This is a genomic window from Pseudomonas sp. PS01298, from assembly GCF_029959745.1.
Classification (GTDB): domain Bacteria; phylum Pseudomonadota; class Gammaproteobacteria; order Pseudomonadales; family Pseudomonadaceae; genus Aquipseudomonas; species Aquipseudomonas aylmerensis.
This window is the reverse complement of the sequence record NZ_JASCPP010000056.1, coordinates 1-40,933: the sequence shown is the minus strand read 5'-3', so window position 1 is coordinate 40,933 and position 40,933 is coordinate 1. Positions and strand designations below refer to the sequence as shown.

Below are 40,933 nucleotides of genomic sequence, written 5' to 3'. Positions count from 1 at the left end.
GCGTTGGGCTGCGAAGCAGCCCCTATTGCAAGCGACCGGGTTCAACCTGGCGCACCGAGGTGCCGGGTCTTGTGGCCGCTTCGCAGCCCAACGCGGGGCAAGCCCGCTCACCACAAAGAGCCCACTTGCCACAAAGAGGCTGCTCATCACAAAAAGCCCATTTGCCACAACAAGCCCACTTGCCATAACAAGTCCGCCAGCCAAAGGAAGTCCGCTCGCCATCAGGGATAGATAAACCGGTTGACCACCCCCTCCAGCATCTCCTGCCGGCCGCTCACCGCCTGCGGGTTCAGCTCGTGCTCAAAGGCATGCTCGGCCAGTGACGCCAGGCTGAACTCGCCCGCCAGTACGGCTTTGCCCAGCGGCTGCTGCCAACCGGCATAGCGCTGGTCCTTGAACTGCTGCAGGCGGTCGTTCTGCACCATCGCCGCTGCACGCTCCAGTGCCAGGGCGAGCACATCCATCGCCGCGACGTGGCCGTGGAACAGGTCGATGTCGTCCAGGCTCTGCCGGCGCACCTTGGAGTCGAAGTTGTAGCCGCCATTCTTGAAGCCCCCGGCCTTGAGGATTTCATAAGTGGCGAGTGTCATCTCCTCGACGCTGTTGGGGAACTGGTCGGTGTCCCAGCCGTTCTGCGGATCGCCGCGATTGGCGTCGATGCTGCCGAAGATGCCCAGCGACACTGCGGTGGCAATCTCATGATGAAAGCTGTGCCCGGCCAGGGTCGCGTGGTTGGCCTCGATGTTGACCTTGATCTCGTGTTCCAGGCCGTATTCATGCAGGAAGCCGAACACCGTGGCGCTGTCGTAATCGTACTGGTGCTTGGTCGGCTCCTGAGGCTTGGGCTCGATCAGCAGGTCGCCCTTGAAGCCGATCTTGTGCTTGTGCTCCACCACCATGCGCATAAAGCGCCCGAGTTGCTCGCGCTCGCGTTTGAGGTCGGTGTTGAGCAGGGTTTCATAGCCCTCGCGGCCACCCCACAGCACATAGTTGGACCCCTTCAGCCGCAGCGTGGCGTTCATCGCACTGAACACCTGCGCGGCGGCGTAGGCAAACACTTGCGGGTCGGGGTTGCTGGCGGCGCCGGCGGCAAACCGTGGGTTGCTGAAGCAGTTGGCGGTGCCCCACAGCAGGCGGATGCCAGTCTCTTCCTGATGGCGCTCGAGCTGATCGACCATCTGCGCGAAGTGGTTGCGGTACTCCTTCAGCGAGCTGCCTTCCGGCGCCACGTCGGTGTCGTGAAAGCTGTAGTAGTCGATGCCCAGCTTGGAGAAAAACTCGAACGCCGCCTGCGCCTTGCCGATGGCCAGTTCCATTGGGTCTGCGCTGCGCTGCCACGGGCGCTTGAAGGTGCCCACGCCAAACATGTCGGCCCCCGGCCACACGAAGGTGTGCCAATAGCAGGCTGCCATACGCAGGTGCTCGCGCATGGGTTTGCCGAGGATCAGCTTGTTGGCGTCGTAATGGCGAAAGGCGAGGGGAGCATCGCTGTCGGGGCCTTCGAAGCGAACCTTCTCGACACCGGGGAAGTACGTCATGGCGTTTTCCTTATTGTTCTTGGCGGTGTCTGGATACTAGCAACGGCACCTGGCCTGCCGATTATGAAAATCATCAAGGTGTGGTGCGATTTTGAGTGGCGGGGGCTAGTCTGTAGCGACTGGCCTTCGGACAAAAACAATGAAAACCCTACCGCCCGTGCACCGCATTGCCTTGCTGTTCAACGGCAGCAAGATCTACGACCGGGGCATCATCACCGGCATCGGCAATTACTTGAGCAGCACCCGCGCGTCCTGGGATCTGTTCCTTGAAGAAGACTTCCTGTGCCGCCTCAAGGGCATCGAGCGCTGGCAGGGGGACGGCATCATCGCTGACTTCGACGACCCGTTGATTGGCGAAGCACTGGCCAATATCAAGCTGCCGGTGGTGGCGGTGGGCGGCTCCTACCAGGATGCGCGTGCTTATCCCACCGGCATTCCTTACGTGGCCACTGACAACCATGCGCTGATGAAACTGGCCTACGAACACCTGATCGAGGCCGGCCTGACCCGGTTTGCCTGTTTCAGCCTGCCCGAGGCACAGGCCAATCGCTGGGCGCAGGAGCGCGAGAAAGCCTTTCGCTTGCTGCTGCAGCGGGACGGCTTGCACGTCGAGGTCTATCGCGGTTTGGGAACCAGCGCGCCGCTGTGGGACAGCGCAGTGGAGCAGCAGATCGCCTGGCTGCAGAGCCTGCCCAAGCCGATCGGCATCATCGCCGTCACCGACGCGCGCGCGCGGCAATTGCTGCAAGCCTGTTTGACTGCCGGCATCGCGGTGCCGGAGGAAGTGGCGTTGATCGGCATCGACAACGACCCGCTGACCCGCACCCTCACGCGGGTGCCGCTCAGCTCAGTGATCCAGGGCACCGAAACCATGGGGCGCACGGCGGCGGCATTGCTGCACCAGATGCTGCACGGCAAGCCCTGCACCGGTACGCAGATCCTGGTGCCACCGGAGGCGATCAATGTGCAGGCCTCCAGCTTGCACCAGCCGTTGGGGAATCCGTATGTGATGCAGGCCCTGCTGTTTATCCGCCAGTACGCGTGCCAGGGCATCAAGACCGCGCAGGTGGCGGCTTATGTGGGAGTGTCGCGCTCGTCACTGGAGTCGCACTTTCGCAAGGAACGCGGCTGCAGCGTGCATGACGAGATCCTGCGCTTCAAACTCGCCGCCGCCGCCAAGGGCCTGGAAAACCAGGCACTGGCGATTGCCGATATTGCCCAGCAGTGCGGCTTCAAGTCCGCGCAGTACCTGCATACGGTGTTTCGGCGCGAGTTTGGCTGCACGCCGCGCGAGTACCAGCAGGGCACGTCCTAGGTCATTGTGGCAGCGGGCTCGCCCGCGATAGCGGTGTGTCAGCTTGTTGATCCTGCTTGGAACTACCGCTATCGCAGGCAAACCAGCGCCTGCATTTTTTGACTGTTGAGACGCTTAGAACACGGCCTTGACCTGCAAGCCCAACACCAACGCGTTGTCGATGTCCGAGCCGGAAAACGCCCCCGGTTCGATGATGTATTGCACATCCGGGCGCAGGTTCAGCCAAGGCGTAGCCTGGTAGCCGTAGCTGAGTTCGATCAGCTGTTCGGCATTGTCCAGGTTGGGGTAGCTGTTGCCTGCGTTGAACGCCGCCAGCTCCTGCACGTCACGGCTGCGCGGGTTCGGCACGGCACGGCCATAACCCAGGGCGAGGGTATCGCGCGGGCGCCCTTCGAACGGTTTGTACAGCACCACGCCCGCGCCATACCACTTGCTGAACGGCGAGGCCGCTTCGCTGGCGGCGGAGTATTGGCCGAAGGCGTGCAGCACACGGCCGGCGGAGCTGCTGGAGGCCCACACGGCCTGGTCGATCAACAGGTAGTGACCGCCACGCCCGCTGACGTCTTTGTCGCTGCCGATGCGTTTTACATCCGAGCTGTCGTAGTAATAGCCCAGCTTGTATTCACCCGGCAGCGTGCCGGCGTGCTTGTACACCAACTCGATCGGCACCACGGTGCCGGTGGTGTGCTTGGGGCCCAGGTGCCAGGCGCGGCTGGAGTTGCCGTTGCTGTCCGGATCCACGTTGAAAGCGGCCACGCGCAGTTGCCAGGACGGCGAGAAGTCATACTTCACCCGTGCGCCCAGGCGCGCATTCGGGTAGTTGGTCCAGCCGCTACCGCCGGACATGTTCAGCGGGTGCCCGCAGAAACCGGCGTTCATGAAGTTGCACAGAATGCCGCTGTCCAGGCCGCCAAGATCATTGCCCATGGCCATGTAGCCGAGCTTGAGATTCAGCGCCGGAGTGAACAGCGTGCGCTCGTAGCTCAGCTCGGTGAGACGGGTGTAGAGGCCGCCGTAGTTTTCCTGGATCGGCAGGCGGTTGCCCACCAGGTCCTCGGAGGCGCTGTTGCCGCGCCGGTCATTGATGGTCAGCTGGATGCGGTCGCCATTGTTGAAACCGTACAGCTTGCCCAGGTCGAACTGCACGCCGAGCTTGAGGTTCTGCGAATAACGCGCCGAACGGTGCTGCCCGCCGTGGGCGTTATAGGCGGTTTCGCCGCTGTAGTCGCCGGTAAAACGGATGCCTTGCTCGTCCAGCTCGCGGCGTAGGCCGCCCCAGTCGCCGGTCAGGGTGGTGTCGTCGGCTTGGGAGGGCAGGGCGGCACTGAAGGCCAGGCCCAGCAACAGGCGCCCAAGCAGGCGGTCGGGAAAAAAGTGCGACGGGGGGGTCATGCGCGGTCTTCCAAAAGCCGAACGCGCGGTGCGGGGGGCACCGCGCGAACACAGGGGTTATGGCAGGGCGTAGGCGATCACGTAGTCGCCACGGTCGGTGGACTGGCGTGCGCCGCCGGCGGTGATGACGATGTACTGCTTGCCGGTTTTTGGCGACACGTAGGTCATCGGGCCACCCTGGCTGCCGACGGGCAGGCGGGCTTTCCAGATTTCATCACCGTTGTTGCTGTTGAACGCGCGCAGGTAGAAGTCCTGGGTGCCGGCAATGAAGATCAGGCCGCCCTGGGTCGACAGGGTGCCGCCGAGGGTCGGCAGGCCGATCTTGATCGGCAGGTGCATGCGGATGCCCAGCAGTCCGGTGTCTTCAACGGTGCCCACCGGCACCTGCCACGCGACCTTCTGAGTCTTCATGTCGATGGCGGTGAGGGTGCCGAACGGCGGCGCCTGGCACGGAATGCCGGCCACCGACAGGAAGCGGTTTTTGTTCACCGCATATGGCGTGCCCTTGAGCGGTACTGCGCCCATGCCGGTGTTCAACGCTTCGCCACCGGACGAGGCTTGCGCCTTGTTCTGCGACGGCACCATCTGGATCCACAGGCCCAGGCGCATGTCGTTGACGAAGATAAAACCGTGCACCGGGTCGGTGGAGATGCTGCCCCAGTTCATGCCACCCAGGGAGCCTGGGAAACTCAGCGACTTGTCGGTGCCTGGCGCGGTGTACAGGCCTTCATAGCGCATGCCCTTGAAGTCGATGCGGCACAGCAGCTGGTCGTACGGGGTGGCGCCCCACATGTCCGACTCGGTCAGGGTCTGCGCGCCGATCTGCGGCATGCCCACGGATTTCGGCTGGGTCGGCGAGTAGGGTTCGTTAGGGATGTTGGCGGCCTTGACCGGAACTTCCTTGACCTCGGTCAGCGGCTTGCCGGTGGCGCGGTCGAGCACATAGATCTGCCCGGCCTTGGTGCCGATCACCACCGCTGGAACTGCCTTGTCGCTGCCCGGTGGGGTGAAGTCGATCAGGCTCGGTTGCATCGGCAGGTCGAAGTCCCACAGGTCATTGTGGACCGTCTGGTACACCCACTTTTCAGCACCGGTGGAGGCATCCAGTGCCAGCACCGAGGCGCCGTACTTGTGGTTCAGTTGAGTACGTTCGACGCCGTAGATGTCGGTGGACGAGCTGCCCATCGGCAGGAAGACCGTGTTCATCAGCGGGTCATAAGACATCGGCGCCCAGCTGTTCGGGGTGCTGCGCACATAGGTGCTGCCGTCAGCCGGTGCTTGCTTGTCTTGCGGGTTGCCCGGGTCGAAGGCCCAGCGCATTTGGCCGCTGATCACGTCGAAGCCACGGATCACGCCGCCAGGCATGTCGGTCTGCACGTTGTCGGCGACGCGGCCGCCGACCACCACGGTGGTGCCGGCAATCAACGGCGCGGACGACAGTTGGTAGTAGCTGTCCGGTACATCGCCGAGGCCGGCCTTGAGGTCCACCTGGCCATGGGTGCCGAAGTCTTCGCAGAATTTGCCGGTGTCGGCATCCACGGCGATCAGGCGCGCATCAATGGTGTTGGTCAGCAAGCGGCGCTGGCACTGCGCACCGGCAGGCACGCTGGCGGCAATGATTGGCGAGCTGTTGGGCTGGGTCGGCTGGGCGATCGGCGCGGTGGCGTCGAAGTAGGCCATGCCCCGGCAACGCTGCCAGACCGCCGATTTGGCGTTGACCTCGTTCTTCCACAGCTCTTTGCCGGTATCGGCGTCGAGGGCGATCAGGTTGTTGTGCGGCGTGCAGATAAACACCTTGTTGCCGATCTGCAAGGGCGTGAGCTGGTCTTCGGCACCGTTGCCGTCGCTGATCGCCACGTCACCGGTGTGGTAGGTCCACGCCACCTTGAGTTTGTCGATATTGTCGCGATTGATCTGGTCCAGCGCGGCGAAGCGGCTGCCACCTTCGGTGTTGCCGTAGTGCGCCCAGTCTTTCTGCGCGTCGGTTGCAGCCACCGGCGTGATGCCCGGGCCAGTACCGTTGGGCGCGACACTCGGATGGGCGACAAACATATTGCCCGCCGCCACCGCCACACCCACCGCCAGCACGGCGGCGACGCCATACGCACCGCGTGCAGGCCGGCCAGCCAGCAGCGGATACACCAGCGCCACCACCAGGCCGATGGCGGCAAACATGAACAGCCGCGAGAACAGCGGCCAGAACACCAGCCCGACATCGGCCACTGCCCAGATCGCCGTCCCCACCAGGAACGCTGCGAACAGCCACGCGCCAGCGGTTTTGCCTCGGGCGATCAGCAGCCCGGAAACCGCCATGGCCACGCCGCCGATCAGGAAGTACCAGGAACCGCCGAGGCTCACCAGTTTGGCGCCGCCAACAGCCAGCGCGAGGCCGAGCAGGGCGATGATGACGCCCAAACCCAGCAGGAGGAATCTAGAGGCGCCATGGGCGCGCGATGCTCGTTTCATATCGACAGGACTCGAAGGTGAGAGGGCAAAGACGCGATTTTAGCAAGATAAGTAACTAGTTAGTACATTGGAGTCCTGCAATAGACTATTACAGGTGCTGCGATGATGGGCTGAGGCTAAATGTCGCGTGGCTGTGATGAGTGTAGGTGATCGGCAGGCGGCAACTGCAGGCACGGGCTTTCTGTGGGAAGGGAGCTTGCTTGCGCTGACTGCGTGGCAGTCCCCGGCTTTTGGGGGCGTTTTGCCCCCCAGCGCAAGCGAGCCTGCCCCCACGGCAAGCCCGCTTGCACGCTTAGCTGCAGATCACTCAACGAAACGCCGGCACCACCTGCTCGATAAACAGCGCCAGGGACTTCTTCTTCTCGGCATGCGGCAGGCTGTTGTCGCACCAGAAGCTGAACTCATCCACGCCCAGTTCCTGGTAGTAGCGGATGCGCGGGATGATTTCTTCGGCGGTGCCGATCATCGCGGTCTTGTGCAGGCTTTCCAGCTCGAACTCGGGGCGCGCGGCGAACTTCTCTTCCGGGCTCGGCGCCAGGAAGCCATTCACCGGTACTTCCTTGTTGCCGAACCAGGCATCGAAGGTGCGATAGAACTTGGAGATCGCCTTGGCCCCGACTTTCCAGCCGTCCGGATCATCGGCGGCATGCACGTGAGTGTGGCGCAGCACCATCAGTTGCGGGCGCGGTACGTCGGGATTGTTGTCGAGGGCGGCCTGGAATTTGTTCTTCAGGTCGAGGACTTCTTCGTCGCCCTTCATCAGCGGCGTGACCATCACGTTGCAGCCGTTGGCCACCGCGAAATTGTGCGAGTCCGGGTCGCGGGCGGCGATCCACATCGGCGGGTTGGGCTGCTGGATCGGCTTGGGCACGCTGGTGGAGGTGGGGAATTTCCAGATCTCGCCGTCGTGGGCGTAGTCACCTTTCCACAAGGCGCGCACCACCGGCACCATCTCGCGCAAGGCCTGGCCGCCGGAAGAGGCGGGCATGCCGCCGGCCATGCGGTCGAATTCGACCTGGTAGGCGCCACGGGCCAGGCCGACTTCCATGCGGCCGTTGCTGATCACGTCGAGCAATGCGCATTCGCCCGCCACCCGCAACGGGTGCCAGAACGGCGCGATGATGGTGCCGGCGCCCAGGTGAATGGTGGTGGTCTTGGCCGCGAGGTAAGCCAACAGCGGCATCGGGCTCGGCGAGATGGTGTATTCCATGGCGTGGTGTTCGCCAATCCATACGGTGCTGAAACCACCGGCCTCGGCCATCAGGGTCAGTTCGGTCAAGTCTTCGAACAACTGACGGTGGCTGACGCTTTCATCCCAACGTTCCATGTGTACGAACAGGGAAAACTTCATGACGCTTACCTCGGATCTATTGTGATCGGCCTGTCGACTGCGGGCCCTTAAGTACTCTCGCCACCTTGAAGCTTGCCAGTGATAACGGCTGTTCGGCGGATTGATTGTTGGTATACCATAATACGGAATATCCGCAAAACTTTTCTCTCCAACGGTTGCACCCTCACCTCACAAGGAAGGCGAGCTCGATGAACATAAAACAAAAATTAATCCTGGCGTTTGCGGTGATCGCCAGCCTACCGGTGATTCTGGTGGCTGTGCTGATCATCCTCAACGTACGCCATGAGGCCCGCGACAGCTTTGTCGACAGCAGTGGCCGCGAGATCCGCCAGGTCGACAACGCGATGCAGCTGTTCTTCGAAGGCATCAGCCAGAACGTCGCCTACCTGGCTGCGCACCCGCAGTTGCGCAGCCTGCAGGGCGATGTGAAACGCTACCTGGCCAGCGACGCCGCGCACATTGCTCCCGGCGAGCGCGACCAGCAGTTGTTCGCGTTGTTCGAGGGCCTGGCCAAGAGTCATTCGGCCTACACCTACCTGTCGCTCGGTACCGAGGATGGTGGATATGTGTTTTGGCCCGGCGACCCCAACCTTGCCAACTACGACCCGCGCACGCGGCCCTGGTACAAGACCGCCATGGCGCAACCGGGCAAGACCCTGCGCACCGAAGCCTATTACTGGGCAGCCGACGACGTGGTGCTGGTGAGCACCGTGCAAAGCTTCAACGACCGCCAGGGCAAGGCGAGCGGGGTGGTCAACATCGACGTGTCGCTCAAGCAACTGACCGACCTGGTCAAGCAGATCAAGCTGGGCGAAAGCGGCTACCTGATGCTGATGGAAGCCAACAACACGGTGCTGGTAGACCCGAATGACCCGTCCCACAACTTCAAGAAACTCGGCGAGTTGGGTGACGGCTACCGGCAGTTGAGCGAAGCCGGCCAAGGCCTGGTGCAGGTGGAACTGGCGGGCGAGCGCTACATGGCGCTGGTGTGGCCGTCGAAGGCATTGGGTTGGCGCTTTGTCGGGCTGGTGCGCGAAAGCGAAGTGATGGCCGGCGCGGCACGCCTGACCTGGTTGATCGCGGCTATCGCATTGGTGTGTGGCCTGTTGTTTGCTGGGGCGGGCGCCTGGTTTGCCGGGCTGATCGTCAAGCCGATCCGTGGCGTGGCCAGCGGTTTGGAAGGCATTGCGCAGGGCGAGGGTGACCTGACGGCGCGCCTGGCGGTCAATGGCCGCGACGAGACGGCGCAGCTCGCCGGCTGGTTCAATCAGTTCCTGGAAGCCATCCGCACCCTGATCCAGCGCATCGGCCAGGCCGCCGCGCAAATCCACAGCAGCTCCGGCAGTGCCACCGAAGTCTCGATAGAGATGGCCGACGTCGCCTCACGCCAGCGCGAAGCGGTGGACATGGTCTCCACGGCGTTTCATGAAATGGTCGCCACCTCCAATGAAGTCGCGCGCTCCTGCAGCCAGGCTGCCGATTCTGCCGACAATGGCCAGCGCCAGGCCCACACCGGGCAACAGCAGATCGACGCGGCGGTGAGCAGTGTCGGGCGCTTGAGCGAAGAGATCGGCCACTCCGCCCAGGCCATGGAGCAGTTGGAAAAAGACAGCAATGACATCCAGTCGATCCTCGGCACCATCCGTTCCATCGCCGAGCAGACCAACCTGCTGGCGTTGAACGCCGCCATCGAAGCCGCCCGGGCCGGCGAGCAGGGGCGTGGGTTTGCGGTGGTGGCGGATGAGGTGCGCGCCCTGGCCAAACGCACGGCAGACTCCACTGGCGAAATCGACGGACTGCTTGGCAATCTGGCGCGGCGCACCCATCAGATGGGCAAGCAGATGCATGCCAGCCTTGAGGTGTCCCAGGAAACCGTGGTGTCGATCAACGATGCGCGCGCCAGCTTTGGCTTGATTCGTGAGTCGGTGGACGTCATCCGCGACATGAACACGCAAATCGCTACCGCCGCCGAAGAACAGCACCAGGTGGCCGAAGACATCAACCGGCATATCAGCCAGATTCACGCGGATGCACAGTTGGTGGCGAGCCTGGCCGACTCCACACGTGGCGATGCGCAGCAATTGACCGCGTTGTCGCAGACCTTGAACCAGTTGGTCAGCCGCTTCCGTACCTGACCGCCGCTATCGCAGGCAAGCCAGCGCCCACCGTTGAAATGCATTCAGCTGTGGGCGCTGGCTTGGCTGCGATGCAGGCACTGTGGTGTATCGGAATTAATCAGGCAACCAGGGGCAGGGCGCCCATCTTGCCGTGGCAATACACCAGTGGCCCGGCGTTCTGCTGGGGCACGATCAGGTTTTTCACCGAGCCGACCATGATTGCATGGTCGCCACCTTCATACTCGCGCCACAACTCGCACTCGATCACCGCCGTGGCGTTCGCCAGGATCGGGTTGCCCAGTTCGCTGAGCGTCCATTCGATGCCCTGTGCCTTGTCCTTGCCTTTGCGCGCAAAGGCATAGGCTTCGGTTTGTTGCCCACCGGACAGGACGTGGATCGCAAAGCGCTTGTTCTTGATCAGCACCGGGTACGAGTCGGAGCTGTAGTTGGGGCAGAACAGCACCAGCGCGGGGTCCATCGACAACGAACTGAAGGCACTGGCGGTCAGCCCGACGATTTGCCCGTCGTCATCGAGCGTGGTGATCACGGTGACCCCGGACGGAAACGAACCCATCACTTGTTTGTAGATAGCGGCATCGATCATGGGACGGTCCTCTGGCGGTAAAGCGGTTTTTTATGAGTTTGTAGGTCTGATGGTATACCGTAATACAATCGATGCAACTGCTTTTTCAGGCAGCCGATAAACGTCAACCTTTGGTCTTATAACCAATAAATACGGGGTTAAAGGCGCGAAAACGCCGAGGGCCATGTGGCACACTTGCGGATCAGATGCGCGCGGAGACTACGGATCAGTCTTGTGAAAATATTGGAATACCATAATATGGTGTTCATCTGAGGGGCCGCCACGATGCGCCCCCGGTATGGCGTCAAACAACTATAAGATCAGACAAACGCGAGTCCATTTCCATGCCCCAGATGTCCCGGCAAGATCCCCTGATCGAGAATCACACGGTCGATTACGTTCCTCTCGCAGAGCGCCATGGAAAGGCCCGCGACCTGTTCACCCTATGGTTCAGCACCAACATTGCGCCGCTGCCCATCGTCACCGGTGCCATGGTGGCCCAGGTGTTCCACCTCAACCTGGTGTGGGGGCTGTTGGCGATTGCCCTCGGGCATCTGCTCGGCGGTATCGTGATTGCCCTCGCGTCGGCCCAGGGCCCGCGCATGGGCATCCCGCAGATGGTGCAGAGCCGGGGCCAGTTCGGCCGTTACGGCGCACTGCTGATCGTGTTCTTCGCGGCGCTGATCTACATCGGCTTTTTCATTTCCAACATCGTGCTGGCCGGCAAATCCATCGTCGGCATCGTGCCCGCGGTGCCGGTGCCGGCGAGCATTCTGATCGGCGCGCTCAGCGCTACCGCCATCGGCGTGATCGGCTACCGCTTCATCCACAGCCTCAACCGCATCGGCACTTGGGTGATGGGCAGCGCGCTGCTCGCCGGTTTCATCTACATCTTCGCCCATGACCTGCCAGCGGACTTCCTCACCCGTGGCGGTTTCAACGCCGCCGGCTGGCTGGCCACGGTGTCGCTGGGAGTGATCTGGCAGATCAGCTTTTCGCCCTACACCAGTGACTATTCGCGCTACCTGCCGGCGGATATCGGCATCACCCGGCCGTTTATCGCGACCTATCTGGGCGCCACCCTCGGCACCATCCTGTCGTTCGCATTTGGTTTGGTCGCGGCACTGGCCACGCCCGAAGGCACCGAAGCGATGGTCGCGGTCAAGCAAGCCACTGGCTGGCTCGGACCGATCCTGATGGTGCTGTTCCTGCTCAACATCATCAGCCACAACGCCCTGAATCTGTACGGCGCGGTGCTGTCGATCATCACCTCGATCCAGACCTTCGCCAGCCATTGGACCCCGAGCATCAAGGTGCGCGTGGTGCTGTCCGGCGTGGTCCTGGCCGGTTGCTGCCTCGTGGCGCTGGGCGCATCGGCGGACTTCATCTCGCAGTTTATCGGGCTGATCCTGGCGCTGTTGCTGGTGCTGGTGCCGTGGGCGTCGATCAACCTGATCGACTTCTATGTGATCAAGCGCGGGGTGTACGACATTGCCTCGATCTTCCGCGCGGACGGCGGGGTCTACGGGCGCTTCAACCTGCATGCGATCGTGGCCTATTTCATCGGCATCATTGTCCAGCTGCCGTTTGCCAATACATCGCTGTACGTGGGGCCGTGGGCCAATCTGGTGGACGGCGCGGACCTGTCGTGGCTGGTGGGGTTGGTGGTGACGTGCCCGCTGTATTACTGCCTGGCGACACGTCAACATACCCAGAAGGCCAGGGCGGCGCGGTTGGGCTACACCGACTGACCTTTGCTCACACCACAGCCTCGAGAATGTGGCAGCGGGCTTGCTCGCGAATGCGGTGTCTCAGCCCAATAGGTACTGACTGACACACCGCTCCCACAGGTTGGACCGAGATCGACTTCAAGCCAGCTTCATGCGCTGAGCAGAGTGGCCCCGCCAAACTCGCCCAATGCATCCAGCAATGCACCGACGAAGTATTCCTTCGACGCGCGATCCCAGAGGATATGCAGCGCCGGTGCCTCCACACTCCCGGTGTGGATCACAAGCGCATTCACCCGCGCCACTGACGTCTGCGCCACCGCTCCCGGCTGGAAGGCCGGGAAACCGAGATCGACCCCGCAGAGCTTGGCCATCACGTGGGCAATCACCGTGCCGCTGAGCAACACACAGGCGTGGCTGTCCTGGCGCGGCAGCAGGTAGTTGGCGCGGTGGTCCAGCTCCCAGCGGGCCTCTTCATCGGCGATGCGCTGGCCCTGATCCTGTGGGCTACCCAACAACAGGTATTCGGTCTGCGACAGGCGCGCCACCCAGCTGCCGTCCGCTTGCGGGGTGGCCTGGTTGGGGGCGGCGGGCAGGGTGAAACCGCGTGCGCTGAGGTACTCGGCGCTTTGCGCGCCGCGAAAGCCGACCCGGGGCAGATCGGTCTGGTCAACCAGGTGGCAGGGCGGCGTGAAGAGTTCGTGGGCTTTCAGACTGGTCATGGCTTAACCCTCCTGGCGTTGGTTGGTGGGGTCGAAAAACGGCAGTGGCACCACCTCGGCCTGGACGACGATGCCGCCTTCGACGCGGATCGGGATGCGCTGCCCCGGTGTGCTCTGTTCGATCCCGGCGTAGGCCAGGCCGATGATGCGGCCCAGCGTTGCAGAGTATTCGCACGAGGTGACGTTACCGCTGATGTCCGGGCCGTCGAGCACCAGGTGGCCTTCCAGCGGTTGCACGCTGCCCTTGGGCAAGGTGAAACCCACCAGTTTGCGTTTCAGCTGCTGGGCTTCGAGGATGTCCACCGAACGGCGGCCGACGAAAAACGGCTTGTTGCGGCTTACCGCCCAGCCCATGTCGATTTCTGCCGGGTGGGTCATGCCGTCGGTGTCCTGGCTGATGATCACGTGGCCTTTTTCCAGGCGCAGCAGGCGTTGGGTTTCGACACCGAACGGGCGAATATCGAACGCCTTGCCGGCCTCCATCAATGCATCCCAGAGCGCCAGGCCGTGGCGTGCAGGCACGTGGATTTCATAACCCAGCTCGCCGACAAACCCGACCCGCAGCAACCGCGCCTTGATCCCGGCCACCGTGCCTTGGCGCACGCCGAGGTAGGGGAAGGCCTCGGCACCGAGGTCGAGGTCAGTGCAGACTTGTTCCAGCACCTTGCGCGAATCCGGCCCGGCCACGTTCACCGCACAGATGGCGGCAGTGACGTTGGCCACGTCGACGTCGAGGCGCCATTGCGCGTTCCACTTGAGCATCTGCTGGTAGATGCGGTCGACGCCGCTGGTGGTGGCGGTGACGTAGAAGTGCTGGTCGGCCAGTCGCGCGCACACGCCGTCGTCGATGACTACCCCGTGTTCATTGGTCATCAGCGCATACCGCGAACGGCCCACCGGTTGCTTGAGGAACGCGAAGGTGTACAGGCGGTTGAGCAGTTCAGCGGCATCCGGGCCGCGCACGTCCAGGCCGCCGAGGGTCGACACATCGATCAGCCCGACGTGGTTACGCACGTGCAGGGCCTCGGCCTGCATGCAGGCGTCGCGGTCCTGGGCGCGGCCGTAGTAGGCCGGGCGTTGCCAGATACCGGCGGGCATCATCTTCGCCCCGGCCTGCACATGCCGCGCGTGCATCGGTGTCTGCCGGTAAGGGTCGAAGGCGCGCCCGGCGACATGCGCGAGTTTCTCCGCGACGAAAGGGGGCCGTGCGGTGGTCACCCCGGTCTCGCTGATATTGCGCTGGGTCGCCCAGGCCACCAGGCGCGCGGTCGGCAGCGCCGAATGCCGCCCTTGGGACGGGCCCATGCCGACCGTGGAATAGCGCTTCACCAGTTGCACATCGCGGTAGCCGATACGCGTGGCGTTGACGATGTCCGCCACTTGCAGGTCTTCGTCGAAGTCGACGAAATCCTTGCCCTTGGGATGCGGGAAGATCGGCCAGCCGAAGTTGACCTGGGCTTCGCTGTGCAGCGGCAGCGGCGCAATCGTGGTGCCCAGGCCCAGCGCGACAGCGATGTCGGCCGCCGCGTTGGCGGCGTCGGCCAGCACATTCTCGAGCTGATGCCGACCGTGCACCGAGCCCGCCAGCTTGAGGTTGCGGGGCAGGCCGCTGAGGCTGAATTCGGCTCGCTGGTCGTCATAGGCCAGCTTGCCGCCGGCCTGGCACAGCAGTTGATACACCGGCATGTAGCCGGCCGACATGCACAGCAAATCGCAGTCGAACACTTGCCCGCTGGCGCTGACCTGGCCCTGGCCGGTGATCTGGCGCACGTCGACGCCTTTCACGTGTCGCAGGCCTTTCTCATGCAGGGCCTCGAACACGGTGCTGTTGTTCAGCAAAGGGATCTTGCGCTGGGCCAGGGCGCCGGACAGGGCTTTGTCGGCCGGGGCGTGGCGCAGGTCGATCACGGCGGCGACTTCCACGCCCTGGTCATGCAGGTCGAGGGCGGCGAGGTAGCCGTCGTCGTTGCCAGTCAGTACCACCGCGCGCTTGCCCGGCTTGACCGCGTAGAGTTTCATCAGGCGTTGCGCGGCGCTGGTCAGCATCACGCCCGGCAGGTCGTTGTTGCGGAAAATCACCGGCTGGTCGAAGGCGCCGCTGCACACCAGGCACTGCTGCGCGCGCACCTTGTACATGCGCTTGCCCTGGATCACCGGCAGGTAGTTGTCGGTAAACCAGGCATTGCACGTGGCCTCGGTGAGCACCTGGATATTCGCGTGCTGCTGCACCGCGCTCACCAGTTCGCGGCGCAGGCTGTCGGCGCGGGTACCGGCGATATCGAAGCGTGCATAGGTCAGTGACCCGCCGAGGATCGGCTGCTGCTCGATCAGCAGCACCTTGGCCCCGGCGTTCGCGGCCGTCAGCGCCGCCTGTAGGCCGGCGGGGCCGGCGCCGATGACGGCCAGGTCGGTAAACAGATAGGCCTTGTCGTAGTACTCGGGCTGGAACGTCAGGTCGAGTACACCCAGGCCGGCCTTTTTGCGAATGATCGGCTCCCAGACTTTCCACATGCCCTTGGGCTTGTAGAACGAGCGGTAGTAGAACCCCACCGGCATGAACTTGGAGAACTTGCCGAGGTAGGCGTCCTTGTCGTTGTCCAGCGAGCCGTTGACGTTCTGCGCGCTCACCGCCAAGCCGGCAGACAACGCGTGAGCATCGGCCAGCACGTTGGGCTCGCGGGGCAGTTGCACCAGGCTGTTGGCATCCTGGCCCGCCATGGTCAGCGGGCCGCGCGGGCGGTGGTATTTGAACGAACGCGAGAGCAGGAAGCGCCCGTTGGCGAGCAGGGCGCTGGCGATGCTGTCGCCCTGCAAGCCTTGGTACGCCTGGCCATCGAAACTGAAATCAAGGGCTTGATCACGCTGGATCAGCAAGCCCATGGGGGCGGGAAGGCGGTTCATCCGGCGATCTCCTTGGCGGCGGCAAAATCGACGCGGGTGGTGAACAGTTCCTTGGGGTCGAAGGTGCGCAGGACCTCATCGGTGACCGTGTGGCGCTCGGCGAGGAACCAGTAGCTGGACGGCGTGTGCATCCACCATTCGCGCACCACGCCGGCGAGGTTGTCGGTGTTGAACACGTAGTCGGCCCATTCGGCATCGCTGCAATGGACGGGGTCGGGCATCGGCTTGAACTCGCCGCCGTAGGTGAACTCGCTGATATTGCGCGGCCCGTTGAGCGGGCACGTCATGATTTTCATAGTCCGCTCTCCATCAGTGACTGGCCGCCGTAGCGCCCATCTCGTTGACTTGCTGGAAGGTCGAGAAACGTTCGAGGCCGAACGGCTTGATCAGCGCCGGCACCTGGCCGCCGCTGGCGACCAGCTCGGCCATGGTCTTGCCGCAGATGGGCGTGGCCTTGAAACCCCAGGTGCCCCAGCCGGCGTCGAGGTAGTAGTTCTTCACCGGTGACAGGCCCATGATCGGGCTGTAGTCCGGGGTCATGTCGGTGATCCCGGCCCACTGGCGCATCAGTTTGGCGTTGGCCAGGAACGGGAACATTTCGATCGCGTGGGCCAGCAGGCTTTCCTTGAGGTCCAGGGTCGAGCGCGTGTTGAACAGCGGATAAGGATCGGAGCCGCCGCCGAACACCACTTCACCGCGGCTGGTCTGCTGCACATAGCAGTGCAGCGCGGAGGAACTCACCAACGGGTCGAGGAATGGCTTGAACGGTTGGGTGACCATGGCTTGCAGCGGGAAGGTCTGGATCGGCGAGCGGATGCCGGCCTTGGCCATCAGCAACGAGCTGTGCCCGGCAATCGCCTGTACCACGCAGCCGCACTGGATGGTGCCGCGATTGGTCTTCACGGCGGTAATCGTGCCGTGGTCGATGACCAGGTCCTGTACCTCGGTGAGTTGATGAATTTCCACTCCGCGCTTGGCCGCCTGCTTGGCGTAGCCCCAGGCCACGGCATCGTGGCGCGCGGTGGCGCCGTCGATATGCCAGAGCCCGGCGATCACCGGCAAGTGCCCGGGGTCGAGGTTGAGGCTGGGCACCAGTTCGCGGATCTGCTGGCGGTCGATCATCTCGGTGCGCCCGCCGAAGTGCTTGTTGACCTCGGCACGCTGGCGGAACGAACGCACGGTGGCATCGGTATGCGCCAGGGTCAGTTGGCCGCGTTCGGAGTACATGATGTTGAAGTCGAATTCGTTGGACAACGACTGGAACATCTTCACCGACTCGGCGTAGAAGCGCACACCCTCGCTGGTCAGGTAGTTGGAGCGGATCACCGCGGTATTGCGCGCGGTATTGCCGCCGCCCAGGTAGGCCTTTTCCAGCACCGCGATGTTGCTGATGCCGTGGTACTTGGCCAGGTAGTAGGCGGTCGCCAGGCCATGGCCGCCGGCGCCGATGATCACCACGTCATAGCTGGCCTTGAGTTCCTTGGGCGGGGGCAGATCCACCTCCACCGGGTACTCCGAACTCAGTCCGTACTTCAATAGATTGAATGGCATACGGCCTCCGATTGGCTGCGTAGGGCGTGGTGTTGCGCGAAGGCGGCGGCCACGGTGTTTTTCATCAGGAAGGCAATGGTCATCGGGCCGACACCGCCGGGTACCGGGGTGATGGCGGCGACATGGGGCAGGGCGCCGTCGAAGTCGACATCGCCCACCAGGCGGCTGCGGCCCGCGTCGTCGATACGGTTGATACCGACGTCGATCACCACCGCGCCGGGCTTCAGCCAGCTGGCGTCGATCAAGCGTGCGCGGCCCACGGCGGCGATCACGATATCCGCCTGCCGGCACAGCGCCTGGGCGTTGTGGCTGCGCGAATGCAGCACGGTCACCGAGCAGTCCGCCTTGAGCAGCAGCGCGGCCATGGGCTTGCCGACGATGTTCGAACGGCCGATCACCACCGCATGTTTGCCGCGCAGGTCGCCGCAGGTTTGTTCCAGCAAATACAGGCAGCCGCTCGGCGTGCACGGCGTGAGCACCGCGCGGCCCTGGCTGAGGCCGCCGACGTTCTGGCTGTGAAAACCGTCGACGTCCTTGTCCGGCGCGATGGCCTCCAGGGCGCGCAGCTCGTCCATCTGCGCCGGCAACGGCAATTGCAGGAGGATGCCGTGGATGGCCGGGTCGGCGTTCAATTGGCCGATCAGGATCAACAGTTGTTCGGTGCTGGTGTCGCCGGGCAGGCGGTGCTCCACGGAGCGGATGCCTACCTCTTCGGCGCGCAGGATCTTGTTGCGCACATACACCTGGCTGGCGGCGTCGTTGCCGACCAGGATCACCGCCAGGGCTGGCAGGATGTCTTGCTCATGCAGGCGTGCGACGTCCTCGCGGACCTGCAGCAGCACCTGCGCGGCGGCGGCTTTGCCATCGATCAGTTTGTACGCGTTCACCGGAACACCACCGTTCTGTCCTGGTTGAGAAACACCCGGTGCTCAAGGTGGTACTTGACCGCCTTGGACAGGGCCACGGTCTCGGTGTCGCGACCGATGGCGACCAGGTCGTCGGGCTTGTACACGTGGTCCACGCGTTGCACTTCCTGCTCGATGATCGGGCCCTCATCCAGGTCGCTGGTGACGTAGTGCGCGGTCGCACCGATCAGCTTCACACCTCGTTGGTAGGCCTGGTGATAGGGCTTGGCGCCTTTGAAACCGGGCAGGAACGAGTGGTGAATATTGATCGCGCGCCCCGACAGTTGCCGGCACAGGTCGTCGGAGAGGATCTGCATGTAGCGCGCCAACACCACCAGTTCGGTGCGGGTGTCGTCGACCACCTTCATCAGCTCGGCTTCCTGCGCGGCCTTGTTGTCCTTCGACACGGGCAGGTAGATAAAGCGAATGCCCTCGCGTTCGGCCATCGGCCGCAGGTCGAGGTGGTTGGAGACGATGGCGGTGATGCTCATGTCCATCTCGCCCTTGTGGTAGCGGTAGAGCAGGTCGGTGAGGCAGTGGTCGAACTTGCTCACCATCAGCATCACGCGCATCGGCTCGCGGGTGTCGTACAACTCCCACTGCATGTCGAAGGCCTGGGCGACATCGGCGAAGCCTGCGCGAATCTGTTCGAGATCACCGGCGTGGCCGTCGTTGAAGCGAAACACGGCGCGCATGAAGAAGCGGCCGCTGAAGTCATCATCGAACTGCGCCATCTCCCCGATGTAGCACGCGTTGTCCGCCAGGTAAGTGGTGACGGCAGCGACAATGCCGGACACCGCGGGACAAGTGACCTTGATGATGAAATGGTTTTTTTCGTGTTGCATGACACGTCCTCGGGATGATGGCGGCAGCTCATCGCATAGCGAAAAAATGTCTGAGGACAGCGGGCTCGTTCCGTGAGCGCATTTTCTTGTGAGGAATAAAATATTCCTGAAGTGGCTTTATAGGGGAATGGGGGCGGGCCGTCTAGGGGTTTTGGGAAAGTTTTTTAACTGATAGGAATTTTTACGACGCGTTCCTACGCTGGAATGCGATCAAATGTAGGCGCTGGCTTGCCTGCGAAGGCATCCACCCACTGCCACTGGCAGACCGAGTTGCCTGCATCGCAGGCAAGCCAGCCTCCATAGAAAACAACCTCGGTGCCTGCGTTATTCCTTGTCGTTGCCGTAGTTCATGATCGACAACAACCGGATCGGCACCTGCACCAACTGCTCCGGCCCGTGCGGAATCTCCCCTTCGAAGGTCAGGCTGTCACCCGCTTCCATCCGGTACAGCTGGTTCCCGTGCCGGTAAATCAGCTCACCTTCGAGCAAGTGCAAAAACTCCGTTCCCGGATGGGCAAAGGTCGGGAACTCTTCACTGGCGTCATCCATGCTGACCATGTACGCCTCGAAGCTCTTCTTCGGCCCGCGCGTATGGTTGAGCAGGTGATAGGTATGCCCCTTCTCGGTCCCTCGGCGCACCACTTCCATGCCCTGGTCGGCCTTGACCAGCAAAGCGCTGCCATCCTGCTGGTCGTATTCGCTGAACAACTTCGACAGCGGCAGCCCGAGCACATCACACAGGCGGCTCAGGGTGTCGAGGCTGGTGGAGACCTGGGCGTTTTCGATCTTGCTCAACATGCCCTGGCTTATATCGGCGATTTTCGCCACGTCGGACAGCTTCAGGTCCTGGGCCTGGCGCTGGCGTTTGATCTGCAGCCCCAGGTATTGCTCGAGCTTGAGGCGCGGGGCGGTTTCGGTGGACATGATCATCGGCTCCTGCACGGTTTCCGTTCAGTAATATTATTTTCGCACTGGGAAAGTGCAAGATCTGGCTCTTCAAGGCCATCCCGCTGTGCGTATTCCTGCGGGGAAAACAATTTTCCCATATATACAGCACAAAAGCGCTTTCACCGGCAGTTCAATCCGCCGCTCGCGAATCTGGCAAGGGTATTGCATTCCTGTAAGGAAACTAACTTTCTTTTTAGGAATAAAAAGACAGCCTAGGCCCACCCACACGGTTTTGCCTTTCGCGAGGAGTGACACGCAATGTTGCCAGCAGAAACCCAGCGCATCATCGACAAGCACGGGATCAAGTACGTGCTTGCGCAGTTTGTGGATATACACGGTGCGGCCAAGACCAAGTCGGTGCCGATTTGCGGGCTCAAGACCGTGGCCGAAGAGGGTGCGGGCTTTGCCGGGTTTGCCATCAGCGGCATGGGTATGGAGCCCCACGGTCCGGACTTCATGGCGCGCGGTGACCTGTCCACGCTGACGCCGGTGCCATGGCAACCGGGTTATGGGCGCGTGGTGTGCGTCGGGCATGTCGATGGCAAGCCCCATCCCTACGACAGCCGCTACGTGCTGCAGCAGCAGGTGCAGCGCCTGCAGGACAAGGGCTGGACCCTCAACACCGGCCTGGAACCCGAATTCAACCTGATGCGCCGCGACGAGCAGGGCAAGCTGCAACTGGTCGACCCCAGCGATAACCTCGACAAACCCTGCTACGACTACAAGGGCCTGTCGCGTTCGCGCGAGTTCCTCGAGCGCCTGACCGAAGCCTTGCAGGCGGTGGATTTCGAGGTCTATCAAATCGACCACGAAGACGCCAACGGCCAGTTCGAGATCAACTACACCTACAGCGACGCGCTGACCTCGGCCGACCGCTTTACCTTCTTTCGCATGGCCGCCGGCGAGATCGCCAATGACCTGGGCATGATCTGCTCCTTCATGCCCAAGCCCGACCCGAAACGCGCTGGCAACGGCATGCACTTTCACCTGTCGATCAGCAGCGCCGAGAACAAAAACCTGTTCCATGACGCCAGCGATCCGAGCGGCATGGGCCTGTCGAAACTGGCCTATCACTTCGCTGCCGGTTTGCTCGCCCATGGCCCGGCGTTGTGTGCGTTCGCCGCACCTACGGTCAACTCCTACAAGCGCCTGGTCGTGGGCAACTCGTTGTCCGGCGCCACCTGGGCCCCGGCCTTTATCGCCTTTGGCGCCAACAACCGTTCGGCGATGGTGCGCGTGCCGTATGGCCGCCTGGAATTTCGCCTGCCGGATGCCGGCTGCAACCCGTACCTGGTCAGCGCCGCGATCATCGCGGCAGGCCTGGATGGCATCGACCGCCAGTTGGAAATCGACCACGTCTGCAACGAGAACCTCTACAGCCTGAGCCTGGAGCAGATCGCCGAACGCGGCATCAAGACCCTGCCGCAATCCCTCAAGGAAGCCTGCGACGCGCTGGAAGCCGACCCGCTGTTTGCCGAGGTGCTCGGCCCGCAGATCGTGGGCGAGTTCATCAAGCTCAAGCGCATGGAGTGGGTGGAGTACAGCCGCCATGTGAGCGACTGGGAAGTCGCGCGCTACACCGAATTTTTCTGAGGCAAGGGGCGGCAGCTGTGAGTTGCAAGCTGCAAGTCAAGGCGGTGGTAGGGGCCGCTCCAAGTCATCTGTCTACCCGGCTTGCTTGCAGCTTGAATGCGGCTTGCCACACCGAACAAAGTGAGGACTGCTCTTATGTGTGGAATCGTAGGTCTGTACCTGAAAAATCCCCGACTGGAACCCCAGCTCGGCAAGCTGTTTGAACCGATGCTGCAGGCCATGACCGACCGCGGTCCGGACAGCGCGGGCTTCGCCATCTACGGCGATGAGGTCGCCGACGGCTGGGTCAAGTTGACCTTGCAGGCGACCACTGAAGCCTTCGACTGGAAGGCCCTGATGGGCGAACTCGAAGGGCGCCTGGGCTGCTCGCTGGATTGGTTCCAGAACGCCAGCGCGGCGGTATTGAAAATCCACGCCGACGAGGCGCCGGTGCGCCTGGCGCTGGCCGAACTGGCGCCGAGCGTGCGCATCATGAGCGCCGGGCAAAGCATCGAGATCCTCAAGGGCATGGGCTTGCCCGAGGAGATTTCCCAGCGCTTCGGCCTGGCGGGCATGCAAGGCAGCCACATCATCGGGCACACACGCATGGCCACCGAAAGCGCGGTGACCATGGAAGGCAGCCACCCGTTTTCCACCGGCGCCGACCTGTGCCTGGTGCACAACGGTTCGCTGTCGAACCACTTCCGCCTGCGCCAGGAACTCAAGCGCGAAGGCATTCATTTCGAGACCGACAACGACACCGAAGTTGCCGCCGGCTACCTGACCTGGCGCCTGCAACAGGGCGATTCGCTCAAAGAGGCGCTGGACCATTCCCTGCAGGACCTCGACGGCTTCTTCACCTTTGCCATCGGCACGCGCAACGGTTTTGCGGTGATCCGCGATCCGATCGCGTGCAAGCCGGCGATCCTCGCCGAGACCGACGACTACGTGGCCATGGCCTCCGAATACCAGGCGCTGTCGAGCCTGCCGGGCATCGAGAACGCGCGGATCTGGGAGCCGGCACCGGCCACTTTGTACATCTGGGAACGCCAGTCAGCTTAAGGAGCGCACACATGAAAACCATCGATCTTTCCACCGCCACTGTGCGTGACCTCAACCAGGCGCTGCACGCGCAAGTGCTCGACCACGAATGGCGCGTGACCCATTCCAACGGCAAGCACAACCTGGCCGTGGGCGTGAACCAGCCGGTGTCCATCGATATCGAGGGCCACGCCGGCTACTACTGCGCGGGCATGAACCAACAGGCCTCGATCACCGTGCATGGCAATGTCGGCGTGGGCTGTGCCGAGAACATGATGTCGGGTTCGGTGCGCGTCAAAGGCAGCGCGTCCCAGGCGGCCGGCGCCACGGCCCATGGCGGCCTGCTGGTGATTGAAGGCGATGCCGGCGCGCGTTGCGGGATCTCCATGAAGGGCATCGACATTGTCGTCGGCGGCAGCATCGGCCATATGAGCTGCTTCATGGGCCAGGCCGGGCGCCTGGTGGTGTGCGGCGATGCCGGCGATGCGCTGGGCGACTCGTTGTACGAGACCCACATCTACGTGAAAGGCACGGTGGAGTCCCTGGGCTCGGATTGCGTCGAAAAAGAGATGCGCAGCGAGCACCTGCAAGAGCTGCAGGAACTGCTCGACCGTGCCGGCTTCGCCCACCAGGCGGCGGATTTCAAGCGCTACGGCTCGGCCCGCCAGCTGTACAACTTCAAAGTCGATAACGCCTCCGCGTACTGATCAGGAGCTACAACCATGAGTGAACAAACCCCTCCGGTACTGCGCGAGTCGGCCACCTTCGACCGCCTGACCATCCAGGAAATCCAGCGTGCGGCCGAAACCGGTATCTACGATATTCGCGGCGGCGGCACCAAGCGCAAGTTGCCGCACTTCGACGACTTGCTGCTGCTCGGCGCCAGCGTGTCGCGTTACCCGCTCGAAGGCTATCGCGAGAAGTGCGGCACCGACGTGATCCTCGGTAACCGCTTCGCCAAGAAGCCGATCCACTTGAAGATCCCGGTGACCATCGCCGGCATGAGCTTCGGGGCGTTGTCGGCGAATGCCAAGGAAGCCCTGGGCCGTGGCGCGACCATCGCCGGCACCAGCACCACCACCGGTGACGGCGGCATGACCCCGGAAGAGCGCGGCCAGTCCCAGCACCTGGTGTACCAGTACCTGCCGTCGCGCTACGGCATGAACCCCGACGATTTGCGCAAGGCCGACGCCATCGAGATCGTCCTCGGCCAGGGCGCCAAGCCCGGCGGTGGCGGGATGCTGCTCGGCATGAAGGTCACCGAGCGCGTGGCCGGCATGCGCACCTTGCCGATCGGTGTGGACCAGCGCAGTGCCTGCCGTCACCCGGACTGGACCGGCCCGGACGACCTGGCGATCAAGATTGCCGAGCTGCGCGAAATCACCGACTGGGAGAAACCAATCTACGTGAAGATCGGCGCGAGCCGGCCTTATTACGACGTGAAGCTGGCCGTCAAGGCTGGCGCGGATGTGATCGTGCTCGACGGCATGCAAGGCGGCACGGCGGCGACCCAGGAAGTGTTTATCGAGCACGTCGGCATTCCAATTCTGTCGGCGATCCCGCAAGCGGTACAGGCTTTGCAAGAGATGGGCATGCACCGTAAGGTCCAGTTGATCGTATCGGGCGGGATCCGCAACGGGGCCGACGTGGCCAAGGCCATGGCGATGGGCGCGGATGCCGTCGCCATCGGTACGGCGGCGCTGATTGCCCTGGGTGATAACCACCCACGGCTGGACGCGGAACTGAAAAAGATCGGCTCGGCCGCCGGCTACTACGACGACTGGCAGAACGGCCGCGACCCGGCCGGCATTACCACCCAGGACCCGGAACTGTCCAAGCGCCTCGACCCGGTGGAAGGCGGGCGGCGGTTGGCCAACTACCTGCGGGTGATGGTGCTGGAAGCGCAGACCATGGCGCGGGCGTGCGGCAAGTCGCACCTGCACAACCTCGACCCCGAGGACCTGGTGGCGCTGACAGTGGAATCGGCGGCGATGGCCCGGGTGCCGTTGGCAGGGACCAGCTGGGTGCCCGGTTCCGGCTACTGAGCCTGGCGTCATACCTGTGGCGAGGGCGCTTGCTGCCGTTCAGCGCAGCTGCAGCCGGCGTTTTAGGGCTGCGTAAGCGCACTTGCCACGACAGATAGGCAAATCAAGGAGCCCGCCAAGAGGCTCTCCTAACAACAACTGCTCGCTGCCAGGCATATCCCATTTCTTTCGCAGGAGCTTTGAATATGGTCAATCGTCTTCTCGGCAAGTCCCTCTTCGGGTTATTGGCCGCCAGTGCCTTCGCACCTTTGGCACAGGCCGCCGATGCACCCACCTTGAACACCGGCAGCACCGCCTGGATGGTCACCGCCGCCGTGCTGGTGCTGTTCATGTGCCTGCCGGGGCTCGCGTTGTTCTATGGCGGCCTGGTCCGTGCGAAAAACATGCTTTCGCTGTTCACCCAGTGTTTCGGCATCGCCGGCCTGGTGGGCGTGCTGTGGGTGATCTACGGCTACAGCATGGTGGTCGACACCACGGGCATGGTCGAAGGGCAGGTGACGTTCAACAGTTTTGTCGGCGGTTTGAGCCGTGCGTTCCTGGCCGGCATGACCCCCGAAAGCCTGGTGGGGGATATCCCGGAAGGGGTGTTCGTGACCTTCCAGATGACCTTCGCCATCATCACCCCCGCGCTGATCGCCGGGGCGTTTGCCGAACGCATGAAGTTCTCGGCGGCGCTGTGGTTCATGGCCATCTGGTTCACCCTGGTGTATGCCCCGGTGGCGCATATGGTCTGGGGCGGTTCGGGGGCCTTGATGCATAACTGGGGCGTGCTCGATTTTGCCGGCGGCACCGCCGTGCACATCAACGCCGGTGTGGCTGCGCTCGCCGCGTGCCTGATCCTCGGCAAGCGCAAGGGCTACCAGAACACGCCGATGCCTGCGCACAACCTGAGCCTGACCATGGTTGGCGCGGCGATGCTCTGGGTCGGCTGGTTCGGCTTCAACATCGGCTCCGGCGGCGGGCTCAACGGCCTTTCCGGGATTGTCATGCTCAATACCCAACTGGGCGCGTGTGCCGGGATCCTCGGCTGGATGTTCACCGAGTGGTTCAAGGTCGGCAAACCGAGTGCCCTCGGCCTGGCCAGCGGCGCGTTGGCCGGATTGGTCGGGATCACCCCGGCGTGCGCCTATGTGGGCGTCGGCGGCGCGTTGGCCATCGGCTTGCTGTGCGGGGTGTTCTGCTACCTCAGCGTGACCGTGTTGAAACGCCGCTTCGGCTACGACGACAGTCTCGACGTGTTCGGCCTGCACGGCATCGGCGGCATGATCGGCGCGGTGTTGACCGGCGTGTTCTGCGTACCGTCCATGGGCGGACTGGTCGAAGGCGTGACCATGGGCGGCCAGGTCGTGGCGCAGATCAAAGGGGTCGTGCTGACCACCGTGTACTGCTTCGCGATCAGCTGGATCATCCTCAAAGTCATCAACGCCCTGATCGGCCTGCGTGCCCATGAATCGGTGGAAGACATGGGGTTGGACCTGGCCGAGCATAACGAGCGGGCGTACAACCACTGATCACAACCCGAACCTGTAAGAGCTGGCTTGCTGGCGATAGCGGTGGATCAGTCAAAGCATAAGGTGACTGACATACCGCCATCGCAGGCAAGCCAGCTCCCACAGGGGTTTTGTGTTGTGGTTCAGATCACTGCCAGCCTGGCCGGCCTAACAAGCGGGCGCCCTCCACAATCGACCGGACACCTCGAACAAATGTGGGAGCTGGTTTGCCTGCGAAAGCGCTGGATCAGTCAAAGCAGAAGGTGACTGACACACCGCCATCGCAGGCAAGCCAGCTCCCACAGGGGTTTTGTGTTGTGGTTCAGATCACTGCCAGCCTGGCCTGCCTAACAAGCGGGCGCCTTTCACAATCGACCGGACACCTCGAACAAATGTGGGAGCTGGCTTGCCTGCGAAAGCGGTGTGCCAGGCGCAGAAAATGCCAGCAATGCCGCCGCCTTCGCAGCCTCGCCGGGACTCGACAACTCCCACACTTGGGCTGCGTCGCGCCGGATATTGCGATCACCCTGGGGATTGAAATAAGGGCGACTCCGCCAGCTCCCACAGGGGTTTTGTGTTGTGATTCAGATCACTGCCAGCCTGGCCTGCCTAACAAGCGGGCGCCTTCCACAATCGACCGGACACCTCGAAAAAATGTGGGAGCTGGCTTGCCTGCGAAAGCGCTGGATCAGCCAAAGCATAAGGTGACTGACACACCGCCATCGCTGGCAAGCCAGCTCCTGCAGGGGGGGGGCATTCAGGGCACGGCCAGGGCCAGGGGCCGGGCAGTGCGCTGTAGTTGGCTGGCCACCAGGGTGTTTTTCAGCAGGTAGGCAATGGTCATCGGCCCGACACCGCCGGGCACCGGGGTGATTGCGCTGGCCACCGTGCGAGCGCTGGCGTAATCGACGTCGCCCACCAACCGCGTGCCGGTCTCGGTGTTGATGCGGTTGATACCCACGTCAATTACCACCGCGCCTGGCTTCAGCCAGCTGGCGTCGATCAACTGCGGGCGGCCGACGGCGGCGACGACGATGTCGGCCAGGCGGCACAACGCCGGTGCATCGACACTGCGCGAATGCACCACGCTGACCGAGCAGTTGGCCTGCAGCAGCAGGGTCGCCATCGGTTTGCCGACGATGTTCGAACGGCCGATGACCACCGCGTGCATTCCGCTCAAATCACCGCAGGTTTCATACAGCAGGCGCATGCAGCCGCTGGGCGTGCAGGGCGTCAGCACCTCGATGCCTTGCACCAGGCCGCCGACGTTTTCGCGGTGGAAGCCGTCCACGTCCTTGATCGGGTCAATCGCGTGAATCACCGCCGCCTCGTCGATATGCCCCGGCAGCGGCAGCTGCACGAGGATGCCATTGACCGACGTATCGGCATTCAACTGCGCCAGCAGGGCCAGCACCTGCGCCTGGGTGGCGTCATCCGGCAGCCGGTATTCAAGCGAGCGGATCCCGACTTCCTTGGCGCGCAGCAGTTTATTGCGCACGTAGACATGGCTGGCCGGGTCATCGCCCACCAGCAGTACCGCCAGGGCAGGGTAGATCTGTTGCGTGGCGAGCACCTGGACCTCTTCGCGAACCTCGTCGAGCACCCGGGCAGAGATGGCCTTGCCGTCGATATCGCGGGCAAGCGTGGGGAGAGAGCTGGTCAAAAGCGTCACCGTTGTCTGGATAAATAGGGAGGCGCTGAGGGAGCAGATCCCTCAGCGATAAGCAGCCCAGTGTGCTCAGGCTACCAGTTGATGGCAGGCATACACCACCAGTGCACCGGCAATCAGCGTGGCATAGGGCAGCCAGCCGGCGCGGCGTTGGCCGTCGCCGACCTGCAGATACAGGTCGCTGAGCATGGCGGCGGGGAAGCGACCTTTGTCCTGCACGTAGTGACGGAAGCAGAACACCGGCAAGATCAGCAGCGCCAGGAGCAAGCCGGTGACCAGCGTGCCCGCGCCCCAGATGTCCGCACCCAGTCCCATGCAGGCCAGGTTGACGAAACTCAACACGCCACCTGCCGCGAGCAGCACGGTGGGCGCTTTGTACGGGCGCACCCAGTCGGGGCGGTCCAGGCGGTGAATCCAGCCGGCATTCAGGTTGAGGAAGTTGAAGATGATGTAGCTGACGTTGGACGCCGCGAGCACAAATACATAGTCCGACATCAACAACAGCAGCAGGTTGAACGACAGGTCGGTCCACATCGCTGCCGTCGGCGCGCCGTGTTCATTGGTGCGTCCCAGGTACTTGGGCAGCCAGCCATCCACCGACGCCTGATACAGCGTGCGTGACGAGCCGGACATCGAGGTCATGATTGCCAGCAGCGTCGCCAGCACCAACATGATCAGCACGATATTGGCGACCACCTTGCCGCCGCCGATGCTGTCGGCCAGCACCTGGCCAACGCCCATGCCGCTGTAGATCGCTGGCGACAACAGGCCGCTGTACACCGCCGGTGTAACAATCGCGCCGCTGGCGTCAAGCACCGCCGGGGTCACCAGTTGCCCCAGCCCGAGGCTGCCTTGAAACGCCAGCGGCACCAGGGTGAACACCAGGATGCACAGCAGGCCGGCGTAGAAGATGGCCTTGAAGGTGTCGCGCTTGGGGTCCTTGAACTCGCGGGTGTAGCACACCGCTGTTTCGAAGCCGTAGGTGGACCACGCGGCCATGAACAACCCGCCGGCCATCAGCGACCAGCCAGAGATATCCCAGGGCCCATCGATGACTTGCCCGGCCGCATCATGGGCCAGCGGGTACAGCGGCAGGAAGTTGGCCTGGGCCGCATCCCCGGTGAACAACGGCACCACGCCCACCAGCAGCAGCGGAATCAGCGAGGTGACACCGAGCACCAGGGTCAGGCGTGCCGAACGCAGGATGCCGCCGTGTTGCACGGCAAATACCGTGAGCAGGATCAACAGGCCGATGCCGAAGGTCGCGTTGATGCGCAGCGACAGGCCGCTTTTCACCCAGCCCAGGTCCAGCAGGGTCAGTTGCCAGGTGTTGATCAGCGCATCGGCGGGAAACAGCGCGGTGAGGATATACCCCGCCGCCAGCCCCGAACCGATGGACAGCACCGGCGACCAGGCCAGCCAGTTGCACCACACCGACACCGGCGCGATCAGCTTGCTGTAGCGCACCCAGGCCACTGCGCCGTACACCGAGGCACCGCCGGATTTGTGCGGGAACAGCCCGGCGATTTCTGCATAGGTAAAGGCCTGGATAAACCCGAACAGGATCGACACGATCCATACGATCCACGCCGGCTTGCCGACCGTCGCAGCAATGGCGCCAATAGAGAACAGCACCAGGGCGGGTACGCCACTGGCGACCCAGAACGCCCCGCGCCAATCGATCTTGCGGTGCAGGCTGCCCACCGAACTGGCGGCCTGCGGTACTGCCTCGAACGTCGTCGCTTCCATCTCTGTATTCCCATGTCTGAATAGCGTTTAAGTGGGGCAGTCAAAATGGGGTGGCACACGCGTATCGGAACGATCAGCTACGCACCCGGCTTTTGTCCGGGTCGTAGAAAATCGCTGCGCTGACCGTGGCGCTGATGCGCTTCTGCAGGCCATCGACTTTGCCAATCTCAAGTGCCGTGCCGGGCTCGGCGCAGCTCACATCCACCCGGCACAGCGCGATATTGCTGGCCAGCAACGGTGAGCGGCAGGCACTGGTAATCACCCCGACCTGGGCCCGGCCGTGGTACACCGGGTCGCCATGGTGGGCCGCCTCGTTGCCGCCCAGGTGCAGGCCGACCAGCTTGTGGGTGGGGTGGGCACTGCGCCGTAACAGGGCTTCACGGCCGATAAAATCATCGGTCTTGCTCTTCAATGGCACGCTGAAACCGATGCCGGCCTCGAACGGATCGGTCTGGTCGCTGAACTCGTAGCCGGCGAAAATCAGCCCGGCTTCTATGCGCAGCAGGTCCAGGGCTTCCAGGCCCAGCGGCACCAGGCCCAGGGGTTGCCCGAGGTGCCAGATGCGGTCCCAGACCCGCTCGGCGTCTTGGGGTTGGCACCACACTTCATAGCCCAGCTCACCGGTGTAGCCGGTGCGGGAAATCATCAACGGGCAGCCATCGAAGCCGTCCAGCCGACCGACCAGGAAGCGGAACCAGCCGAGGGTTTCCAGGCTGGGCTGGGTGGGCGGGGTCCAGACCATCTGCTTGAGCAGCTCGCGGCTCAGCGGGCCTTGCACGGCGAGGTTGTGGATCTGCTCGCTGGCGGACTTGACCCAGACTTTCATGCCGAGTTTCTGTGCCTGCTCGCGCAGCCAGGGGCCGGCGTAGTCTTCGCCGCAGATCCAGCGGAAATTGTCCGGGCCCAGGCGCAGCAGGGTACCGTCGTCGAGCATGCCGCCGTGCGCGTGGCACATCGCCGAGTACACCACCTGGCCCACCGCCAGGCGCCGCACATCGCGGGTCAGGCAGTACTGCAGCAAGGCTTCGGCGTCGGGGCCGATGATCTCGAATTTGCGCAGGGCGGTCAGGTCCATCACCGCCACGCGCTCGCGACACCCCAGGTATTCCTCGGTGGCACCATAGCCGTCGTAGCGCAGCGGCAGCCACCAGTTGCGGTAGTCGGTGAAGCTGCCGGTGAGGGCGCTGGTGCGTGAGTGGAACGCAGACTCACGGGTGAGAATCGGGTCGGCATCCGCCGTGGTTCGAGTGCTCATGGCGATGGAAAAACGCTCCTTCTCGCGGTAGATGCGGACATGGATATCGGTCGGGTTCCAGCCATTGGCCGGGTCAATGTCATCCGGGCACGAGGTGCTGCCACACACCAGGTCGGTCATGGCCTTCAGCAGCACGTAGTCGCCGGGGCGCGACCAGGGCTCATCCAGGGTCATCTGCTGGTGTGCATCAATACCGGTGTTGAAGAAGAAATTGATCGCCGGCCAACCCTTGCGCGCCTGCACGCCATGGGGGGCGAGGACCTGACTGAGGTTGTCGCTGCAGTTGTCGTGCCCGAAATACCCGTGGCTCTCGTAATAACGCGCCGCGCAGGCCAGGGCGAACGAGTCGTGGCGCCCGACGGTGTCGCGCACCACCTCGAGCATCGGCTGCATCTGGCGGTCGAAAAACTTCGAGAACAGCCCCGGTGCCGGGTAGGCGCTGCCGTTCAGCGTGCGGGTTACGGTCTGGTCGAGGTCCAGTTCAATACCGCGATCCAGGGCGCGGCGGTCGAGCGCGACGAAGTCCGAACACTGGCGTCCCGCGACGTCCAGTACCTGGACGTACTGCCCCTTGGCGACGGTGTAGGCATGGGCCGTGCCGGCGCGCAAGGTGAACTCGTCCAGCACTTCGCCCAACGGCTCAGGCAGGGCAGGCACCCAGAGCGGCGACGGGTTGGCGCGGGTGACCAGCAGGCGCAGTTCACTGGGCCGGTATTGCCGGTCGACAGCGGTCGGGCCGGCAGGGGCGGCGACGATCACCAGCAGCGCGTCCTGCGCGACAAAATGGCGACTGTGGCCGGGCGGGCTGTCGTCGTCCCACAACGACGCGGCGCGCGGCAACTGCTGCGCCTCTATGCCGCGCCGATCGAGCACCTGGCCGATACGCGCGGGCACGCTGCCGGCGATAGACGCGTGCAATCCCCAGCTGGCCAGGGCGCTGCGGCCGCCGGCGTCGAGGGCCAGCAGTGTGCAGGCCTGGCGGCCTTCGACGTCGATGACTTGCAAGCCGTCGCCGGGCTGCAAGTCGACCAGCGTCACACCGCCGGCGGCCACGCGGTAGCGTTCCAGGTTCGGCGCGCGGGCAAACAAGCCGGGTTCTCGCGGGCGCGAAATACGCGGTGCATTCATCATCGGCTGCACCTTCAACCGACCGACTTGATGGCGGTCGCGGGCTCGCCGAGGTACGCCGCCATCGAGTCGTCCAATGCCTGCAGCCAGGGGGTGTGGTGCGGCGGTGACTGGGTGCCGGTCATCAATGAGCGATAGGACTTGTCGCGATAGCCCATGATGTTTTCCGCCTTGTCGTGCTTCCAGTGCAGGAAGGTTTCGTTGACAGCGGCGATGTCGAAATTCGGGTAGTCGGTGGCGTCCACCAGGTGCTGGATGTAGGCGCCCTGGTACTCGAACATCTGCTGGTTGGTTTCCAGCACCTGTTCGCGCGCCTGCCATTGCCGGCTGTCGGCGAGCATCTCGGCGTGGCTGGGCAGCGGGATGCGCCCCAGGATCACATCGCGCGCGTACCAGGCCTGGGCATCGAACATGTTGAAGGAGTACCACTGGTCCTGCATGCCGAGGTAGATCAGCCGCGGATTGGCTTCCCAGAACACGCCTTTGTAGAGGTTCATCGGCCACAGGCGGTTATCGGTTTTCAGGCTCAGCTCATCGGGCAGGAACGGGAAGTGATGCTTGTAGCCGGTGCACAGGATGACGGCGTCGATGTGCTTGCTGCTGCCGTCGACGAAATACGCACGGTTGTTTTCCAGGCGCTTGAGCAGCGGTTTTTCTTCCCAGTTGTCGGGCCAGGCGTAGCCCATGGGCGCGGTGCGGTAGCAACTGGTGATGCTGCGCGCGCCGTATTTGTAGCATTGCGAGCCGATGTCCTCGGCCGAATAACTGCTGCCGACGATCAGCAGGTCCTTGTCCTTGAACTCCAGCGCCTCGCGAAAATCATGCGCATGCAGGATGCGCCCGGCGAACTGCTCGAAGCCGTCGAAGTACGGCACCTTGGGCGTGGAGAAGTGGCCACAGGCGTTGATCACGTAGTCGAATGCTTCGCTGGTCAAGGTGTCGCTGGTGTAGTCGTGGGCCTGCAGGGTGAAGCGCTGGGTCTGTTCGTCGAAGGTGACTTGGCGCACCACGTTGTTGAAACGGATGTAGTCGCGCACGCCGGCCTTTTCCACGCGGCCCTTGATGTAGTCCCACAGCACTTCGCGCGGTGGGTAGGAGCCGATCGGCCGGCCGAAATGCTCCTCGAAGGTGTAGTCGGCAAACTCCAGGCATTCCTTGGGGCCGTTGGACCACAGGTAGCGGTACATGCTGCCGTGCACCGGCTCGCCGTTTTCATCCAGGCCGGTGCGCCAGGTGTAGTTCCACATGCCGCCCCAGTCCTGCTGTTTTTCGAAGCACACCAGTTCGGGGATGTCTGCCCCTTTGTCGCGGGCCGACTGGAAGGCGCGAAGTTGCGCCAGGCCACACGGGCCGGCGCCGATGATTGCAACACGTAGAGTCATGAGCGTGCCTCCTGAGGGGTTCAGCGAAAGATCACTGTCTTGTCCTGGTTGATGAACACCCGGTGTTCCAGGTGGTATTTCAGGGCTTTGGAAAGGGCCACGGTCTCGGTGTTGCGGCCGATGGCGACCAGCGAGTCGGGCAGGTGGGTGTGGTCGACGCGCTGGATTTCCTGCTCGATGATCGGGCCCTCATCCAGGTCGCTGGTGACGTAGTGGGCGGTGGCGCCGATCAGCTTCACCCCGCGGTCATAGGCCTGGTGATACGGCTTGGCGCCCTTGAAACCGGGCAGGAACGAGTGATGAATGTTGATCGCGCGTCCCGACAACTGCTGGCACAGGCCGTCGGAGAGGATCTGCATGTAGCGCGCGAGCACCACCAGGTCGGTCTGGGTGTCGTCGACGATGCGCATCAACTCGGCCTCCTGGCTGGCCTTGGTGTCCTTGGTGATGGGCAGGTAGATGAAGCGGATGCCCTCGCGCTCGGCCATCGCGCGCAGGTCGAGGTGGTTGGAGACCACGGCGGTGATGTGCATGTCCATCTCGCCCTTGCGGTGGCGGTACAGCAGGTCGGTGAGGCAATGGTCGAACTTGCTGACCATCAGCAGCACGCGGGTCGGCCGTTGCGAGCTGAACAATTGCCACTGCATGTCGAAGCCGCCGGCGAGGTCGCCGAGGCCTTCGCGCAGGGCGCCGATGTCACCGTCGACCCCGGTGTTGAAACGGAACACCGCACGCATGAAAAACTGCCCGGTGAACTCGTCGTCAAACTGGGCCAGCTCGCTGATGTAGCACTGCTGGCGAGACAGGCAGGCGCTGATCGCGGCGACAATCCCGGACGCCGCCGGGCAGGTGATCTTGAGGATGTAATGTTCGCGGGAGGCGTCCATCGAAAGCTCCTGAATACAATGAAGGAAGGTTCAGCCCTTGGCCGTGCGCTTGGTTTTTTCCGGGTCGTCGAAGGGCAGGGCGTGGGTGGTGGCGCTGGCCTCCAGGCTGCCGCGTACCTGCAAGGCAATGCCGGGGACGGAGCACGCGACGCTCATGCGCGCGATGGCCATCGAGCGTTTGCTCAGGCGCGAATACATGCCGCAGGTGATTACGCCGACCTGCTGGTTGCCCTGCCACACGGTGTCGCCGGCTTCGGCTGCGCGCACCCCTTCGAGCAGCACTCCCGTGATCTTGAAGCGCTCCTGGCCGCGCAGGCGCAGGTGTTCCTCGGCGCCACGGAACGCGTGCTTGCCGGGCGAAACCGTGAAGTCCAGGCCCATTTCCCACAGGGTGTCGCCGGCCTTCTGGTCGGCGAAGGGGTACATCTGCGAGTTGTCGTAGGGGAAAAACATCAGCGAGCTTTCCACCCGCAGCCAGTCCAGCGCGGTGAAGGCGCACGGGATAATTCCCAGGCTCGCGCCCTGTTCGAGGATGCTGTCCCACAGGAACGGGGCGTCGGCGGCCTTGCAGAAAATCTCGTAGCCGCGCTCGCCGGTGTAGCCGGTGCGGGAGATCATCACCGGGCGGTCGAACAGGCGTGTCTGCAGGTGGTGGAAGTACGCCAGTTGGCGGATCCCCGGCACGTGCTCGGCGAGGAAATCCACCGCCAGCGGGCCTTGCAATGACAGGTCGTGCAGGTCGTCATCGAACAGCACCGCGACCTGCCGGCCCTGGGCCGAACGCACGAGCATTTCATGCCCGGTGCCGGCGCCGTGCACGACCATGAACGCGTTGGGGCCGGTGCGGTAGACGATGCAGTCATCGACGAATTTGCCGTCCTCGTCGAGCATCGAGGCATACACCGATTTGCCGGGGTAGAGCTTGGCGATGTCACGGGTGGTCGCCCACTGCAACAGGCTCTCGGCGTGCGGCCCCACGTAGTGGACTTTTTTCAGGCCCGACACGTCCATCAGGCCGGCACGGGTGCGGATCGCCTGGTGGTGGTCGGCCAGCTCGGTGCTGTAGGTCCAGGCGGTGCCCATGCCGTTCCAGTCTTCGAGTTGAGAGCCGAGGGCGCGGTGCCGCTCGGCCAATGCAGAAATGCGCCAGGAGTGGGTCATGTGAAGGTCCTTGTCGGGAAAATGAGGGTCAGGCATGTGGGTCGAACTGGCTCAGCCACTCGACCAGCGTGCTTCGGTAGCGGGTCATGCCCTTGTAGTCGGCGATGGGGTCGGGCAGGTCGCGCAGCACGCGGTGCAGGCGGCAGCCCCAGCCCGGTTGCGTGACCAGTTCGTCGAGGCTGATCAGGTAGGTGCGAATGCTGAACATCACCGCGTGGCTGCGTGGCAGGCGCGCCATGACTTGCAGCTCGACCCGCAGGTGCACCTGCTGCCCGACGTTTTGCGCGGTGATCCGCCCGCGATCGGCGCCCCATTCGTGGAATGTCTCCGGGGAGGAATCCAGGCGCGGGTTGATCGTCAGGGTCCAGTTCAAGCGCCGCACCGGCTGGCCGACCTGCAGGTTGAGCAGGTATTTCAACGCGCGTTCGAACACGCCCATCTGGTGGGCCATCGGCACCGGCGCATGCCATTGCTTGAAACTCATGCCGGCGTCGAAGGCCAGCGACCAGTCGGCCGGGCTGGTGATCAGGCCGGCGTCCATGTACAGGTCGCCGTCACGCTGGTCGAGCAGGGCGAAGTCGCCCTGCACCTGGCGGCCGATGTACTCCAGCGGTGCGCAGGGCAGGCTGGTGGCGTCGCCGAAGATAAAGTGCTGGTCGATGTCCAGCAGGTGATTGCGCCACTGCCAGCGCTCGCCGTTTTGCGTCAGGCTGAACGACTGCGGGTAGTCGGCCGCCAGGTGTTGCATGATCATTTGCAGGGCATCCCAGGCGGCCACTTGCATGTGCGGCATCACCAGGTAGCGGCGCGGGTCCTTGTCCAGTACCAGCGCGCGTTCGGCCATTTCCGAGCGGTAGTGTTCGTCGATGTCGAAGGCGTGCTCGTAGATGGAGCCTGGGTCACGTGAAGTCGCCGGTTCGATGTTCACCGAGTACAGGTAGCTGTCCTCGACAAACGGAAAGGGAAAACGCCGGATCGCCGCCGGGCTGTTGCGAAAGCTGAAGTCATCGCGGTAGCTCAGCACAGGGCTCGATTGCAGGGGCATGGCACTCACTCCTATAGGTCCAGCGAAACGCAGGGGCCGTTGCCGCGCGAGACGCACGGCATCAGAAATTCGGCCTGCTCGGCCGGGCTGAGGAAACTGTCGCGGTGTTCGATGGCGCCGCCTTGGTGGCGCGTGATGCACTGGCCGCAGACCCCGCCACGGCACAGGTTGGGCACTTGCAGGCCGGCGTGTTCCAGGGCCTCGAGCAGGCTTTGCTCGGCCTCGACACGCAGGCGTTGGCCGCTGCGCAGCAGGTGCAGGTCGAACGGTTGGCCGGGTTGTGTGCCTTTGAAGGCTTCCGAGTGCACGCGCCTGGGCGACCATCCGAGGCGCGTGGCGTGGTGCTCAACCGCATCGAGCAGCGCCTGCGGGCCACAGGTGTAGACATGGCTGCCCAGCGGCCGGTCGGCAAGGATCCGGCCCAGGTCGGGGCGGCTGGCATAGGCATGCAGGCGCGGACCGAGGCGCTGTTGCAGTTCATCCAGATACGCGTCGCTGAGGCCCGGCCGGAACAGGTAATGCAGTTCGAAAGCCGCCTGCTGCTGTTCCAGCGCGGCGATGTAGGCCATGAACGGCGTAATGCCGATGCCGGCGGCAATCAGGATATGCAGGCGCGCAGTGCCATGCGGCGCGAACAGATTGGCCGGTGGTGAAATCTGCAAGGTGTCGCCGACCTGCACCTGCCGATGCAGGTAGCGCGAACCGCCGCGCGAGGCATCTTGCAGGCGTACGGCGATGCGGTAGTGCTGGGTGTGCGCCGGGTCGCTGGTGAGTGAGTAGGCGTTGCGCACCTTGCCCTCGGCGAGCGGCAGGTGCACCTGCACGTGGCTGCCGGGCGAGAAGCCGGGCAGGGCGCCGTTGCAGGCGCTGAGGGTCAGCTCGCGCACCACTGGCGTGAGCATCCTGGCCGCGCTGACCTGAACCGTGAGGGCCGCGCTCATGGCTGGAACCCCGCATAGGGCTGGTCGGGATTGATGCACACGCCAAGGTACGCGCCCAGGCGCCGGGAAAAATGCGTGCGCACCTCCAGCCCGACGTGGCAGCCGATGCAGTTCAATACGGCTTGCGGCCCAGCCGCCTGGGTCAGGCCGCAGTGCGCGCAATACACCTGGCGCAGGCCGGACGTCGTGCAGGTCATGCTGATCTCGTCGTCTTCCAGCCCGGCGGCGCGTGCCTCGGCGTGAATACGCCAGGCAAACGCTTCATCGCCCAGCAGGTAGAGGCGGCAACCCACCGTCGCGCTGGCGAGTGCCTGTTGCAGGCGCCGGGCGAAATCCGGCTGGTCGCCATTGAGCAGCAGCGGCTGGTCCAGTTCTGCGATGACCGGCGGGCAGGCGGTTGCCGATTGCATCACCACGATGGGGCGGCTGAGGGTGTGCGTCATGCGGGCTCCTCCAGGGTGCGTTTTGTTTCCTGTTGGGAGAGATACTTTCCTAAGGGGAAAATCTTCTCAATCTGGAAAAAGGGCTATGCCTTTGGAGATAAGCCATGCGGCACCGCCGTTCGGGGCATGGAAGTTGCTGGGCTTTGCCTCACGCAGGGCAACCGGATGGGGAGTGATCGACGCGTGCAAATACGACCGAAGGCATGGCCGCTCTGGTTGGGGGCTGTGCACCCCGAACAGGCGCGCAGCGTACGCAGGCTGCTGGCCGGCTTGCCCCTGCACGCTGACGGTGCCTTGTCGGGTTTGCTGGACCGTTTCGACGCACTGCTGCCCCCGGCGAAGCTCAACCTGATACTGGGTGGCGAAGAATTGAGCCCGACGCGGCGCGGCTTGATCGACGGCTGCCAGGACGTAGCCACCTGCCCCTGGCGCAACGCCTGCGTGACGGAAGCGGCCCAGGCCTGCGGGCCGTGTCGGCAACGCGGCGTGCACCGCCTGGTGTGTGGCTTGCCCGAGGGCCAGAAGGGCACGTTGCTGCTCGACACCCCGAGGCGCGCCGGGGCCAGTTGGCGCCAACTGCTCGAAGAGGCGGCGCAGGCAGTCGGCGTGACCGTGCGCCTGCGCAGCCAACAACGCGAGCAACAGCGCAAACAGGCGACCTCGCGCCACGGCGCACTGGCCCGTGAGCTGCACGATTCGGTGGCGCAGCAACTCGGCTACCTGTCGTTCCAGGCCCATGGGCTGCAAGCGCAATTTGGCGAGCCGGCACTGCAGGACCTGTGCGCCGGCCTCAGCCAACTGCAACGCCAGGTGCGCGAACTGATCACCAGCGCGCGCCTGACCATGGACGGGCGCTCGCTGCGCCAGGCGCTGGCCGACTCGGTGGCGGAGTTTTCGCGGCGCTGCATCATCGTCTTCGAACTGGACAATCGCCTGGCCGACGATGCCCTCGGCGCAGAAACCGAATTGCAGATCTTGCAGATCATCCGCGAGGCGTTGGCCAACGCGGTGCGCCATTCCCATGCGCGTCACGTGCGCATCGAGCTGCGCCAGACCCAGGACGGCGAAGCCTCGGTGTCGGTGGAAGACGATGGCATCGGCCTGAGCCAGGCGTGCGCCGAGCACAACCATTTCGGCCTGGCGATTATCCGCGAGCGCGCCGCCAGCATCGGCGCGCGCCTGAGCATTGAAGCGATCCGCCCGCACGGCGTGCGCGTGCATCTTGGCCTGCGCCGCCACCACGACCAGCCACAGGGGAGTCTCGATGGACTGCACGACCTTACTACTGATCGATGATCACCCATTGTTTCGCAAAGGCCTGGCGCAGTTGTTCGACGCCAGTGGCGACTTCGAAGTGGTGGGGCAGGCGGCCAGCGGCCGAGAAGGCATCAACCTCGCCGTGAGCCTGACCCCGCAACAGGTCTTGCTCGACCTGCACATGCCCGGCCTCAGTGGCTTGCAGGTGCTTGATGAGCTGCGCCAGTTGCGCCTGGATTGCCAGGTGGTGGTGCTGACCGCCTCGATGGACCGCGCCGAACTGTTGAGCGCCTTGCGCCTCGGCGCCAGCGGGTATGTGCTCAAGGAAACCGAGCCCGACGCGTTGCTGGCGTATATGCGCAACTGCCACAAGGGCGCGATTGTGCTCGACTCGACCCTGATCGCCTTGCTTGCCGACCAGGCCGAGCCGGCGCCGCACAGCGAGGCCCCGGGCAACGACCACCTCACCGAGCGCGAAGGCCAGACCCTGGCGCTGATTGCCGCCGGCATGAGCAACAAGCAAATCGGCCGGGAGCTGGGGATCAGCGACGGCACGGTCAAGATCTATGTACGCAGCCTGTTGCAGAAGCTCGGCCTGCATTCGCGGCTGGAGCTGGCGGCCTGGGTGCACAGCGGCAGTTTGCTCAAGCACGAGGAGCGCCATTAGATGAGGGACAGCCCCGACGCCTTTGCGCTCCCGCCGATGGACCTGATGGACTGTTTTCCTGCGGCCTTGCTGCACCTGCGCGACAACGGCCACATCGCCCACTTCAACCTGGCCTGGGCCGAGCTGATGGGCGCGCCCGGCGGGGAGCGCAACCTGATCGACTACGTGCACCAGGAAGACCGCCCGCTATGGCGCCAGGCCTTGAACGAACTGCGCCGGCGCCCCGACACCTGCTTCAACCAGCGCCTGCGCTTTGTACACCCCAGTGGCGAACTGCGCTGGTTCGAGATCAGCCTCAAGCGCGGCCCGCAAGGCTTCTACCTGGTGGCCGGCGATATCACCGCGCACAAGCGCCGCGAAATCGCCCTGCAGGCGAGTCAGCGCAGCAGCGTGAGCCTGCTCGACAGCATGCCGGGGCTGATCTATCGCGGACGCAACAACCGCGACTGGACCATGGAATTCGTGAGTGCCGGTTGCCTGCAACTCACCGGCTATCCCGCCGAGCGTCTGGTGGACAACCATGAGTTCACCTACAACAGCCTGATCCTCGCGCAGGATGCCGACTACGTGTGGCGCGAGGTGCAATACGCGTTGTCGCGGCATGAACCGTTCGAGCTCAGTTACCAGATTCGCTGCGCCGATCAGTCGATCAAGCACGTGTGGGAAAAGGGCGTGGGGATTTATGCCGATACCCGTGAGGTACTGGGGATCGAGGGGGCGATTTTCGAGCGCAGGCGTTGAGTCTGTACGCCATTCAAAATGTGGGAGCGGGCTTGCTCGCGAATGCGCCGGATCAGTCGCTGCAGACGTTGACTGTTCCACCCCATTCGCGAGCAAGCC

32 protein-coding genes are annotated in these 40,933 nt (G+C 63.7%); 11 read left to right on the top strand and 21 right to left on the bottom strand.

Translation table 11 applies throughout. From position 1 onward, the window contains the following. Positions 1 to 221: 221 nt before the first annotated feature. The gene (xylA, locus tag QMX97_RS19360) at positions 222 to 1,538 is read right to left on the bottom strand and encodes a xylose isomerase (RefSeq protein ID WP_282397413.1); all 1,317 of its coding nucleotides are present in this window, start codon (positions 1,536 to 1,538) and stop codon (positions 222 to 224) included. 139 nt (positions 1,539 to 1,677) lie between these two features. On the opposite strand from xylA, the gene QMX97_RS19355 reads away from it, so the two are divergent. Beyond that, positions 1,678 to 2,853: a XylR family transcriptional regulator gene (locus QMX97_RS19355; RefSeq protein WP_065905674.1), complete on the top strand. Its 1,176-nt coding sequence runs from the start codon at positions 1,678 to 1,680 to the stop codon at positions 2,851 to 2,853. 114 nt (positions 2,854 to 2,967) lie between these two features. Here QMX97_RS19355 and QMX97_RS19350 read toward each other — a convergent pair whose 3' ends face one another. The 3 genes from QMX97_RS19350 to QMX97_RS19340 all read right to left on the bottom strand — a co-directional run bounded on the left by QMX97_RS19350 (position 2,968) and on the right by QMX97_RS19340 (position 8,062). Continuing rightward, positions 2,968 to 4,245, bottom strand: coding sequence for a carbohydrate porin (locus QMX97_RS19350; protein WP_282397412.1), 1,278 nt, complete (start codon positions 4,243 to 4,245; stop codon positions 2,968 to 2,970). Positions 4,246 to 4,302: 57 nt separating this feature from the next. Next, positions 4,303 to 6,711 carry a glucose/quinate/shikimate family membrane-bound PQQ-dependent dehydrogenase gene (locus QMX97_RS19345; protein ID WP_282397411.1) on the bottom strand — a complete coding sequence of 803 codons (2,409 nt, stop codon included), beginning with the start codon at positions 6,709 to 6,711 and terminating at the stop codon, positions 4,303 to 4,305. A 307-nt stretch (positions 6,712 to 7,018) separates the two neighbouring features. Further along, positions 7,019 to 8,062, bottom strand: coding sequence for an LLM class flavin-dependent oxidoreductase (locus QMX97_RS19340; protein WP_065905683.1), 1,044 nt, complete (start codon positions 8,060 to 8,062; stop codon positions 7,019 to 7,021). Positions 8,063 to 8,250: 188 nt separating this feature from the next. On the opposite strand from QMX97_RS19340, the gene QMX97_RS19335 reads away from it, so the two are divergent. Then, the gene (locus QMX97_RS19335) at positions 8,251 to 10,197 is read left to right on the top strand and encodes a methyl-accepting chemotaxis protein (protein ID WP_201143985.1); all 1,947 of its coding nucleotides are present in this window, start codon (positions 8,251 to 8,253) and stop codon (positions 10,195 to 10,197) included. Between the two features lie 100 nt (positions 10,198 to 10,297). Here the strand turns inward: QMX97_RS19335 and QMX97_RS19330 are convergent, their stop codons facing one another. Further along, the gene (locus QMX97_RS19330) at positions 10,298 to 10,783 is read right to left on the bottom strand and encodes a flavin reductase family protein (RefSeq protein ID WP_065905687.1); all 486 of its coding nucleotides are present in this window, start codon (positions 10,781 to 10,783) and stop codon (positions 10,298 to 10,300) included. A gap of 323 nt (positions 10,784 to 11,106) precedes the next feature. Here QMX97_RS19330 and QMX97_RS19325 point away from each other — a divergent pair, with 323 nt between their 5' ends. Beyond that, entirely contained in the window at positions 11,107 to 12,513 is a 1,407-nt protein-coding gene (locus QMX97_RS19325; protein WP_213552331.1) for a cytosine permease, read from the top strand. Between the two features lie 128 nt (positions 12,514 to 12,641). On the opposite strand, the gene QMX97_RS19320 is transcribed toward QMX97_RS19325, so the two are convergent. The 7 genes from QMX97_RS19320 to QMX97_RS19290 all read right to left on the bottom strand — a co-directional run bounded on the left by QMX97_RS19320 (position 12,642) and on the right by QMX97_RS19290 (position 20,337). Continuing rightward, positions 12,642 to 13,211, bottom strand: coding sequence for a sarcosine oxidase (locus QMX97_RS19320; RefSeq protein ID WP_282397410.1), 570 nt, complete (start codon positions 13,209 to 13,211; stop codon positions 12,642 to 12,644). 3 nt (positions 13,212 to 13,214) lie between these two features. Next, positions 13,215 to 16,112 (bottom strand): 2Fe-2S iron-sulfur cluster-binding protein, encoded by a 2,898-nt coding sequence (locus QMX97_RS19315; RefSeq protein WP_282397409.1) that lies wholly within the window; start codon positions 16,110 to 16,112, stop codon positions 13,215 to 13,217. After that, positions 16,109 to 16,408 (bottom strand): sarcosine oxidase subunit delta, encoded by a 300-nt coding sequence (locus QMX97_RS19310; protein ID WP_065905694.1) that lies wholly within the window; start codon positions 16,406 to 16,408, stop codon positions 16,109 to 16,111. The genes QMX97_RS19315 and QMX97_RS19310 overlap by 4 nt, the downstream gene beginning before the upstream one ends. 13 nt (positions 16,409 to 16,421) lie before the next feature. Then, complete coding sequence (locus QMX97_RS19305; protein WP_065905698.1) at positions 16,422 to 17,663, bottom strand: FAD-dependent oxidoreductase; 1,242 nt, start codon at positions 17,661 to 17,663, stop codon at positions 16,422 to 16,424. Next, complete coding sequence (folD, locus tag QMX97_RS19300) at positions 17,645 to 18,550, bottom strand: bifunctional methylenetetrahydrofolate dehydrogenase/methenyltetrahydrofolate cyclohydrolase FolD (protein ID WP_282397408.1); 906 nt, start codon at positions 18,548 to 18,550, stop codon at positions 17,645 to 17,647. The genes QMX97_RS19305 and folD (QMX97_RS19300) overlap by 19 nt, the downstream gene beginning before the upstream one ends. After that, on the bottom strand, positions 18,547 to 19,413 hold the full coding sequence (purU, locus tag QMX97_RS19295) for a formyltetrahydrofolate deformylase (RefSeq protein ID WP_282397407.1): 867 nt from the start codon (positions 19,411 to 19,413) through the stop codon (positions 18,547 to 18,549). The genes folD (QMX97_RS19300) and purU (QMX97_RS19295) overlap by 4 nt, the downstream gene beginning before the upstream one ends. Before the next feature lie 324 nt (positions 19,414 to 19,737). Further along, a complete protein-coding gene (locus QMX97_RS19290) occupies positions 19,738 to 20,337 on the bottom strand; it encodes a helix-turn-helix domain-containing protein (RefSeq protein ID WP_053139883.1) in 600 nt (199 codons plus the stop codon). A gap of 282 nt (positions 20,338 to 20,619) precedes the next feature. Between QMX97_RS19290 and glnT the strand changes: the two genes are divergently transcribed. The 5 genes from glnT to QMX97_RS19265 all read left to right on the top strand — a co-directional run bounded on the left by glnT (position 20,620) and on the right by QMX97_RS19265 (position 26,530). Continuing rightward, a complete protein-coding gene (gene glnT, locus QMX97_RS19285; protein ID WP_065905705.1) occupies positions 20,620 to 21,954 on the top strand; it encodes a type III glutamate--ammonia ligase in 1,335 nt (444 codons plus the stop codon). A 135-nt stretch (positions 21,955 to 22,089) separates the two neighbouring features. Continuing rightward, entirely contained in the window at positions 22,090 to 22,995 is a 906-nt protein-coding gene (locus QMX97_RS19280; RefSeq protein WP_065905707.1) for a glutamine amidotransferase family protein, read from the top strand. An 11-nt stretch (positions 22,996 to 23,006) separates the two neighbouring features. After that, the gene (locus QMX97_RS19275) at positions 23,007 to 23,681 is read left to right on the top strand and encodes a protein glxC (protein ID WP_065905709.1); all 675 of its coding nucleotides are present in this window, start codon (positions 23,007 to 23,009) and stop codon (positions 23,679 to 23,681) included. Positions 23,682 to 23,696: 15 nt separating this feature from the next. Beyond that, positions 23,697 to 25,019, top strand: a complete 1,323-nt coding sequence (locus tag QMX97_RS19270) for an FMN-binding glutamate synthase family protein (RefSeq protein WP_065905711.1) — start codon at positions 23,697 to 23,699, stop codon at positions 25,017 to 25,019. 185 nt (positions 25,020 to 25,204) lie between these two features. After that, positions 25,205 to 26,530: an ammonium transporter gene (locus QMX97_RS19265; RefSeq protein ID WP_106804438.1), complete on the top strand. Its 1,326-nt coding sequence runs from the start codon at positions 25,205 to 25,207 to the stop codon at positions 26,528 to 26,530. 736 nt (positions 26,531 to 27,266) lie between these two features. Here QMX97_RS19265 and folD (QMX97_RS19260) read toward each other — a convergent pair. The 9 genes from folD (QMX97_RS19260) to QMX97_RS19220 form a co-directional block, all read right to left on the bottom strand. Beyond that, positions 27,267 to 28,181 (bottom strand): bifunctional methylenetetrahydrofolate dehydrogenase/methenyltetrahydrofolate cyclohydrolase FolD, encoded by a 915-nt coding sequence (folD, locus tag QMX97_RS19260; protein WP_120448164.1) that lies wholly within the window; start codon positions 28,179 to 28,181, stop codon positions 27,267 to 27,269. A gap of 66 nt (positions 28,182 to 28,247) precedes the next feature. Continuing rightward, complete coding sequence (locus QMX97_RS19255; RefSeq protein ID WP_065905718.1) at positions 28,248 to 29,927, bottom strand: APC family permease; 1,680 nt, start codon at positions 29,925 to 29,927, stop codon at positions 28,248 to 28,250. A gap of 73 nt (positions 29,928 to 30,000) precedes the next feature. Then, the gene (locus QMX97_RS19250; protein ID WP_282397414.1) at positions 30,001 to 32,310 is read right to left on the bottom strand and encodes an aminomethyltransferase family protein; all 2,310 of its coding nucleotides are present in this window, start codon (positions 32,308 to 32,310) and stop codon (positions 30,001 to 30,003) included. Between the two features lie 14 nt (positions 32,311 to 32,324). Continuing rightward, entirely contained in the window at positions 32,325 to 33,692 is a 1,368-nt protein-coding gene (locus QMX97_RS19245) for an NAD(P)/FAD-dependent oxidoreductase (RefSeq protein ID WP_065905720.1), read from the bottom strand. A gap of 20 nt (positions 33,693 to 33,712) precedes the next feature. Further along, positions 33,713 to 34,579: a formyltetrahydrofolate deformylase gene (gene purU, locus QMX97_RS19240; protein WP_282397406.1), complete on the bottom strand. Its 867-nt coding sequence runs from the start codon at positions 34,577 to 34,579 to the stop codon at positions 33,713 to 33,715. Positions 34,580 to 34,609: 30 nt separating this feature from the next. Next, complete coding sequence (locus QMX97_RS19235; protein ID WP_106804435.1) at positions 34,610 to 35,740, bottom strand: aminomethyltransferase family protein; 1,131 nt, start codon at positions 35,738 to 35,740, stop codon at positions 34,610 to 34,612. Positions 35,741 to 35,768: 28 nt separating this feature from the next. Continuing rightward, positions 35,769 to 36,785 carry a DUF3445 domain-containing protein gene (locus QMX97_RS19230; protein ID WP_120448168.1) on the bottom strand — a complete coding sequence of 339 codons (1,017 nt, stop codon included), beginning with the start codon at positions 36,783 to 36,785 and terminating at the stop codon, positions 35,769 to 35,771. 11 nt (positions 36,786 to 36,796) lie between these two features. Then, positions 36,797 to 37,726 carry a PDR/VanB family oxidoreductase gene (locus tag QMX97_RS19225; RefSeq protein ID WP_282397405.1) on the bottom strand — a complete coding sequence of 310 codons (930 nt, stop codon included), beginning with the start codon at positions 37,724 to 37,726 and terminating at the stop codon, positions 36,797 to 36,799. Continuing rightward, on the bottom strand, positions 37,723 to 38,169 hold the full coding sequence (locus QMX97_RS19220; protein WP_282397404.1) for a dimethylamine monooxygenase subunit DmmA family protein: 447 nt from the start codon (positions 38,167 to 38,169) through the stop codon (positions 37,723 to 37,725). The genes QMX97_RS19225 and QMX97_RS19220 overlap by 4 nt, the downstream gene beginning before the upstream one ends. A 183-nt stretch (positions 38,170 to 38,352) precedes the next feature. Between QMX97_RS19220 and QMX97_RS19215 the strand changes: the two genes are divergently transcribed. The 3 genes from QMX97_RS19215 to QMX97_RS19205 are packed head-to-tail and all read left to right on the top strand — an operon-like array spanning position 38,353 to position 40,834. Continuing rightward, positions 38,353 to 39,465 (top strand): ATP-binding protein, encoded by a 1,113-nt coding sequence (locus QMX97_RS19215; RefSeq protein WP_282397403.1) that lies wholly within the window; start codon positions 38,353 to 38,355, stop codon positions 39,463 to 39,465. After that, positions 39,434 to 40,093 (top strand): response regulator, encoded by a 660-nt coding sequence (locus QMX97_RS19210; RefSeq protein WP_065905732.1) that lies wholly within the window; start codon positions 39,434 to 39,436, stop codon positions 40,091 to 40,093. Before QMX97_RS19215 ends, QMX97_RS19210 begins: the two co-directional genes overlap by 32 nt. Then, the gene (locus QMX97_RS19205) at positions 40,094 to 40,834 is read left to right on the top strand and encodes a PAS domain-containing protein (RefSeq protein ID WP_120448171.1); all 741 of its coding nucleotides are present in this window, start codon (positions 40,094 to 40,096) and stop codon (positions 40,832 to 40,834) included. The last annotated feature ends 99 nt before the right edge of the window (positions 40,835 to 40,933 follow it).

Coding starts and splice junctions, on each gene's coding strand:
- xylA (WP_282397413.1), bottom strand. CDS start 1,538: ATGACGTACTTCCCCGGTGTCGAGAAGGTTCGCTTCGAAGGCCCCGAC.
- QMX97_RS19355 (WP_065905674.1), top strand. CDS start 1,678: ATGAAAACCCTACCGCCCGTGCACCGCATTGCCTTGCTGTTCAACGGC.
- QMX97_RS19350 (WP_282397412.1), bottom strand. CDS start 4,245: ATGACCCCCCCGTCGCACTTTTTTCCCGACCGCCTGCTTGGGCGCCTG.
- QMX97_RS19345 (WP_282397411.1), bottom strand. CDS start 6,711: ATGAAACGAGCATCGCGCGCCCATGGCGCCTCTAGATTCCTCCTGCTG.
- QMX97_RS19340 (WP_065905683.1), bottom strand. CDS start 8,062: ATGAAGTTTTCCCTGTTCGTACACATGGAACGTTGGGATGAAAGCGTC.
- QMX97_RS19335 (WP_201143985.1), top strand. CDS start 8,251: ATGAACATAAAACAAAAATTAATCCTGGCGTTTGCGGTGATCGCCAGC.
- QMX97_RS19330 (WP_065905687.1), bottom strand. CDS start 10,783: ATGATCGATGCCGCTATCTACAAACAAGTGATGGGTTCGTTTCCGTCC.
- QMX97_RS19325 (WP_213552331.1), top strand. CDS start 11,107: ATGCCCCAGATGTCCCGGCAAGATCCCCTGATCGAGAATCACACGGTC.
- QMX97_RS19320 (WP_282397410.1), bottom strand. CDS start 13,211: ATGACCAGTCTGAAAGCCCACGAACTCTTCACGCCGCCCTGCCACCTG.
- QMX97_RS19315 (WP_282397409.1), bottom strand. CDS start 16,112: ATGAACCGCCTTCCCGCCCCCATGGGCTTGCTGATCCAGCGTGATCAA.
- QMX97_RS19310 (WP_065905694.1), bottom strand. CDS start 16,408: ATGAAAATCATGACGTGCCCGCTCAACGGGCCGCGCAATATCAGCGAG.
- QMX97_RS19305 (WP_065905698.1), bottom strand. CDS start 17,663: ATGCCATTCAATCTATTGAAGTACGGACTGAGTTCGGAGTACCCGGTG.
- purU (WP_282397407.1), bottom strand. CDS start 19,413: ATGCAACACGAAAAAAACCATTTCATCATCAAGGTCACTTGTCCCGCG.
- QMX97_RS19290 (WP_053139883.1), bottom strand. CDS start 20,337: ATGTCCACCGAAACCGCCCCGCGCCTCAAGCTCGAGCAATACCTGGGG.
- glnT (WP_065905705.1), top strand. CDS start 20,620: ATGTTGCCAGCAGAAACCCAGCGCATCATCGACAAGCACGGGATCAAG.
- QMX97_RS19280 (WP_065905707.1), top strand. CDS start 22,090: ATGTGTGGAATCGTAGGTCTGTACCTGAAAAATCCCCGACTGGAACCC.
- QMX97_RS19275 (WP_065905709.1), top strand. CDS start 23,007: ATGAAAACCATCGATCTTTCCACCGCCACTGTGCGTGACCTCAACCAG.
- QMX97_RS19270 (WP_065905711.1), top strand. CDS start 23,697: ATGAGTGAACAAACCCCTCCGGTACTGCGCGAGTCGGCCACCTTCGAC.
- QMX97_RS19265 (WP_106804438.1), top strand. CDS start 25,205: ATGGTCAATCGTCTTCTCGGCAAGTCCCTCTTCGGGTTATTGGCCGCC.
- QMX97_RS19255 (WP_065905718.1), bottom strand. CDS start 29,927: ATGGAAGCGACGACGTTCGAGGCAGTACCGCAGGCCGCCAGTTCGGTG.
- QMX97_RS19250 (WP_282397414.1), bottom strand. CDS start 32,310: ATGAATGCACCGCGTATTTCGCGCCCGCGAGAACCCGGCTTGTTTGCC.
- QMX97_RS19245 (WP_065905720.1), bottom strand. CDS start 33,692: ATGACTCTACGTGTTGCAATCATCGGCGCCGGCCCGTGTGGCCTGGCG.
- purU (WP_282397406.1), bottom strand. CDS start 34,579: ATGGACGCCTCCCGCGAACATTACATCCTCAAGATCACCTGCCCGGCG.
- QMX97_RS19235 (WP_106804435.1), bottom strand. CDS start 35,740: ATGACCCACTCCTGGCGCATTTCTGCATTGGCCGAGCGGCACCGCGCC.
- QMX97_RS19230 (WP_120448168.1), bottom strand. CDS start 36,785: ATGCCCCTGCAATCGAGCCCTGTGCTGAGCTACCGCGATGACTTCAGC.
- QMX97_RS19225 (WP_282397405.1), bottom strand. CDS start 37,726: ATGAGCGCGGCCCTCACGGTTCAGGTCAGCGCGGCCAGGATGCTCACG.
- QMX97_RS19220 (WP_282397404.1), bottom strand. CDS start 38,169: ATGACGCACACCCTCAGCCGCCCCATCGTGGTGATGCAATCGGCAACC.
- QMX97_RS19210 (WP_065905732.1), top strand. CDS start 39,434: ATGGACTGCACGACCTTACTACTGATCGATGATCACCCATTGTTTCGC.
- QMX97_RS19205 (WP_120448171.1), top strand. CDS start 40,094: ATGAGGGACAGCCCCGACGCCTTTGCGCTCCCGCCGATGGACCTGATG.